Annotated in this window: 54 protein-coding genes (1 of these 54 running past the window's edge); 29 read left to right on the plus strand and 25 right to left on the minus strand. The window is 37.9% G+C overall.

Features of this window, described 5'->3' with window-relative positions:
- Positions 1–180 precede the first annotated feature (180 nt).
- Positions 181–1,680 (plus strand): acyl-CoA synthetase, encoded by a 1,500-nt coding sequence (locus ACQ5H4_RS03170; protein WP_430773554.1) that lies wholly within the window; start codon positions 181–183, stop codon positions 1,678–1,680.
- Between the two features lie 100 nt (positions 1,681–1,780).
- On the opposite strand, the gene ACQ5H4_RS03175 is transcribed toward ACQ5H4_RS03170, so the two are convergent.
- The gene (locus tag ACQ5H4_RS03175) at positions 1,781–2,548 is read right to left on the minus strand and encodes an alpha/beta fold hydrolase (protein ID WP_430773555.1); all 768 of its coding nucleotides are present in this window, start codon (positions 2,546–2,548) and stop codon (positions 1,781–1,783) included.
- Between the two features lie 193 nt (positions 2,549–2,741).
- On the opposite strand from ACQ5H4_RS03175, the gene ACQ5H4_RS03180 reads away from it, so the two are divergent.
- From ACQ5H4_RS03180 to addA, 4 genes are all read left to right on the plus strand, one after another.
- Positions 2,742–3,521: a DeoR/GlpR family DNA-binding transcription regulator gene (locus ACQ5H4_RS03180; protein WP_430773556.1), complete on the plus strand. Its 780-nt coding sequence runs from the start codon at positions 2,742–2,744 to the stop codon at positions 3,519–3,521.
- Positions 3,514–4,380 carry a Cof-type HAD-IIB family hydrolase gene (locus ACQ5H4_RS03185; RefSeq protein WP_430773557.1) on the plus strand — a complete coding sequence of 289 codons (867 nt, stop codon included), beginning with the start codon at positions 3,514–3,516 and terminating at the stop codon, positions 4,378–4,380. The genes ACQ5H4_RS03180 and ACQ5H4_RS03185 overlap by 8 nt, the downstream gene beginning before the upstream one ends.
- Before the next feature lie 211 nt (positions 4,381–4,591).
- Positions 4,592–8,098, plus strand: a complete 3,507-nt coding sequence (gene addB / locus ACQ5H4_RS03190) for a helicase-exonuclease AddAB subunit AddB (RefSeq protein WP_430773558.1) — start codon at positions 4,592–4,594, stop codon at positions 8,096–8,098.
- Positions 8,064–11,837: a helicase-exonuclease AddAB subunit AddA gene (gene addA, locus ACQ5H4_RS03195; protein WP_430773559.1), complete on the plus strand. Its 3,774-nt coding sequence runs from the start codon at positions 8,064–8,066 to the stop codon at positions 11,835–11,837. The genes addB and addA overlap by 35 nt, the downstream gene beginning before the upstream one ends.
- A 92-nt stretch (positions 11,838–11,929) precedes the next feature.
- Here addA and ACQ5H4_RS03200 read toward each other — a convergent pair whose 3' ends face one another.
- Genes ACQ5H4_RS03200 through ACQ5H4_RS03225 form a run of 6 tightly spaced genes read right to left on the minus strand, consistent with a single transcriptional unit; the run spans position 11,930 to position 13,882 of the window.
- Entirely contained in the window at positions 11,930–12,148 is a 219-nt protein-coding gene (locus ACQ5H4_RS03200; protein WP_119707175.1) for a spore germination protein, read from the minus strand.
- Between the two features lie 38 nt (positions 12,149–12,186).
- Complete coding sequence (locus ACQ5H4_RS03205; RefSeq protein ID WP_430773561.1) at positions 12,187–12,561, minus strand: spore germination protein GerPE; 375 nt, start codon at positions 12,559–12,561, stop codon at positions 12,187–12,189.
- Between the two features lies 1 nt (position 12,562).
- On the minus strand, positions 12,563–12,745 hold the full coding sequence (locus ACQ5H4_RS03210) for a spore gernimation protein GerPD (RefSeq protein WP_430774042.1): 183 nt from the start codon (positions 12,743–12,745) through the stop codon (positions 12,563–12,565).
- Positions 12,745–13,362: a spore germination protein GerPC gene (gene gerPC, locus ACQ5H4_RS03215; protein ID WP_430773562.1), complete on the minus strand. Its 618-nt coding sequence runs from the start codon at positions 13,360–13,362 to the stop codon at positions 12,745–12,747. Before gerPC ends, ACQ5H4_RS03210 begins: the two co-directional genes overlap by 1 nt.
- 19 nt (positions 13,363–13,381) lie before the next feature.
- Entirely contained in the window at positions 13,382–13,645 is a 264-nt protein-coding gene (locus ACQ5H4_RS03220) for a spore germination protein GerPB (protein WP_430773563.1), read from the minus strand.
- 15 nt (positions 13,646–13,660) lie between these two features.
- Positions 13,661–13,882: a spore germination protein gene (locus ACQ5H4_RS03225; protein ID WP_430773564.1), complete on the minus strand. Its 222-nt coding sequence runs from the start codon at positions 13,880–13,882 to the stop codon at positions 13,661–13,663.
- A 179-nt stretch (positions 13,883–14,061) separates the two neighbouring features.
- Between ACQ5H4_RS03225 and ACQ5H4_RS03230 the strand changes: the two genes are divergently transcribed.
- The 4 genes from ACQ5H4_RS03230 to ACQ5H4_RS03245 all read left to right on the plus strand — a co-directional run bounded on the left by ACQ5H4_RS03230 (position 14,062) and on the right by ACQ5H4_RS03245 (position 18,278).
- Positions 14,062–15,654, plus strand: coding sequence for a long-chain-fatty-acid--CoA ligase (locus tag ACQ5H4_RS03230; protein WP_430773565.1), 1,593 nt, complete (start codon positions 14,062–14,064; stop codon positions 15,652–15,654).
- 106 nt (positions 15,655–15,760) lie between these two features.
- Entirely contained in the window at positions 15,761–16,936 is a 1,176-nt protein-coding gene (locus ACQ5H4_RS03235; protein ID WP_430773566.1) for a DUF418 domain-containing protein, read from the plus strand.
- Positions 16,933–17,799: a fumarylacetoacetate hydrolase family protein gene (locus tag ACQ5H4_RS03240; RefSeq protein WP_430773567.1), complete on the plus strand. Its 867-nt coding sequence runs from the start codon at positions 16,933–16,935 to the stop codon at positions 17,797–17,799. The genes ACQ5H4_RS03235 and ACQ5H4_RS03240 overlap by 4 nt, the downstream gene beginning before the upstream one ends.
- A 110-nt stretch (positions 17,800–17,909) precedes the next feature.
- Positions 17,910–18,278, plus strand: coding sequence for a YisL family protein (locus tag ACQ5H4_RS03245; RefSeq protein WP_430773568.1), 369 nt, complete (start codon positions 17,910–17,912; stop codon positions 18,276–18,278).
- A 29-nt stretch (positions 18,279–18,307) separates the two neighbouring features.
- Here ACQ5H4_RS03245 and ACQ5H4_RS03250 read toward each other — a convergent pair whose 3' ends face one another.
- Positions 18,308–18,868 (minus strand): DUF2777 domain-containing protein, encoded by a 561-nt coding sequence (locus ACQ5H4_RS03250; protein ID WP_430773569.1) that lies wholly within the window; start codon positions 18,866–18,868, stop codon positions 18,308–18,310.
- A gap of 195 nt (positions 18,869–19,063) precedes the next feature.
- Between ACQ5H4_RS03250 and asnB the strand changes: the two genes are divergently transcribed.
- Complete coding sequence (asnB, locus tag ACQ5H4_RS03255) at positions 19,064–20,917, plus strand: asparagine synthase (glutamine-hydrolyzing) (protein WP_430773570.1); 1,854 nt, start codon at positions 19,064–19,066, stop codon at positions 20,915–20,917.
- Between the two features lie 485 nt (positions 20,918–21,402).
- On the opposite strand, the gene ACQ5H4_RS03260 is transcribed toward asnB, so the two are convergent.
- Both ACQ5H4_RS03260 and ACQ5H4_RS03265 read right to left on the minus strand, forming a co-directional pair.
- Positions 21,403–22,758: an MATE family efflux transporter gene (locus tag ACQ5H4_RS03260; RefSeq protein WP_430773571.1), complete on the minus strand. Its 1,356-nt coding sequence runs from the start codon at positions 22,756–22,758 to the stop codon at positions 21,403–21,405.
- 98 nt (positions 22,759–22,856) lie between these two features.
- Positions 22,857–24,614 (minus strand): alpha-glycosidase, encoded by a 1,758-nt coding sequence (locus ACQ5H4_RS03265; RefSeq protein ID WP_430774043.1) that lies wholly within the window; start codon positions 24,612–24,614, stop codon positions 22,857–22,859.
- 351 nt (positions 24,615–24,965) lie between these two features.
- Here ACQ5H4_RS03265 and ACQ5H4_RS03270 point away from each other — a divergent pair, with 351 nt between their 5' ends.
- From ACQ5H4_RS03270 to ACQ5H4_RS03290, 5 genes are all read left to right on the plus strand, one after another.
- On the plus strand, positions 24,966–26,249 hold the full coding sequence (locus ACQ5H4_RS03270) for an extracellular solute-binding protein (RefSeq protein WP_430773572.1): 1,284 nt from the start codon (positions 24,966–24,968) through the stop codon (positions 26,247–26,249).
- Positions 26,250–26,368: 119 nt separating this feature from the next.
- Positions 26,369–27,655 carry a carbohydrate ABC transporter permease gene (locus tag ACQ5H4_RS03275; protein ID WP_430773573.1) on the plus strand — a complete coding sequence of 429 codons (1,287 nt, stop codon included), beginning with the start codon at positions 26,369–26,371 and terminating at the stop codon, positions 27,653–27,655.
- A 1-nt stretch (position 27,656) separates the two neighbouring features.
- Positions 27,657–28,499 (plus strand): sugar ABC transporter permease, encoded by an 843-nt coding sequence (locus tag ACQ5H4_RS03280; RefSeq protein ID WP_430773574.1) that lies wholly within the window; start codon positions 27,657–27,659, stop codon positions 28,497–28,499.
- Positions 28,500–28,541: 42 nt separating this feature from the next.
- Positions 28,542–30,083, plus strand: coding sequence for an alpha-amylase family glycosyl hydrolase (locus tag ACQ5H4_RS03285; protein ID WP_430773575.1), 1,542 nt, complete (start codon positions 28,542–28,544; stop codon positions 30,081–30,083).
- Positions 30,084–30,196: 113 nt separating this feature from the next.
- Entirely contained in the window at positions 30,197–31,258 is a 1,062-nt protein-coding gene (locus ACQ5H4_RS03290; protein ID WP_430773576.1) for a LacI family DNA-binding transcriptional regulator, read from the plus strand.
- 19 nt (positions 31,259–31,277) lie between these two features.
- Here ACQ5H4_RS03290 and ACQ5H4_RS03295 read toward each other — a convergent pair whose 3' ends face one another.
- Entirely contained in the window at positions 31,278–32,141 is an 864-nt protein-coding gene (locus ACQ5H4_RS03295) for an SDR family oxidoreductase (protein ID WP_430773577.1), read from the minus strand.
- Between the two features lie 184 nt (positions 32,142–32,325).
- Here ACQ5H4_RS03295 and ACQ5H4_RS03300 point away from each other — a divergent pair, with 184 nt between their 5' ends.
- The 5 genes from ACQ5H4_RS03300 to fdhD all read left to right on the plus strand — a co-directional run bounded on the left by ACQ5H4_RS03300 (position 32,326) and on the right by fdhD (position 38,685).
- Complete coding sequence (locus ACQ5H4_RS03300) at positions 32,326–33,285, plus strand: aldolase catalytic domain-containing protein (RefSeq protein ID WP_430773579.1); 960 nt, start codon at positions 32,326–32,328, stop codon at positions 33,283–33,285.
- A gap of 392 nt (positions 33,286–33,677) precedes the next feature.
- Positions 33,678–34,949, plus strand: a complete 1,272-nt coding sequence (locus ACQ5H4_RS03305; RefSeq protein ID WP_430773580.1) for an L-lactate MFS transporter — start codon at positions 33,678–33,680, stop codon at positions 34,947–34,949.
- 54 nt (positions 34,950–35,003) lie between these two features.
- Entirely contained in the window at positions 35,004–35,363 is a 360-nt protein-coding gene (locus tag ACQ5H4_RS03310) for a Na-translocating system protein MpsC family protein (protein WP_119707198.1), read from the plus strand.
- Between the two features lie 144 nt (positions 35,364–35,507).
- Positions 35,508–37,865: an FdhF/YdeP family oxidoreductase gene (locus ACQ5H4_RS03315; protein ID WP_430773581.1), complete on the plus strand. Its 2,358-nt coding sequence runs from the start codon at positions 35,508–35,510 to the stop codon at positions 37,863–37,865.
- Between the two features lie 19 nt (positions 37,866–37,884).
- Positions 37,885–38,685: a formate dehydrogenase accessory sulfurtransferase FdhD gene (fdhD, locus tag ACQ5H4_RS03320; protein ID WP_430773582.1), complete on the plus strand. Its 801-nt coding sequence runs from the start codon at positions 37,885–37,887 to the stop codon at positions 38,683–38,685.
- Between the two features lie 343 nt (positions 38,686–39,028).
- Here fdhD and ACQ5H4_RS03325 read toward each other — a convergent pair whose 3' ends face one another.
- A complete protein-coding gene (locus ACQ5H4_RS03325; RefSeq protein WP_430773583.1) occupies positions 39,029–40,027 on the minus strand; it encodes a DUF3231 family protein in 999 nt (332 codons plus the stop codon).
- A 66-nt stretch (positions 40,028–40,093) separates the two neighbouring features.
- The gene (locus tag ACQ5H4_RS03330) at positions 40,094–40,990 is read right to left on the minus strand and encodes a LysR family transcriptional regulator (protein WP_430773584.1); all 897 of its coding nucleotides are present in this window, start codon (positions 40,988–40,990) and stop codon (positions 40,094–40,096) included.
- Between the two features lie 204 nt (positions 40,991–41,194).
- Between ACQ5H4_RS03330 and ACQ5H4_RS03335 the strand changes: the two genes are divergently transcribed.
- Both ACQ5H4_RS03335 and ACQ5H4_RS03340 read left to right on the plus strand, forming a co-directional pair.
- Positions 41,195–42,364: an MFS transporter gene (locus ACQ5H4_RS03335; RefSeq protein ID WP_430773585.1), complete on the plus strand. Its 1,170-nt coding sequence runs from the start codon at positions 41,195–41,197 to the stop codon at positions 42,362–42,364.
- A 27-nt stretch (positions 42,365–42,391) separates the two neighbouring features.
- On the plus strand, positions 42,392–43,099 hold the full coding sequence (locus ACQ5H4_RS03340) for an SDR family oxidoreductase (RefSeq protein WP_430773586.1): 708 nt from the start codon (positions 42,392–42,394) through the stop codon (positions 43,097–43,099).
- A gap of 86 nt (positions 43,100–43,185) precedes the next feature.
- On the opposite strand, the gene ACQ5H4_RS03345 is transcribed toward ACQ5H4_RS03340, so the two are convergent.
- From ACQ5H4_RS03345 to ACQ5H4_RS03365, 5 genes are all read right to left on the minus strand, one after another.
- Entirely contained in the window at positions 43,186–43,908 is a 723-nt protein-coding gene (locus tag ACQ5H4_RS03345; RefSeq protein WP_430774044.1) for a LutC/YkgG family protein, read from the minus strand.
- Positions 43,908–45,332, minus strand: coding sequence for a LutB/LldF family L-lactate oxidation iron-sulfur protein (locus tag ACQ5H4_RS03350; protein WP_430773587.1), 1,425 nt, complete (start codon positions 45,330–45,332; stop codon positions 43,908–43,910). The genes ACQ5H4_RS03345 and ACQ5H4_RS03350 overlap by 1 nt, the downstream gene beginning before the upstream one ends.
- 34 nt (positions 45,333–45,366) lie before the next feature.
- Positions 45,367–46,083, minus strand: coding sequence for a (Fe-S)-binding protein (locus tag ACQ5H4_RS03355; RefSeq protein WP_430773589.1), 717 nt, complete (start codon positions 46,081–46,083; stop codon positions 45,367–45,369).
- A gap of 167 nt (positions 46,084–46,250) precedes the next feature.
- Entirely contained in the window at positions 46,251–46,961 is a 711-nt protein-coding gene (locus tag ACQ5H4_RS03360) for a FadR/GntR family transcriptional regulator (RefSeq protein ID WP_430773591.1), read from the minus strand.
- Between the two features lie 118 nt (positions 46,962–47,079).
- The gene (locus tag ACQ5H4_RS03365) at positions 47,080–47,571 is read right to left on the minus strand and encodes a YajQ family cyclic di-GMP-binding protein (RefSeq protein ID WP_119707212.1); all 492 of its coding nucleotides are present in this window, start codon (positions 47,569–47,571) and stop codon (positions 47,080–47,082) included.
- 161 nt (positions 47,572–47,732) lie between these two features.
- Here ACQ5H4_RS03365 and ACQ5H4_RS03370 point away from each other — a divergent pair, with 161 nt between their 5' ends.
- Positions 47,733–48,617, plus strand: coding sequence for a CvfB family protein (locus ACQ5H4_RS03370; RefSeq protein ID WP_430773594.1), 885 nt, complete (start codon positions 47,733–47,735; stop codon positions 48,615–48,617).
- A gap of 16 nt (positions 48,618–48,633) precedes the next feature.
- Here ACQ5H4_RS03370 and ACQ5H4_RS03375 read toward each other — a convergent pair whose 3' ends face one another.
- Entirely contained in the window at positions 48,634–48,765 is a 132-nt protein-coding gene (locus tag ACQ5H4_RS03375; RefSeq protein ID WP_251521599.1) for a DUF3941 domain-containing protein, read from the minus strand.
- 88 nt (positions 48,766–48,853) lie between these two features.
- Complete coding sequence (locus ACQ5H4_RS03380; protein WP_430773596.1) at positions 48,854–49,714, minus strand: DegV family protein; 861 nt, start codon at positions 49,712–49,714, stop codon at positions 48,854–48,856.
- Positions 49,715–49,841: 127 nt separating this feature from the next.
- Here ACQ5H4_RS03380 and ACQ5H4_RS03385 point away from each other — a divergent pair, with 127 nt between their 5' ends.
- A complete protein-coding gene (locus tag ACQ5H4_RS03385; RefSeq protein ID WP_430773597.1) occupies positions 49,842–50,672 on the plus strand; it encodes a YitT family protein in 831 nt (276 codons plus the stop codon).
- A gap of 20 nt (positions 50,673–50,692) precedes the next feature.
- The gene (locus ACQ5H4_RS03390; RefSeq protein WP_430773599.1) at positions 50,693–51,064 is read left to right on the plus strand and encodes a Gmad2 immunoglobulin-like domain-containing protein; all 372 of its coding nucleotides are present in this window, start codon (positions 50,693–50,695) and stop codon (positions 51,062–51,064) included.
- A 35-nt stretch (positions 51,065–51,099) separates the two neighbouring features.
- Here the strand turns inward: ACQ5H4_RS03390 and ACQ5H4_RS03395 are convergent, their stop codons facing one another.
- The 3 genes from ACQ5H4_RS03395 to ACQ5H4_RS03405 form a co-directional block, all read right to left on the minus strand.
- Entirely contained in the window at positions 51,100–51,279 is a 180-nt protein-coding gene (locus ACQ5H4_RS03395; RefSeq protein WP_119707218.1) for a DUF3813 domain-containing protein, read from the minus strand.
- Positions 51,279–51,431 (minus strand): hypothetical protein, encoded by a 153-nt coding sequence (locus ACQ5H4_RS03400; protein WP_162927704.1) that lies wholly within the window; start codon positions 51,429–51,431, stop codon positions 51,279–51,281. The genes ACQ5H4_RS03395 and ACQ5H4_RS03400 overlap by 1 nt, the downstream gene beginning before the upstream one ends.
- Positions 51,432–51,549: 118 nt before the next feature.
- Complete coding sequence (locus ACQ5H4_RS03405; RefSeq protein ID WP_430773602.1) at positions 51,550–52,368, minus strand: Cof-type HAD-IIB family hydrolase; 819 nt, start codon at positions 52,366–52,368, stop codon at positions 51,550–51,552.
- Positions 52,369–52,545: 177 nt separating this feature from the next.
- On the opposite strand from ACQ5H4_RS03405, the gene ACQ5H4_RS03410 reads away from it, so the two are divergent.
- The 3 genes from ACQ5H4_RS03410 (at position 52,546) to ACQ5H4_RS03420 (ending at position 55,007) form a co-directional block, all read left to right on the plus strand.
- Complete coding sequence (locus ACQ5H4_RS03410) at positions 52,546–53,352, plus strand: alpha/beta fold hydrolase (RefSeq protein WP_430773604.1); 807 nt, start codon at positions 52,546–52,548, stop codon at positions 53,350–53,352.
- 72 nt (positions 53,353–53,424) lie between these two features.
- The gene (locus tag ACQ5H4_RS03415) at positions 53,425–53,733 is read left to right on the plus strand and encodes a metal-sulfur cluster assembly factor (RefSeq protein ID WP_430773606.1); all 309 of its coding nucleotides are present in this window, start codon (positions 53,425–53,427) and stop codon (positions 53,731–53,733) included.
- Positions 53,734–53,888: 155 nt separating this feature from the next.
- A complete protein-coding gene (locus ACQ5H4_RS03420; RefSeq protein ID WP_430773607.1) occupies positions 53,889–55,007 on the plus strand; it encodes a TIGR04053 family radical SAM/SPASM domain-containing protein in 1,119 nt (372 codons plus the stop codon).
- A gap of 32 nt (positions 55,008–55,039) precedes the next feature.
- On the opposite strand, the gene ACQ5H4_RS03425 is transcribed toward ACQ5H4_RS03420, so the two are convergent.
- On the minus strand, positions 55,040–55,738 hold the full coding sequence (locus ACQ5H4_RS03425) for a Crp/Fnr family transcriptional regulator (RefSeq protein ID WP_430773608.1): 699 nt from the start codon (positions 55,736–55,738) through the stop codon (positions 55,040–55,042).
- Positions 55,739–55,919: 181 nt separating this feature from the next.
- Here ACQ5H4_RS03425 and moaA point away from each other — a divergent pair, with 181 nt between their 5' ends.
- Positions 55,920–56,945, plus strand: coding sequence for a GTP 3',8-cyclase MoaA (gene moaA / locus ACQ5H4_RS03430; RefSeq protein ID WP_430773609.1), 1,026 nt, complete (start codon positions 55,920–55,922; stop codon positions 56,943–56,945).
- A gap of 37 nt (positions 56,946–56,982) precedes the next feature.
- On the opposite strand, the gene ric is transcribed toward moaA, so the two are convergent.
- A protein-coding gene (gene ric, locus ACQ5H4_RS03435; protein WP_430773610.1) for an iron-sulfur cluster repair di-iron protein crosses the window boundary here: on the minus strand, positions 56,983–57,671 show its 3' portion. Its footprint extends 10 nt past the window's final position; only the last 689 of its 699 coding nucleotides appear in the window; its start codon lies off the right edge, out of view — the gene reads right to left on this strand; the stop codon is at positions 56,983–56,985.

Raw genomic sequence — 57,671 nt, forward strand, 5'->3', positions numbered from 1 at the left:
TAGTACACTTGGCGAACCCTTCAGTAGCCCTTTAGGGTTTGGTCAGTAACAAAGGCTTTTAGCCGCAGAGAAAACCACCCGTTCTCACGGGTGGTTTTTATTTATAATCTTTTTCATGTAACTTTCGTGTAACTTCTTCTCATTAAAATAAAATCATCATAATAGAGGGAGAGATTTATGGTGAGGTGGGAAGTTGACTGGCTTGAGAATCGGGCAAGATTAACACCAGACAGGGTCGCGCTTGTAGAAGCAGAAGGCAACCATGTGTTAACGTATAGAGAATTGGTATCTAATGGTAGAAAACTAGCTTGTTGGTTAAAAGCGCAAGGCATTCAAAAAGGAGATCGAGTAGCACTTCTTGCACCGAATAGTGTGATGTATTTTGAGATCCTGTTCGCTTGCGGCAAACTTGGTGCTATATTCGTACCAATCAATTGGAGGCTCACTTCACGTGAAATCGAATTTATACTCGGAGATTGCTCGCCTACAATCATTTTGTTTCATGGTAAATACACAAACTGCATAAGAGAACTAAACACCCAAATACAAAAGAAGAGCATGATGATAGATAGTCGTATTTTTAATAAAAAAATAGAACTGACTGACTGGTCTGATGATGTAAAAGGTAGTGATCCGTTGGCGATTATTTATACTGGTGGCACAACGGGGAAACCTAAGGGAGTAGTTTTAACTCATGACTCCATTCTTTGGAATAGCATAAATACAGTAGCGAGCTGGGGGTTAACGAGTGAAGATACCACATTAAACTATCTTCCGTTGTTTCATACAGGTGGCCTTAATGCTCTGGCAATTCCTATCCTTATGGCAGGGGGAAAGGTGGTTCTTGCTTCAGATTTTGATCCAGTTGAAGCTGTTTTGTTTTTAAATGAATATTGCTGTACGATTGCTCTGTTTGTTCCTACCATGTATCACTTAATCGTTCAAACACAAGAGTTCCAAACGAGCCATTTTCCAAGTATGAAAGCTTTTTTATCTGGTGGTGCACCGTGTCCGTTAGAGCTTTACGAGCCATTTCAAAAAAAGAATTTATTTTTTAAAGAAGGATATGGTTTAACGGAGGCGGGACCCAATAACTTTTATATTCATCCAATAGAAGCAAGAAGGAAAAAGGGATCAGTGGGAAAACCGATGTTATTTAACAACGTGAAGCTATTGGATCAGGATGGAAAGGAAGTTCCGGAGGGAGAAGTCGGTGAGCTTGTAATCGTTGGCAAACACGTATTTTCCCACTATTGGAATAACATAGAAGCTACAAATCAAGCGAAAAAGGGTGAATGGTTGTATACAGGGGATTTAGGAAGAATGGACGAGGAAGGATATTATTACATTGTTGGAAGGAAAAAAGATATGATCATCACAGGTGGAGAAAATGTATATCCGCTAGAGATAGAGCACTGGATTTCTTCCTTAAGTGAGGTAGAAGAAGTCGCTGTTGTAGGCTTACTTGACCCTAAATGGGGAGAGGTAGTAACTGCTTTTATCGTATTAAAAAAGGATTCAACAATGGCAAAAGAGGACATCTATACCTATTGCAAAGGAAAACTGGGCTCTTATAAAATTCCTAAATATATCTTCTTCGTATCCGAACTCCCAAAAACGCATGTAGGAAAAATAGACAAACAACAATTGAGATTAATCGGTGAAAAAATTAAATCATGATGGTGAGGAGAAATCTCTATTTTTGAGATTTCTCCTTTTTTGTGTGGATGAGAAGAGATGGAGACCCTAACTGCCAGCCAACCTCCTTCCCATTCGCCTCCTACTTTCTACTCAACAAATAACCCGTAATGATCTGATTAACATAACTAGGTTGTCTGGTTGGCAGTTGGTGCGATTCTCCTTTAATAACAAAGATCTCGACATCAGCCAGCTCTTTTTTATACGTTTTAATGTACGTATTAAACGAATCGGATTTGCTTCCGTACATTAGCAGAACAGGTGCAGTAATTTTTGCTAAATCATCTTTGCAGTTAAAATGCATAACATCATAGTAGTATTTTGACCAGACGTTAGGGTTTGCTTTAAGCATATGCTCTTTTAAATCATGGCGAAGTTGTTTATCTTTTGTGTGAGCTATGGCAAGGCCAGTAGATAAAAACTTTTTACTATTTTTTGCAATAAACACACCCAAGCGATGCTCATTTTTTATCATCCAATGATCAACAATAGGATAACCTCCGGATAATATGAGAGTGTGGACTCTGCTTGGATGATGTATAGCTAAATATTGGGCAATTGCTCCACCAGAGGAATAACCAAAAATAACAGCCGCAGTAATAGTCAACTGATCCATTAACTCAATGATATCCTCGCCAAATCGTTCAACGGACACTTCTTTTTCTACATTGAATGAACTGTCCCCATGTCCAGGTAAATCAGGCAAAATAATGCGGAAATGCTTCGATAAAGCTTTTTGCTCGTAAAAAACCTTCCTTCCCATGCCTGGAGGATGGAGAAAAATAATAGGAATGCCTTCACCAATATCTTCATAACAGATACGTTCATCATTAACTACGATGCTCTTCATGCAGTATCTCCTATCCGATTTTCTTTATGGATAGTATGTGGAAAGTGAATGATATTCAAAGTAGGAATAAAATTCCATCTGTAATATATTCTGCCTAATTACTTAATTTTAATTGATATTACTTAAAAATATTGAGTTTTATATCAAAATTACTTATAATTACTTATAAATAATTAATGAGAGATGAAAAAATATGTATCAAGAAGAACGTTTAGTAGCTATTCTTAGTTATTTAAAAGAACATAAACGGATTACTGTTGAAGAAATTTGTTCAGAACTAGAGGTTTCAAGAGATACCGCTAGAAGAGACTTGGTTCGCCTTGAAGAGGAAGGGCGAATTATCCGGACAAGAGGAGGAGCATTGCTTCCAACCGAACATCAGATGGTAATGGATTATAACCATCGTTTAAAGGTGGTTTCTAGTGAAAAGCAGGTGATTGGGGAAAAAGCTGCTACATTCCTAAAAACAGGAGATGCCATCATTTTGGATGCTTCGACTACAGTTCAAGCATGTGCCGAGCATGTAGAAAATATGGAATGTAGGATTATTACCAATTCCATTAACTCTGCAGAAATTTTATCCAAACATCCACTTGTCTCCATTCATCTCGTTGGAGGAGAGCTGCACAAGAAGCATCGTTATTTGTTTGGATCACAGGCGATTGAGAAATTGGCCCAGTATTCTGTTGATAAAGCTTTTATTGGAGCAGTGGGTATATCCGAAATGGGTTTGACAAGTGCTCATGAAGAGGATGGGATGTTAAAGAAAAAAATGATGCAGCAGGCTAGACAAGTAATTGTATTAGCAGATCATACAAAATTTGGAGTCAATGGTTTCTTTCAATTTGGAAGTTTTACAGATATAGATGTACTAATCACGGATCGTATGCCTAGTGGTGACTTTATGCAACTCTTACAAGAGAAAGGTGTAGAGTTAGTCATAGCTGGCGAGGGGGAGGAAGAAAATGACTAATCTAATCGCAATTGACTTAGATGGTACATTGTTGAGCCACGAAAATACCATCAGTGCTGAAAACATGGAGGCACTGACTTTTGCCCATAATCAAGGAGTAATGGTCGTAATTGCAACAGGACGATCTTATCACGATGTAAAAAACATTCTTAATGAATGTAACTTTCCGATTACTCCATGGATCATTTCTGCGAATGGATCAACCATTCATCACCCGAACGGGGAAAAAGTTCACTCGGTTCCCATTGATAAAGATGCAGCAGAACCAATCTTGAAATGGCTAGAGGATGAAGGCTTCTATTATGAAGTGTTTGCTGACAATACTTTGCTTACACCACAGCATGGGAGAGAACTACTAGCAATGGAAGCAGAAAAACTGAGAACGGAAAATCCTTCAGTCAAAGAAGAGGATATACAGCGGGCATTAGCGACTCAGTACAGTCAAACGGGATTTGAATTTGTCCCCTCCTATCAAAACATCATTAATAACGATGCAGACATTTATAATATTCTTGCTTTTTCCTTTCATGATGAAAAATTAAAAAGAGGAAAGGAAAACTTCCGAGGATTAAAAGGATTGAATATTGTTTCGTCGGGTAAACATAATTTTGAATTTATACATGAAAACTCCTCAAAAGGAAAGGCTTTAGAAAAATTAGGAGAAATCATACAAATTCCACTTCTAAAAATGGCAGCAGTGGGAGATAATTACAATGATATATCCATGTTAACGATGGTTGGAAGAAGTGCTGCCATGGGAAATGCAGATGATGCAGTAAAAGAAAAAGCACATGAGGTAACTCTTGAAAATCATGAACATGGAGTGGCTCATTTTATCTATCGTCTTCTAAAAAAATAGGTATCCATGGTTGGCGTTACTTGATCGCAAGGCGTGACAACCAAGATATAAAGGTCAACCATATCGGTTGGCCTATTTTATTTCTGGATTTCGATTTTAAAACTGGAAAGAAAATTCATTCGCGGTTAGAAGGTTATTGCCCTATTTCCGGGAGTACCTATGGTAAGATAATAGGATAGAGAAGGAACGTACGTACGAGGGAGGTTTTCTTATGGCAGTTCACTTAGTTATCGGGAGATCTGGAACAGGAAAAACGCAATTTTGTTTAGATGAAATTAGAGAAGAAATGCTAGAACGTCCAGTCGGAGATCCAATTGTTTACTTAGTACCTGACCAAATGACATTTTCTTCTGAATATAAATTGATTACAACACCTGGGCTTGGGGGAATGATTCGAACTCAGGTTTTTAGTTTTTCAAGACTAGCGTGGCGAGTGTTACAGGAAACGGGGGGGAATACCCGGTACCATTTAAATAGTGTTGGTATTAATATGTTGATTCGTAAAATTGTTGAGGAGAGAAAAGCAGAATTAAAGCTCTTTAATCTATCAGCTGACAAAAATGGGTTTATCCAGCAGCTCGAACAAATGTTAATTGAATTTAAAAGATATTTAGTCAGACCAGAAGAGTTGCTTATACAGCAGCAATCTGAGCAAATGAATAAAGTCCTTCGTGATAAACTACATGATCTTGAGTTGATTTATAAACATTTTGAAGATGCCCTTTTTGGTTCATACGTGGACTCTGAGGATTATTTTAAATTATTGGCTGAAAAAATTCCGTTATCTCAGTATCTTAAGGATGCAGAAATATATATTGATGGATTTTACAGTTTTACACCTCAAGAGTATTTCATCATAAGTCAGCTCATGAAGCATTGTAAAAAAGTAACGATCACTCTAACTCTAGATGAGCCGTACAATGAAAAATATCCAGATGAATTGCATTTATTTCGTATGAATGCAGAGACTTGTCAAAGTCTTTATGAGATTGCTAGAGTAGAAAAATTAGAAATAAGAGAAACGGTTTTATCTGAGCAAAAAAGATGGCAGCATCCATCACTCAAGCATTTGGAAACATTTTTTGATACGCGTCCTACGAATGTATTTAAAGGGGAAACGGCTGTTACGATTGGACAAGCCGTTAATCGGCGAGCGGAAATTGAAGGAATTGCACGCGAAATTCTATCACTTGTTCGAACAAAGAATTATCGATACAAAGACATTGCCATTATGATGAGAAATGGACATGAATACAAAGATTTGATTGAAACGGTCTTCGATGATTATGAGATTCCTTTCTTTGTGGATCAAAAACGCACGATGCTTCATCATCCGGTTATTGAACTTATTCGCTCCACGCTTGAAGTGATCAACGGATACTGGCGGTATGAACCTGTATTTCGAGCAGTGAAAACAGAGCTTCTTTATCCACTTCATATCGATTCAAATAAAATGCGAGAGCAAATGGATCAGCTTGAAAATTTTGTCCTCGCGTTTGGAATTCAAGGAGATAAGTGGACAAGACGTGATCGTTGGGTATATCGCCGAATGAGGGGACTTGAATTAGAATCTGTTGCCCAAACGGATAAGGAAAAAAACTTCGAGCAAAAATTAAACGAGCTTCGACTGATGATCTCAGCACCGATCCTTCGCTTATCGAGAAGATTGAAAAAAGCTGAGAATGGAAGCAAATTAGCGGAGGCAGTTTTTCTGTATCTTGAGGAATTAGAAATCCCTGCAAAGCTTGAGCGATGGAAAATAGCTGAAGAGGAAAAGGGAGAATTAACAAAAGCAAGAGAGCATGATCAAGCATGGAACAGTGTGATTGAACTTTTAGATCAGTTTGTTGAAATGTTAGGGGATGAAAAAGTCTCTCCAAAGCAGTTTTCAAATATTTTGGATGCAGGATTAGAAGCACTGCAGTTCTCATTAGTACCCCCGGCAATGGATCAAGTGTTAGGTGCAGATTTGGAAAAATCCCGTCTAACCGATGTGAAAGTAGCTTTTATTATCGGAATAACAGAAGGGGTTCTACCTGCTAAATTTTCGGAGGAGGGTATATTTGCTGATGAAGATCGGGAGCAGTTATTACTAAATGGTGTAAAGCTTGCTGCGAGCAGTAAAACCCGCTTATTGGATGAGGAGTTTATCGCCTACAAGGCATTTACCACTCCGTCTGAGCGCTTGTATGTTTCTTATCCACTAGCAAATTCTGAAGGAAAGGCATTAATTGCGTCACCATATATTAAGAGAATGGTTGATATGTTCCCAGATAGTGAAGCACGATCGTTTATGTCGGAGCCTTCCGAGCTTGGTGAGTTGGATCAATTAAAATTTGTTGCCCATGAAAATACGGCTCTAGCTTATTTAACCTCCCAGCTTCAGTTAAAGAAAAGAAATTACCCTATCTACGACTTATGGTGGGATGTGTATAACTATTACCAGTCAAAGCCCCATTTTCAAAGAGACGTAAGGAAAGTACTTTCTAGCTTAACTTATGAAAATCGAACAACTAAGCTGTCTGAGGAGACAAGCAAGGATTTGTATGGAGAAGAAATCCAATCAAGTGTCAGCCGAATGGAAATGTTCCATAGCTGTCCGTTTTCACATTTCTCTCAGCATGGGTTAAAGCTTAGAGAACGTCAAGTATTTAAGCTAGAAGCACCGGATATTGGAGAGCTCTTTCACGCAGCTTTAAAATATATTACCGAAACAATTGTGGCGAGTAAGATGTCATGGTCAGATGTGTCAAAGGATGAAATGGAAAATTTGGCAAAACAAGCAGTGGATCTACTTGCACCAAAACTACAAAATGAAATTCTATTAAGCTCGAATCGTCACCATTATATTAAACGAAAGCTGGAACAAATTATACAGCGGGCTTCGCTTATTTTACGTGACCATGCGAAGGCAAGTGGGTTTGCACCGGTTGGGCTTGAATTACCATTTGGACCAACGGAACAAATAAAGCCGGCGCCATTTACGTTGAAAAATGGGGCAAAAATGGAACTAGTGGGCCGTATTGATCGAGTAGACAAAGCCGCTCATGACGGTGAAGTGTTCCTGCGAATCCTCGACTATAAATCCAGTGCAAAAGACGTAAATGTAAACGAAATTTATTATGGTTTGGCCCTGCAAATGCTTACGTATCTAGATATTATTATTTCAAACTCAGAATCTTTGATTGGTACAAAGGCTAGCCCAGCAGGTGTTGTGTACTTCCATGTGCATAATCCGATGATAAGCACGAGCAAAATGCTTACATTGGATGAGATTGAAGCAGAGCTTTTCAAAAAATTTAAGATGAATGGTTTATTACTAGGTGAAGAAAATGTGATTAAACTCATGGATCAAACATTGGAATCTGGTGAATCGACGATTATCTCTGCAGGAATAAAAAAAGACGGGTCGCTAACGAAAAGATCAAAAGTGGCTAGTAAGGAAGAATTTAATCAGTTGCGGTCGTATGTTAGAAGTATGTACGTAAAAACAGGAAATAGTATAGTCGACGGTGCCGTTCAAATTTCTCCTTATAAAATGAAGGAGAAAACACCTTGTACTTTTTGTTCCTTCAAGTCTGTTTGTCAATTCGATGAGTCATTACAGGCTAATAAATATAGGATGCTGAAGGTTGAAGATAAGGAGACGGTAATAGAAAAAATGCGAAAGGAGAGTGATGAAAATGGCGAACATGAAACTTCCACCGAAGCCGAGTGATGTGACTTGGACAGATGACCAGTGGAAAGCAATTGTTGCGAACGGACAGGATATATTAGTTGCTGCAGCAGCAGGGTCAGGAAAAACAGCTGTTCTTGTTGAAAGAATGATCAAGAAAATTGTTTCAGAAGATGAACCGATGAACGTCGATGAGATGCTAGTCGTTACTTTTACAAATGCTTCCGCGGCGGAAATGAAGCACCGAATGGGAGAGGCACTTGAGAAGGCAATTGATGAAAATCCCACGTCAAGACATCTCCGAAAGCAACTAAGCTTGCTAAATAAGGCAAGCATATCCACTCTTCATTCCTTTTGCTTAGAGGTGATTCGAAAGTTTTATTATAAAATTGAGGTTGATCCCGGATTTAGAATCGCTGACGAAACGGAAGCACAGCTCTTAAGAGATGAGGTTTTAGATACCATATTCGAAGAGGAGTACGGGAAGGAAGCTAATACTGAATTTTTTGATTTAGTTGATATGTTTTCAAATGACCGCAGTGATGCGGCCCTACAAGTGATTATCCGGGAGCTGTATGACTTTGCGCGTTCAAATCCATCGCCCAAGAGCTATCTACAATCAATTATTGATATGTATGATGTAGATGAACAAACAACGATTGAATCATTGCCCTTTTATCAGACACTTATTTTCGATATTCAGCTCCAGCTTCAAGGTGCAAGGGGCTTATTTGAAGCTGCTCTTGAAATAACGAAGCTTCCAGAAGGTCCAAGTCCTCGAGCGGAAACTTTTATTGATGATATTAGAATCATTGATCGACTACTTGAAGCAAGTAACCACTCGTGGGATGAGTTATATAACACACTGCTAAGTGAAACATTTTCAAAGCTAAAGCCATGTAAAAAAACGGATTATGATGAGGTTTTATTAGAAAAATCCCAAAAACTTCGAGACAAAGGAAAGAAAATGGTTCAAGCCTTACAAGCTGAACTTTTTTCGAGAAAACCGCAAAGCTTCATTCATGATATGAAACAAATGAAGTTGTATATTCAAACATTGGTTAGACTTGTCGAGGAATTCTCCAATCAATTCGATTTAATAAAGAGGGAAAAAGGGCTCGTCGACTTTGCTGATTTAGAGCATTATTGTCTCCAGATTTTATCAGATCCAGAAGAAAGTACGGATCATGAGTTCAAACCTTCTGAGGAAGCTTGTGTCTATCGCCGACAATTTAAAGAAGTTCTTGTGGATGAATATCAAGACACAAATATGGTACAGGAAGCGATATTAAATTTAGTAACTAATGATGAAGAGAAGACAGGCAATTTGTTTATGGTGGGAGATGTCAAACAATCGATCTATCGCTTCCGTTTAGCAGAGCCAAATTTATTTTTGGGTAAATATAACCGATTTACCTCACTGGGTGACGAATCTGGGCTTCGAATTGATTTAGCTCGAAATTTCCGGAGCCGAAAGGAAGTCCTTCATGGAACCAACTATCTATTCAAGCAGATCATGGGTGTATTAGTTGGAGAAATCAGCTATGATGATGCGGCTGAGTTAATTACTGGTGCATCCTACCCAGAGGAAGATGTTCCAGTTGAATTATTGATCATTAATAGTGATGGTAAAGAGGAAATGATGAGTGAAGAAGGAGAAAATGAGATCCAAGGTGACTCCTTTGATGAAGAAGAGCTGGCACAATCTCAACTTGAAGCTAAGCTTATTGCGAGTAAAATTAACGGTCTGATTCAAGGGCGAAAGCCTGTTTACAATCCTAAAACAAAAAGCTCTAAGCCGGCTTCATATAAAGATATTGTCATCTTGCTTCGATCGATGACGTGGGCTCCACAGATTATGGAGGAACTAAAAGATCAGGGAATACCGGTTTATGCGAACCTATCAACGGGTTATTTTGAAGCAACAGAAGTCGTTATTATGATGTCTCTGTTACACGTCATTGATAACCCATATCAGGATATCCCACTTGCTTCTGTCCTTCGTTCTCCGATTGTGGGATTAACAGAAGAAGATCTTGCTTGTGTTCGCATGGACGATCGAAGAGGTTCTTTTTACGAAGCTCTAACTTCCTTTTATAGAAAAGCGCCAACGGAAATGAATGAAGAGGCGCATGAGAAAATTGTTCCTTTTATGGAGAATTTATCAAAATGGCGAACGGCTGCTAGACAAGGTGCATTATCAGAGTTACTTTGGCAGTTATTTCGCGAAACGGGATTCTTTGACTGTGTGGGCGGACTGCCAGGAGGGAAACAGAGACAAGCGAATTTACGTGCTTTGTATGACCGTGCTCGACAATATGAGGAAACATCGTTCCGTGGATTGTTTCGCTTTCTTCGTTTTATCGAACGTATGAGAGAACGTGGGGATGACCTAGGTGCTGCTCGTTCACTCGGAGAAAGTGAAGATGTTGTACGAATCATGACTATTCATAGCAGTAAAGGATTAGAATTTCCAGTCGTGTTTGTGGCTGGATTGGGTCGTCAATTCAACATGATGGATATCAGGAAATCTTACATGCTTGACAAGGAGCTCGGCTTTTCTGCAAAGTATGTTGACCCTAAAAAGAGAATTTCTTATCCATCTTTGCCCCAGCTTGCTTTTAAACGCAAAAAGAAGCTTGAGATGCTAGCGGAAGAAATGCGTGTTTTGTATGTTGCATTAACCCGCGCAAAAGAGTACTTATATTTACTAGGTACCGTAAAGAATGTAGAAAAAAAGCTTGAGGATTGGGAGCAGTTCTCAACCCATTCTGAATGGCTACTAAAAGAGTACGACCGTCAATCAGCAAAGGGCTACTTAGACTGGATTGGGCCATCATTAATTAGGCATCAAGATTGTCAAGAGTTGCGCAAGGGAAAGGAAGTCGGAAATCTTGTTCCAGAAGAGATTTCGAACCATTCATCATGCTGGAAGATAGAGTTAATCGATGGAGTACAGTTGGCATCCATGAATGAAACGGTTTTAGAAGAAAAAGATCATTTATTAGAACTTGTAAAAGAGGGGAAAGAACTTCCGGTTAAATCAGAGCGGAACGAACAGGTGCTTTCACAATTAGAGTACAAGTATGAATACTTCGCACCTTCCACACATCGTTCCAAGCAGTCTGTTTCTGAAGTGAAAAGGCAAAGAGAATTGCAGGATGAAGAAAGTGGAATAGAATTGCAAAAGAAATTCAGGAAACCGCTAATGAATCGTCCACGTTTTATGCAGGAAAAATCCTTAACCCCAGCAGAGCGAGGCACGGCCATGCATGCGGTGATGCAGCAGATTGATTTAGGAAAACCAATTAACTCTGATAGCATTATGAGCCAATTAACTGAAATGGTCCAGCGTGAACTGTTAACGCATGAGCAGCTCGAGGTAATAGATGTTGACCAGGTGGTACAGTTTTTCGAATCGGAACTCGGTGTTAGATTACTAAGTGCAAACACAGTCTTACGTGAGATTCCTTTTAGTTTATCTCTTCCTGCTAGCGTTGTGTATGCAGATTGGAAGGGAGAAGAGGAGGCCGTTCTCCTTCAAGGTATCATTGATTGTGTTTTTGAAGATGAGAACGGACTTGTTCTACTTGATTTTAAAACGGATGGAATTCATGATCGTTACAAGGGTGGATATGAAGAAGCGAAGTTGATTCTTGAAGATCGTTACAAAGTCCAAATTGAGTTATATAGAAGAGCATTAGAGGAAATATGGAAGAAGAAAGTAAATGAAACGTATTTATTCTTCTTCGATGGTGCACATATCATGAAAATGGACTAAATGGTTAGTCAGCAGGAGACATTACTCTTGCTGACTATTTTTTTAGGAGGAAAGGAAAATAAGAAAATAACTAGGTGGAAATTAAGTTCCACCTAGTTATTTCCTAATGTTGGCTGGTCAATTAGATTCGTATCTAATACATTACTAGCTGACAATCCGTTATTAGTAATAATTATTCCGCCTGTATTTACAGCACCAGCACCAGTGACAGATTTAGAGTTGCTTTTGGGTGAGATGTAGAGTGCATCGCCGAATTGGACAATTCCACCACTCACCGTTGTAATTTGGACAGGACCGATAATTGCGGGCATAAAAAACATCCTTTACATATAAGTCTAACCAGTCTGCATCAAGTTTTTTTTGGTAAGAGCTGACGAATATGCTTGATGCGTGCTTCCATATTGATTGCTTGCGTATTTCCAACATGAAGAATAGAGGATGAGGAAAAGGCGATCACATTAATGTTATTCACATGAATCATTGGATTTTGATGAAAGGAAGTAATCATCACTTCTTCCTTGTCTTGAGGAAAAATAATGGGGCGTTGAAAGATGGGATATTTTGAGAAATCTTCATCATCACCAATGAACAGCTGCTTTTCCCGTTGCACAGCAATCGCCCTATTTAAACCATTAATAATATTTGAGTCCCCAAGTTGAATGACGGAGGATATTGCTGCATTCGTAATGTGAATATGTTTAACAGAACTTGATCGTTGAAGCATGCTATCTACCTTCCACAGCTAAAGGTACAAAGGGGCCAATGATTAGAGATTCAGCTGGAGTATCGAATATGGATGCTAATTGGATAGTTTCCGCATCTCCTACCATTAATATAGAAGAACTCGAGACACCGACCACTCGAATATCACCCACATGAATATCACGATTGTATACTTGAAAATTCATCATTCCTGTTTCATCCCTTTCACATTCTCGGGTAAATTCTTAATAAATACCTCAACTCCATGCTCCATTTCCTTGTGAAACTGGTCAGTTATCGTTTTCTCAAACCGTGACCGGTCCTCAGTTTCTATAACTCCTGAGGAAAACTCGCGTATATAATGTTCTACTCTTTTTGGTATTTGTTTTTTAATATCTTCCTCGATAAAGTGATAGTACGAATCATCGAGATTTGTTTGTAGTTTTGCTTGTGTTATCTCAAAGATAGCAGGTAAATGATTGCCCATATATTCATAAATTATATCCTCGAGTTCCATTGTTCTTTGGAACATTTGCTTTGGAGGGGAAGGAGTCTTGATGGATTGATTTGGAACAGAGAACTCATCGATTCCTTGTAGATCTGATGGATTGAGTCCAATATTTAAAGTACCATCAAGGGATTCTACCTTGAGTTGATCAAATTTGTATTCAATTCGATCCACATGAACAGGTGGTCTTTCCTTGAGTTGGGATATCTCTTTTTGCATTTGTAATACATTTCGTTCAAGAGCTCGAATCCGGTGTTCTTGGCTTTCAACAAGTTGGTGAAGCTGTCTTAAGTATTCGTAGAATTCATTATTCATACTGACACCTTCCCTCCTCTTATGAAATGGATAACGGAACAGCTGGAGAATCTATATACGATCCAGTATCACTTCCTGTAAATTCAGCCGAATCCGGAGTAGTTACGATTGTTCCGCCGGGATGAATAGGTTCAGGTGCAGGTCCTGTGAAACCTCCAGTATTATATAGATGGGCGGTTGGACGAATCACTCCAGCACTGCCAATCTGTAATACGGATGAATTCGTAATCGCATCAATACGTAGAAGATTAATAGATATATTTTGTTGAATATAGAAATTCATATCATCACCTGCTTATTAAGCATTTAAAATATTTCCTTGGTCAATGCCGTCATGGTCATATGTGTTAGTAGAACTAAACTTGTTATAAACACGTAAACCATCCCCTGTATTAAAGGAACCTGCCCCTGAGTATGTCTTAGCATTAGAAATAGGCATGATTTTATATACATCTCCAATATGAAAAATGGAACTACTTCCAATCGAGATTACTTGAGCTACACCGACTATTGCTGGCATACACTACACCCTTTGTTTAAGATTCCTTACATTGTATGTGCCTAGAAACTAGATGTGATTTATTTATGAAAAAAGTTGAATTATGCGCTTTGTACTATAACAGAATTATTCAATGTTAGCATGTGTTATGTTAAAATGTTTATATAATTAGTAATATTTTGACAAAGGGAGTTGTTGAAATGATTGTACCTTTGGTGTTAACTCAGTTTTTGGACCGTGCGGTATCTCTTTATAGTCAAAAAGAAGCAGTATATTGTGAAGAACGGAGCTTTACATATGGTCAATTGGGAGAAAGAGTAAATCAGCTGGCAAATGGATTAAAGGATCTAGGAGTGAACAAAGGTGATCGGGTAGCCTATTTAGCTCCTAACAGTGTTGAAATGCTAGAAGGTTTTTATGGGGTATTTTTGTTGGGTGGAGTGATGGTGCCACTAAATATTCGGTTAAAACCAGAAGATTATTTGTTTATTTTAAATCATAGTGAATCAAAGGTATTATTTGTAGATCAAGAGCTTTTTGATCTTATTCTCCCTATTAAGGAAAAATTAGAAACAGTTGAGACCATCATTGTTCATTACAAAAATGAGTTGACACAAGAGATAGGGTACGACGAATGGTTAGTAACCAAAGAAAAGAAAGCGTTTCCTAAAGCTGAGCTACATGAGGAGGATGTTTGTAGCTTGTTATATACAAGTGGTACAACGGGGCAACCAAAAGGAGTGATGCTCACACACCGTAATAATTATATACATGCTCTTACGACGATGCACCACTTACGGGTAAGTGATCAAGATGTTCTGCTCCATATTCTCCCGATGTTTCATGTGAATGGTTGGGGGTCCCCTTTTTATTATACAGCCAATGGATCTACTCAAATATGTTTGCGAAAAGCTACTCCAGAGAATATTTTTAAAGCGATAGAAAAATATAAAGTAAGCGTCATGCATATGGCACCAACTGTATTAAATAGCCTGCTTCAATACTATGAGCAAAACATCCCGCAAATTGATCATAAGGTAAGAGTGGTCATAGCAGGCTCTGCTCCACCCCCAGCATTTGTGACAAGGGTAGAAAGAGAGCTTGGGTGGGAGTTTATTCAAGTGTATGGAATGACCGAATCCTCTCCTTTAAGTACAATCTCAACGATTCGTTCTCATCTGGCTGATCTTCCATTAAAGGACCAATACCGTATGAAAGCTATGGCTGGGGTGAGTATGATCGGATGTGAAGTGCGTGTTATTAATGAAAAGGGGCAGGAAGTGGAAAAGAACGGGAAGGAAATTGGTGAAGTGGTCACGCGAAGCAATGGCGTCATGAAGGGCTATTGGAAAAATCTAGAGGCTACGATGGAGACCATTAGGGATGGATGGCTTCATACGGGTGATATGGCAACAGTAGACCTCTATGGGAATATTGATATTGTCGATCGGAAAAAAGATATCATTATAAGTGGTGGGGAGAATATTTCTTCTATTGAAGTTGAAGGAGTACTTTATGAGCACCCGAGTGTATTAGAAGCAGCAGTTATTGCTGTTCCGCATGAGAAGTGGGGAGAAACACCTCATGCTTTCGTAGTGGTTAGATCAGGTCATTCGGTGAAAGAGAAGGATCTTATCTCTTTCTCTCGTGAAAAGCTTGCTCATTTTAAAGCAGTTACCGGTGTTACTTTTGTTAAAGAATTACCGAAAACCGCATCAGGAAAGATTCAAAAAGTGCATCTTAGAAATGATTATTGGGAGTCTCATGGAAAAGCAGGTAAATTTGTTAATTAAGTAGTAGCCGTTCCCTATTTAGGGAACGGTTTTGGTGTTTATTGGGAATGTTTCAAGTATAATAGGTTTCGGGGAGTGTAGAAAGAGGGAGGGATATATTTAAGAAATGAATAACCAGGAGAGAATTGTTTCCATTGATATAATGAGAGGATTATCCATATTGGGGATTTTCTTAGTAAACATGCTATCTTTTCATACCCCAATCCTTTATATTGACCCCTTTGTTACATGGACGGCTACTAGTGACCGCTTGTTTTACTCGTGGATTGATTTGTTCATTCAAGGAAGTATATATCCTTTATTCTCTTTTCTCTTTGGATATGGTTTTGTTATTTTAAGAGAGAGAACCATTGCAAAGGGTGGAAACTTTCCGACCATAGCAATAAGGAGATTACTTTTTTTGTCCTTTATTGGTTGGGTACATGCGAACTATATTTGGCATGGAGATATCCTTTTTACCTACTCCTTGTTTGGTATCCTCCTTCTGCTATTTATCAGGCTTAGAGGAAAAGTACTTATGTTACTCGGAATGATATTATACTTTGTGCCTAATGTGATCATTACGGTCATGATGATTTTAGCTTCGATGGTCGCTGGTAATGGGGAGTTTACAATAGCAGATGAGACAAGTGCTCTAGCGTCGTATAAAACTTATCAAAATGGTACTTATGAGGAAATACGGGAGCAAAGATTTGTGGATTGGTATTTAGTAAATAATCCAGGTAATCTGTTCTTTATGCTTTTTTCAATCTTTCCTATGTTTTTAATCGGGGGAGGAGCGGCGAAAGAGAATTGGTTAAGAAGAGTAAAAGAATTAAAAAGACCGTTTCTAGTAGCAATAGGGGTAACATTACTCATTGGATTGGTTATTAAGAGCGCTCCTTATTGGTTAACAAGAAACTGGGCAACAGAATATTCTCAAGATATGCTTGGTGGTCCTCTTTTATCTATATCATACATCCTACTGATCGCACTTGGTTCGAATCATCAACGAGGCTTACAGATGTTAAAATTCTTTGGACCTGTTGGGAAGCTTAGTTTCCCAAATTACTTAGGACAATCCATCGTATCGACGATGATATTTTATTCTTACGGTCTGGGTCTGTATGGACAAGTATCAGTTGTCGAAGGAACGGTATTAGCCTTAACGATATTTCTATTTCAATTAATTGTTAGTCATATATGGATAAAGTACTTTTATATAGGCCCGTTTGAGTGGGTGTGGAGAACAGTTTCGTACTGGAAATGGCAGAAACTAATGAAAAAAGGAGAAAACTTATGAAGCTTCTTACCGGAAAGAGAGAAAACACAGTTTTTATTGGTATTTTGGATTCAACAGAAACAAAGGTTCTTTCTGTTAACGAAACGGATTCAATGGTCGAATGTATTGCAAGGGGAGATGAATTTCTACACGAGATAAGCGAAAAAACCCAAGCAGCAAGCGAGGAGGAGTATTTCCTTTTAGAAGAGGTTACCTTGCTTTCACCCATTACAAAGCCACCGAAAAACATTTTGTGTATAGGGAAAAATTACGTGGACCATGCGATTGAGATGGGAAGTAAGGATGATATTCCTGAGCATATGATGGTTTTTACAAAAGCTCCAACTACGATTATTGGTCCAAATGAACATATTGAGAATCATCTTTCTATTACGAAACAGTTAGACTATGAAGGAGAGTTAGCGATCGTGATTGGAAAGAAGGGAAGCAATATACAAAAAGAAGATGCCCTTGACTATGTGTTTGGTTATACGATTGTAAACGATATAACAGCACGTGATCTTCAAGCGAAGCATAAGCAGTTCTTTCTTGGAAAAAGCCTAGACTCTAGTTGTCCGATGGGACCATTTCTTGTTCATAAAGATAGCCTATCAAATCCCAATCAATTAACTATTGAAACAAAAGTAAATGGAGAGGTTCGCCAAAGCTCCAATACAAAACACTTTATCTTTTCAGTGGAAGAAATGATTTCGACACTATCATTGGGGATGACACTAGAACCAGGTGATGTGATTGCTACGGGTACTCCAGCTGGGGTAGGAAAAGGATTTCACCCACCTCGCTTTCTAAAGCCAGGCGATCAAATTGAAATTACGATTGAAGGTGTTGGAACCCTAACGAATCATGTCAGTGAAGAAATTTGAAAACTTTGTGAACAAATGATGAAGCAAGAAATTCAATGGAGACGTTCTTTTTAGTTTTTTTAACACTATTATGGTATGATAAAGTCGATATTTAATAGGGAGGCTAATTTATGTCGATTAATACACATGCCCATATAACCGCATGGGTTCTTGCACTAGTCCTATTTTTTGTAGCAAACTCATTACATAAGAGTGGAAAAGCAAAGGCAGCGAAAATCGTTCATATGATTTTGAGAGTTTTGTATATCATTGTGTTTGCCACAGGGGGAATGCTCGTTCATACATTATTCTCCATGCAGCCAGTTGAGTATATAGCTAAAGTATTAATTGGACTTTGGGTTATTGCAGCGATGGAGATGGTTCTCGTTCGTACGGTAAAAGGAAAAGAAACAAAGTCGCTTTGGATCCAATTTTATCTTGCGGTTGTTCTAGTAATCTTATTAGGACTTCGCTTACCACTTGGATTTCAATTATTTTAAATAAAACCTGCTCCAAGGAGCAGGTTTTATTATACAAATTTTTCAATCACCGTTCTCTTACCAGCGTTAAGTGTAAACTCAAAACGATCGGTTTGCTTTTTATAATAACAGAAATGATGTTGAACATTACAGATTTCCTCTTGATTATCAAAGATAATAAAATTCACACCACTTTTTCTTTCCGCATCCTTTAAAAACGTTAGATGATTGTAGCAATAAATACAGTCAAAGATTGAAAAGCCAAGTGAATTTAAATGGGAGATAAACTGATAAAATGAATCATCGTTGATCTCTTCTAGCAACCGTTCAAGGGAATACATTAAGTGTTTGCGAATTCTTACTACGTCTTGATTTTTTAAATGAAAAGTTTCACTTCCAAATGTTACTTTCCCATCCTCAAATAAAATTCCCTTTTTCCATCGATTGAATCGAAATACCTCAATTTCTTGGTGTAAAAAATCATCCAAAATGGAGGCTTCATCTGTTTCCTCATCGAAAAAAATCCACTGGTTGTTTATATGCTCTACCGTACCTTCTATAAATGCTCTCGTTTGATACTCAAAAAGTTTTAGTCGTTGCTGTCTATTCATGATAAGACCTCCGTTAAAGGCTAAAGGGTATAAAAGTTTTTTAGATCTATCTTCATTCTTTCTAGACATCTTGTTTATATTTTAAACACCGCCACTTAAAAATTGGACAATTAACCATTTTTCGCGCCCAGCATAGTATGGGTATATGTTCGGACTGACCAAACAAACGCACTACTTTGAAAGGATGAAAAAAATATGTGTGGCATAACAGGCTGGATTGACTTCCAAAGAGATATGAGAAAAGAACGTGACTCTATTACGAAAATGGCTGAAACCTTGGCAAAGCGCGGTCCAGATGATACAAATGTATGGACAGATATTCATGTAGGATTCGGACATAAACGCTTAATTGTTGTTGACCCAGAGGGTGGAAAACAACCAATGTCTAAATCAAAAAATAATCACAAATATACGATTTGTTATAATGGTGAACTATATAATACCGAAGATATTCGAAAAGAACTGTTAGTAAAAGGATATTCCTTTATCGGTCATTCTGATACAGAAGTTCTATTAACTGCATATATAGAATGGGAAGAAAATTGTGTGGATCATTTAAATGGCATATTTGCTTTCGCCATTTGGGATGAGAAGAAGGAACAGCTCTTTATAGGACGGGATCGACTTGGCGTTAAGCCGCTTTTTTATTTATCAACAGAAAAAGGGATTATGTTTGGCTCCGAATTAAAAGCGATTCTTGCTCATCCAGAAGTGAAAACAGAAATTGATCGAGAAGGGTTAGCAGAGGTTTTTGCTCTAGGTCCATCAAGATCCCCAGGAAATGGGGTATTTAAAGGGATATCTGAGCTAAGGCCTGCTCATGCACTTACTCTATCCAAAAGCAAAGGACTAAATATTTGGCGATACTGGAATGTAAAAAGTGAGAAGCATACGGACAGTTTGAATGATACCGTTGATAAGGTTCGCTTCCTCTTTACGGATGCGGTTAAACGCCAGCTCGTTTCAGATGTTCCTCTCTGTACATTTTTATCAGGCGGAGTAGATTCTAGTGCCATTACAGCCATTGCAGCGATGGAATATCAAAAAGAAGGAAAAGGGAGCCTTCATACGTATTCAATTGATTATGAAGACAATGACCAATTCTTTAAGGCAAATGAATTTCAGCCAAATTCGGATGGAATCTATATACAAAAAATGTCTGATGAATTTCAGACCACTCATCATAATAGCATTATTTCTCAAGAGCTTCTGGCTGAACATTTAATTGAAGCTGTTCATGTAAGAGATTTACCTGGAATGGCAGATGTAGATTCATCTCTATTATGGTTCTGCCGTGAAATTAAAAAAGATTTCGTTGTTAGTTTATCCGGGGAATGTGCAGATGAAATTTTTGGCGGGTACCCTTGGTTTCGACGTGAAGCAGACTTAACTCGTGAAGGTTTTCCATGGATGAGATCGATTGAAGAAAGACAGGGTTTGCTCCGAACTGAGTGGCGGGAAAAGTTACAGCTAAAAGACTACATGCTTCAACAGTTCAATAAGACTGTTCAAGAGACTCCTGTTTTAGAGGGGGAGACGAGGGAAGAAGCAAAAAGACGAGAGTTGTTTTATCTGAATATGATTTGGTTTATGACCACCTTACTTGATCGCAAGGATCGAATGAGTATGGGAGCAAGTCTTGAAGTAAGGGTTCCTTTTGCAGATCACCGACTAGTTGAATATGTCTGGAATATCCCTTGGGAAATGAAGAATTACCAAAATCGTGAAAAAGGATTGCTACGAAAAGCATTAGAAGGAATTCTCCCAGATGAAGTATTGTATCGGAAGAAAAGTCCGTATCCGAAAACGCATAATCCGAAGTATACAAAAGCAGTACAGCAGATGCTTGCAGAGATTATGACGGATAAAGGTTCGGTTCTATATGAATTTTTTAATGAAGCAAAACTAAAGGAAATAATCACTACTGAAGGTGCAGCCTTTAAAGAACCTTGGTTCGGCCAATTAATGACTGGACCACAGCTTCTTGCTCATCTAGCTCAAATTCACATCTGGTTTAAAGATTACAATATTAATATTGTTGAATCCTAAGTAAGGAAAGAAGCCTATACAAAAAGTTAAAGAGTTCCGTTTGAAGTGCTTATCTTAAAATAAGATAAAACTTACTCCTTATATAAATAAGATGTTTTGTCCTTAATCGAGTAACTAGCAAAAGTAAAATAAGTGGAGAATTTCCGGTTAGATACAAAATGGAGCCTCGTTTGGGGGTAAATAAGGGGAGTTTTTCCGCTTATGCAAAGCAAAATCGCCTATTTTCGAATTTTTCGAGCAAATAGGCGGAATCCCTCCGCCTATTTGAGCCTTTTTTAATAAGAATTACTAATTAACCGGAATTTCTCCGTCTATTTATCAGCTCGGGTGCTTAACCTGACCCCCAACCGATAAATACGGACCCTCTTGAACCTAGAACTCTAGATGTGGAAAAAAGCAGCTTTTTTTGTGTATTTTAATAAGAAGGTACCCGAGAATAGAACCCTTTAACAAAAAGTGTGGGCATCTTCTGAATTTTGTTCTTTTTAAACTGCTTTCTCTTCTATAAAGGAATGGCGAACCCAAACTTTTGAGCGCCATCTCCAAAGCATGAGTAAGCCTCTCAGCCATTCATCCGCAATGAAAGCAATCCAAATGCCAACGAGACCAAGCCCAAAGGTGATTCCTAGTAAATAAGATAAGGTGACAGCCACCCCCCACATAGAAAGAATTCCCATATATACTGGGAATTTCACATCTCCCGTTGCTCTTAAAGAATTGATAATGACTAAGTTGAAAGAGCGGCCTGGTTCTAAAATGATCGTTAACAGAATCAACGTGCTACCCAGTGCAATGATGTCCTCATTGTTTGTAAATAACTTCATTAAATCTTTTGCAAAAAACGAGAAGAGTACGGCTGCGCTTAAGGAAATAATTATAGCTAGACGTAGACTTTTTAAGCATCGATGATACGCATCTTCGTACTTCTTTGCACCAATCATATAACCTATTAATATTTGTGTACCTTGACTTATCGCAATGCTAAAAAGGAAGATAAACATCATAAGATTTTGAGCGTATACTTTGGAAGTGAGTGCTTCCGTACCTAGTGTGGCAATAAAGAACGTAATGACCATCTGAGAAGCATTATAGGAAAGTTGCTCACCGGCGGAGGGAATACCAATTTTAAGCAAGTTTCTAACATGCACCTTCGGAAAACGGAACAGCAGGTGAAACGGCAGCTGAACAGGAATTCTTTTAATCATCACGATGATGGCTATAATCAAACCTATGAATCTACTAACAGTAGTTGAGATAGCTACTCCTTCCACGCCGAGAATCGGAAAACCAAAAGGACCAAAAATAAATAAGTAGTTCCCAATCACATTAATAATATTCATGCCAATTGTGATATACATAACATCTTTCGTAAATCCATAACTACGAATGACGGCACCAATTGTCATGATAAACGCTTGAACAAAAGAAAATCCTCCGACAATTAACAGGTAAGAGTTTGCTTCATCCAATAGTTCGGGAGGTAAATCCATCATTAATAAAATAGGTTTACTAAAGAGAAAAATTCCTATACTTAAAAGAATCCCAAAAACAAGATTTGCTCCAAGGGAAACGATTGAAATTTCTGCAGCTGTATTTTCCTGTTTCGCTCCTAAATTCTGTGTGACAAGAATAGCTGTTCCTGTTGCAACAAAACCAAACATTACGATGATTAGCGAAAGAACTTGGTTCGATACGCCAACAGCGGCAACGGACTCATCAGAGTATTGTGAGAGCATTAATGTATCTGCATTCCCCATAAGCATATACAATAAAATTTCAATAAAGATGGGCCATGTTAAAGCAACAAGGGTCATCTTTTGTGTTTTGCTTTTCGTGCTCATGACTAATTGACCCCCTAACATAATAAAAGGAAATAGTCTTAAGCAGAGTGCTTAAGACTATTTAGTAAACACTTCATTTTAACAGATGAAGTGTTAATTTAAAAGGAGATGATTTCAAAGCCAAAAGGAGCAACCGTAACTGAAAGTTGATCAGACTCAGCGGCAAATTCACTATTGTTTAATAAGTCTGTAAGTTTTCTCCCTTTTAAATGAAATGGCAAAGAATGCGTAGCCTCTTTGGACGTAGGGTTTAAAATAACGATAATTGCTTTGTTTCCATCCTTTTTGGAGTAGGCAATACACACTTCTTCATCGGAATTAGCAAGGAAGGAGAAGGTTCCTGAGTTTGCGAGAAGCTTTTCTTCTTTTCTTAGCTTAATTAATGTTTGGATATGTTGTCGCATCTCTTTATTCCAATTTTCTTCCTCCCACGGCATGCATTCTCTACAACCAGGGTCCATGACTCCACTTAAGCCAATTTCATCTCCATAATATATACAAGGTGTCCCGATAAATGTCATCATAAAGGTGTAGATGAGCTTCATTCTATCTGTGCTGTCCTTACATTCTGTCAAAATACGCGGTGTATCATGGCTTCCAACGAGGTTAAAAGCAGCTTCATTCACATTGCTAGGATACATTTGAATAACAGATGTCATGTTCTCGATAAATTGCTGCTTTGAAATCTGGTCTTTTGCAAAGAAATTTAATACATTTGTTAGGAATGGATAGTTCATCACTGCATCAAATTGGTCTCCCCGAAGCCAAGGCATCGAATCATGCCAAATTTCCCCTAGGATATATAGTTCAGGCTTGACTTCCTTAACCGCATGGCGGAAATCTCTCCAAAACTGATGGTCAATTTCATTCGCTACATCTAATCGCCATCCATCTATATCAAATTCTTGAACCCAGTACCTTCCAACCTCAAGCAAATATTGTTTTACTTCTTCGTTTTGTGTATTAAGTTTAGGCATCGTTTGCTCAAAGGCAAATGTAGAGTAGTTTGGAAGCTCGCCACCTTTTAATGGAAATTCCTTTGTGTGGAACCAGCTTGCATACTTTGATTTCTCTCCATTCTTAAGAACATCTTGAAAGGGAGGAAAGTGGTATCCACTATGATTAAACACAGCATCAAGCATCACCTTTATTCCATTTTTGTGACAAGTTTTTACAAGTTCCTTAAAGGTTTCCTTATCCCCAAACTGAGGATCAATTTCCATATAATCAATCGTATCGTATTTATGATTCGAATATGCCTTGAAAATAGGAGTAAAGTAAATTCCAGTGATCCCTAAATCAACTAAATAATCAATTTGCTCGATAATACCTTTAAAGTCCCCACCAAAAAAGTTCTTCGGTGATGGAGGTTCACTTGCCCAAGGAAGTGAACCTTCTGGATCATTGGTAAGATCACCATTGGCGAATCTTTCTGGGAATATTTGATACCAGACCGTATCTTTTACCCAGCTTGGAGCACGAAATACTTCGCTCGCATGAAGGAAGGGAAATGAGAAGTAATAGCCCGGATCTTCAGGAGCCTTCTCATAAAATCCTTTTTCTGTATATAAAATTGTTTCTTCTCCATTACTAATAAAGAAGCCGTAGCGAATTCGCTTGTAGGTAGGTTGTATGCTTAGAAGCCAGTAATCAAAAAGAGCGTCTGTTGCAACTTTCTCCATTTCTGTTTGCTGAGAAATCCAAGCACCATCTTTCCACTCATATTGATCACCGAATAAAAGCTTAACCGTTTGTACTTCTTCTTTACGAGTACGCAATTTTATATGTAATGTATGTTCATCAATGGGATATGCGTATTCATCTGTAGGACGATGATAGATAGAAGAACGAGTAATCATAATATTTTCCCCCTTTTGTGCAATCGATTGCATTTAATTCTACTTTCTTTACGTTAGCAGATATGTGAAAACCCTTCAACAAATACATGGCAAAACACTTATAAATTTTTTTCTTTGTATTTTATGTGAAAATAGTTGTCAAAATGAAAAAACTAGGTATAATAAAAAATATAGTTTGTGCAATCGTTTTCACAACTCTATGATTTCAGTTGAACATATAAGATCAATGAGTTACTTATTTTTAACTTATTGTGGCAACGTTTTCATAGAGTGCTGTTTTTGTAGATTTGTGCAATCGTTTGTACAGCTAGCAGAAAATAAAAACATACATTTTTGGAGGGGTCAATAATGAAAAAAGCATTTTCGCTTTTCATGATGATCATGTTAGTACTAGGAGTCCTTGCTGCATGTGGACCAAATCGTGAGGAAGGTACTTCAACAGAAAATGAAGGTGGCAAAACGGCTGGAGAAGAACCAGCAAAGCCAGAGAAATTAGTAGTATGGGAAGATACAGATAAAGAGGTTGCATTAGAGCCTGCTATCGAAGCTTTTGAAAAAGAATATGGCATTAAAGTTGAGTATAAAACATTAGGAATGGCAGACAAAATTCGTGACCAACTTCGTCTAGATGGACCAGCTGGAAATGCTCCAGACGTTGTAACACTGCCACATGACCAAATCGGTCAAGTAGTTGTTGAGGGATTAATCTCAGAAATTGAAGTAGATCAAGAAGTACTTGATACCTTCACTGAATCTTCAATCTCAGCTCAAATGTATGATGGAAAGCTTTATGGACTACCAAAAGCGACAGAAACACCAGTCTTTATTTACAACAAAGCGTTAATGGAAAAAGCTCCTGAATCTTTTGATGAGTTATATACTTTCTCAAAGGATTTTACTAAAGGCGATAATTACGGTTTCTTAGCTCTTTGGGATAACTATTACTTCGCTCATGGTATTATGGGTGGAAACGGTGCTTACGTATTTAAAGAAGAAAATGGTGCATTAAACCGCGATGATATCGGTCTAAATAACGAAGGTGCTGTAACAGGTGCTGAGTACATTCAACAATGGTATAAAGAAGGCCTTTTCCCTAAAGGAATCATCGGTGAATCTGGTGGATCAGCTATGGACGGGCTATTTAACGAAGGAAAAGTTGCTTCTGTTATGAATGGTCCTTGGGCATTCCAAGCAATGAAGGATGCTGGAATTGACTACGGTGTTGCACCGCTACCAACTTTACCAAATGGTGAAAATGTAAAAACATTTATGGGTGTTAAAGGATGGCATGTAACAGCATTCACGGAAAATCAATATTGGGCTACAAAGCTTGTTGAATTCTTAACAAATGAAGATAGTGCAAAAACGCGTTTTGAAACAACTGGGGAAATTCCACCAGTTAAAACTCTAATCGAGAATCCAATTATTGCTGATAACGAAGCAGCAAAAGCAGTAGCTGTTCAGTCTTCCTATGCGATTCCAATGCCAAATATTCCAGAAATGGCTGAGGTTTGGTCTCCAATGGCATCAGCATTACAACAAATTGCTACCCAAAAATCAGAGCCAAAGGCAGCTCTTGATTCGGCAGTAGATACGATTAAGAAGCAGATTGAGACGAACCACGCAAAATAATTTGTGCTACAATCGATAGGCAGTACCTTCGGTATTGCCTATCATTACATTCTTTTAGGCAAACGATTGCGCAACAAAAAATACATTCCTCCTCAAGTTAGAAAGGGGATAGAAGTCAAATGGAAGCGGAAAAAGTAGGAACAACAAAGCATGCAAAGACAGCTGCATTGCTTTCAATTGTCCCAGGATTAGGGCAATTTTATAATCGTCAGTTTTTAAAAGGAATCATCTTTCTTGTATTAGCAGCTTCATTCGGGATTGTGTTTGGCGACATATTAAACATGGGGTTTTGGGGATTGTTTACATTAGGTGAAATACCTAAAGTAGACCATTCGATCTTTCTTTTGATTGATGGAATTATCGCATTGATTGTTACAGTGCTAGGGTTAGGGGTGTATGCATTTAACCTTTACGATGCACACTCTAATGGGAAAAAACGTGATCTAGGTTTAAAACTAAATTCAGTTAGAGAACAATACCACAACTTAATTGACGGTGGTTTTCCATATTTAATGATTTCACCAGGGTTTTTGCTATTAATTTTTGTTGTAATCTTTCCGATTATTTTCGTCATCTTATTAGCATTTACAAACTACGATTTATACCATTCACCACCTGCTAAGTTAGTTGATTGGATTGGGATACAGAACTTTATAGATATTTTTAAAATTGATATCTGGCGTAATACGTTCTTTAAAGTATTAGGTTGGACAATTGTCTGGACTTTTGGTGCGACAACGTTCCAAATTGCTTTAGGGATGTTCCTTGCCATTATTGTTAATCAGAAAGATCTAAAAGGTAAAGCGATTATTCGTACGATATTAATTTTACCTTGGGCGGTACCAGCATTCGTATCCATTATGATTTTCTCTGGAATGTTTAATGAAACCTTCGGTGCAATAAATAAAATGATATTACCAGCTCTAGGGTTAGATCCGCAGCCATGGATGACAGAAGCCAACTGGACACGTCTAGCATTGATATTAATTCAAGGTTGGTTAGGTTTCCCATTCATCTTTGCAATGGTAACTGGTGTTCTTCAGTCGATTCCAGAGGACTTATATGAAGCAGCTACTGTAGACGGTGCTAATATTTGGCAAAAGTTCTCGAAGATTACTTTACCACTTGTCTTGTTTGCAACTGCACCAATCATGATTACACAATATACGTTCAACTTTAATAACTTCAATGTTATCTTCCTCTTTAACAACGGGGGACCAGCTGTGCCAGGGCAAACCGCATGGGGAACAGATATTCTAATATCATGGATCTATCGATTGACGATGACTTCAGCACAATATGGAAAAGCAGCAGCCATCACAATGATTCTATCCTTCATTATTATTGCAGTGGCTTTATGGCAATTTAGAAGAACAAAATCATTCCAAGAAGAGGATATGATGTAATATGAGTATGAAAAAGAATAAAATCATAAGACTTACACTGTCATATTTAGTCATTGCGGTCATGGCAGTTATTGTATTCTACCCATTGCTTTGGATTATTGGATCTTCGTTTAATCCTGGGAATAGTCTCTCGGGCTCGACGATGTTTCCAGAGAACCCAACACTAGCACACTATAAGCATCTGTTTGATGCTGACAAGAGTGACTATATTATGTGGTATAAAAATTCCTTGAAAATCAGTATTATCACCATGGTATTAACTGTTGCAAGTGTATCATTAACCGCATACTCATTCTCAAGGTATCGTTTTGTTGGTCGTAAGAATGGTCTAATCACATTCTTAATTCTACAAATGATTCCAAACTTTGCTGCATTAATTGCCATCTTTGTTTTAGCAAACCGTACAGGTTTAATTGATACACACTTAGGATTAATACTTGTGTATGTCGGTGGCCAAATTCCAATGAATACGTATTTAATGAAGGGATACTTAGATACGATTCCGAAAGAGCTTGATGAATCTGCAAAAATGGATGGGGCGGGACACTTAAGAATTTTCTTCCAAATTGTTATGCCACTTGCAAAGCCAATTTTAGCAGTAGTTGCTTTATTCTCATTTATTGCTCCTTTTGGTGACTTTATCTTAGCGCGAATTTTATTACGATCAGAAGATAAATTTACATTATTAGTTGGCCTATATGAACTAGTTGCGAAACAGTTCGGAAACGAATTTACAAAGTTTGCTGCAGGTTCTGTACTTATTGCTATACCAATCGCTGCATTATTCTTAGTTTTCCAAAGATATTTCGTTTCTGGTTTGACGGCTGGAGGAACAAAAGGATAATCTTGTAGGGAAGGATTTCTAACAGGAAAAGGAGGAGCGGAGATGAAAAAGAAAATACTTTCTTTCATCTTAATCCCGTTTCTTCTTTTTTACTCCCTACCGGTAGGTGCAGTGGAAAAAGAAGAGCGAAAATGGCAGGATGAGACTTTTTATTTTATTATGATCGATCGCTTTAATAATAGCGATTTCAGTAATGATTTTAAAGTAAATATGGAAGATCCCAAATCATATCATGGCGGTGACTTTCAAGGTATAATCGATCAATTGGATTATATTAAAGACATGGGGTTCACCGCTATTTGGCTTACCCCCATTTTTGATAATGCGGATAAGGGCTATCATGGATACTGGATTACTGACTTTTACAACACAGAAGAACATTTTGGCACGATAGAAAAGTTTAAAGAATTAGTAAATGAGGCGCATAAACGAGACATAAAGATCGTCCTTGACTTTGTTGTCAATCATGTTTCACCCGAACACGAGTGGCTGACAGACGGTGAGAAAAAGGATTGGTTTCATGAAAATAAAGAAATTTTAAATTGGGAAGATCAAGATGAGCTCAATAATGGCTGGATTTATGGATTACCTGATTTAAATACGGAAAACCAAGAAGTGTCTAATTATCTATTAGAGGCAGCAAAGTGGTGGATCACAGAAACAGATATCGATGGCTATCGACTGGATACGGTACGTCATGTACCAGTTGGATTTTGGGAAACATTTACTAAAGAGGTAAAAAGTGTTAAAGGTGATTTCTACTTACTCGGTGAGGTTTGGGACAATGACCCAAATTATATAGCCCAGTATGACAAAGCGGGGATTGATGGCTTTGTGGATTATCCCTTGAATGAACATTTACGTACTGCTTTTGCTAAGCCAGATCAATCTCTTTATTGGTTGTATACGACTGCGGATCGAAACAAAACCATTTACGAAGAACCTTATTTAATGGGTACTTTTATGGATAATCATGATACTCCGCGTTTTACAAGAGATGCGATACAAAACAATGAGCATCCTGGTCCTCGCTGGAAGCTGGCTCTTACTTACCTGTACACGACCCCTGGTATTCCGATTGTGTATTATGGTAGTGAGATTGCTCTAGATGGTGGAGAAGACTCTGATAACCGTAGACAAATGGATTTTCGAACAGATAAAGAATTGGTGGATTATATTTCTCAAATTGGAGCTGCTAGACAAACACTTCCGTCCTTAACCCGTGGTACATTCGATTTTCTATATGAAGAGAAGGGGATGGCTGTATATAAAAGGGAATATGATGGTGAAACCACTGTTGTAGCAATTAATAATACAACAAAAACACAAACCGTAACCATTACAGAAGGTCTTGAAAAGGATAAAGAACTTCGAGGAGTACTTAGTGATGATATTGTACGTGGAAAAGGTGAGGAATATACGCTCGTTCTCGACCGTGACCAAGCACAAATTTATATCTTAGGACAGAAAACAGGGTTGAATATTCCATATATAATTATAATGGGAGCTGTGTACGCAGCATTTATCATATTTATCTATTTGTTATGGAAAAGATCAAAAAGGAAAAAACTCCCGAATCAATGAAAAAAATATACTACAAAAGTATCGGATAGTTAGGGTAGAATATAGAATAAGTAAACCTGAATAATTATTAATACTATTCAGAAATGTAGTTATTAGGAAATGAGGTGGGTAAGATGGCTGTTACAATTAAAGATGTTGCTAAATTAGCAAAGGTCGCACCATCTACCGTATCACGTGTAATTGCAAATAATCCTCGAATAAGTGAAAAAACAAAGAAAAAAGTTAGAGAAGCCATGGATGAGTTAGGATACCATCCTAACTTTATTGCAAGAAGTTTAGCGAGTCAAAGCACACAGGCAATCGGTCTCGTCATGCCGAGCTCTACTGACGTAGTATTTCAGAATCCCTTTTTTCCAACAGTACTTAGAGGTCTTAGTGAAGGGGCGCATGAAAAACACTACGCGTTATATATGACAACAGGAAAGACTGACAACGAAATTCTTGACGGAGTTACGCAGATGGTCCAAGGTGGACGTGTTGACGGAGTGGTCTTACTTTATTCGAAAATTGAAGATAAAGTATTAATGTACTTGCAGGAAAGAGGCATTCCATTTGTAGTTATTGGTAAACCTTTTAAGCATGTGGAGGAAATTACTCATGTTGATAATGATAACTTCCGTGCAACAAAGGAAGTAACGGAATATCTTATTCAGCTTGGGCATGATCATATCGCTTTTGTCGGTGGAAACTTAAACCTAGTTGTTACGGTTGAACGATTGCTTGGTTACGAGAAGGCGCTTCGTGAAGCAGGAATCCCATTAAATGATAACTATATTGTACATGAAGAATTTTTAAGAGAAGGTGGACAAGAAGCAGTAAGGGAATTGCTTTCTTTAAAGGTTCCGCCAACTGCATTGGTTGTCGCGGATGATCTAATGGCCTTAGGGGTTCTTAATACATTAGATGAATTGGGAATTAAAGTACCTGAAGATATATCCATCATCAGTTTCAATAATGTACTAGTATCAGAGATGTCCAGGCCCCCTTTGACAAGCGTGGATATTAATATTTTTGATCTTGGGTTTGAGGCTGCTCGAAGCTTAATTCAAAAGATAGAAAACCCAAAAGAACCAATCAAGAGAATTATTATTCCACATCAAATTGTCAAACGTTTCTCTTGTTCATATCCAAATGAAGAAAGAGTATTCTTGCCTCAAAAAGGGACTTTCAGCTGAAAAGTCCCTTTTTGTATCTTTATCCATTGATGACTGTTCCACCATTAACGTGAATCATTTGACCACTAACATAAGAAGAGTCATTTGATGCGAGAAAAACATAACTCGCGGCAAGTTCATACGGCTGTCCGGCTCTTCCCATTGGTGTCGTAGATCCGAATTCTGCTACTTGTTCGGCTGGGAAGGTAGAAGGAATGAGAGGAGTCCAAATAGGTCCCGGTGCCACTCCATTTACTCGGATTCCATCTTTAGCAAGTGACTTTGAAAGAGATCTGGTAAAGGTAACAATGGCCCCTTTAGTAGCGGAATAGTCAAGTAGTTGCTCGTTTCCTTGATAGGCTGTTATGGAAGCTGTGTTAATAATAGAGCTCCCATTCTTAAGGTGGGGAAGAGCAGCCTTAGTTAAATAAAAATAAGAGAAGATATTTGTTCGGAATGTTCGTTCAAGCTGCTCTGACGTGATATCAAGCAAACTTTGTTGTGGATGCTGTTCGGCAGCGTTATTGACGATAATGTCAATTTTGCCAAATGCTTTGATCGTATCATCTACAATTTGATTACAAACCTCCTCATCACCAATATCTCCTGAGGCAAGAATACAGCGTCTGCCTTCTGCTTCAACTTGCTTTTTCGTGTCCTCAGCGTCCTTTGTTTCATTTAAATAGGAAATGACAACGTCAGCTCCTTCTTTTGCAAAATAGATGGCTACTGACTTCCCAATTCCACTATCACCACCCGTAATAATCGCTACTTTGTCTTTTAATTTATTGGAGCCTTCATACTGTTCTCTAACATGAATTGGAATGGGGTTCATTTCATCTTCAACACCGGGTTGATGATTTTGATGTTGAGGTGGAAAGGTTTGTTTGTTATTCTGAGACAAGCATATCCATCCTTTCAAATTGTTATTGTCATTTTTGTAGTATAGGGTAAATGTGGGGAATTATATGCAATCAGAACAATTCAGAATAGGAGAAAAATTTGACGGATTTATATGAATTATGATATAAGCAATAATATTAAAAATATTTTCTAATGAACGTAAACAATTGGAGGAAGTGACATTTATGGAACATCGTAGTAAGATTATAGACTGTACAATTCGAGATGGAGGCTTGGTCAATAATTGGGATTTTAGCGTTGAGTTTGTTCAGGACTTGTATAATGGTTTAAGTGAGGCTGGAGTTGAATATATGGAAATTGGATACAAAAATTCAGCCAGGCTACTGAACGTATCTGAGCCCAATCCCTGGAGATTTCTCGACGACAACTTCCTAAAAGAAATTATTCCAGAGAAAAAATTCACAAAGCTATCTGCTTTAGTGGATATTGGAAGAGTAGACCCTAATGACATCCTTCCTCGTGAGGAAAGTATCTTGGATATGATCCGAGTAGCGTGCTATGTTCGTGAAGTGGATAAAGGATTGGAACTTGTACAAATGTTCCATGATTTAGGCTATGAGACTTCACTCAACATTATGGCGTTATCTAGTGTACCAGAGCAACAGCTTATAAAAGCGTTTGAGTTGGTGAAAGAGAGCCCAGTAGATGTGGTATATATCGTTGACTCATTCGGAAGCTTAGATCCTAGAGATATTGAGCACCAAGTGAAAAAATTCCAAGCACTGATTCCTAACAAACAGCTAGGAATTCATACTCATAACAATATGCAACTGGCATTTGCCAATACGTTAACTGCATTTCAAAATGGGGTTACGTTCCTTGATTCATCTGTTTATGGCATGGGACGTGCAGCGGGTAACTGCAACACAGAGCTTCTCGTTAGCTATATTCAAAAACCAAGCTATGAGCTTAAACCAGTTCTTGGCGTTATCGAAAAGCATATGTTAGACATGCGTAAAAAGTGGGAATGGGGCTATATCATCCCTTATATGATCTCTGGTGTTCTCAATGAGCATCCACGTATTGCGATGGCATACCGTGATAGTTCAGATAGAGATAAATTTGTAGAATTCTATGACAAAGTAACGACACCTGAAGCTACTATGGTATTAGAGTCAAAGTAATAAATATATTGAAATTTTTAAAAAAGGCCGATACTGGCCTTTTTTTATTCTCCTTGAAATTTATAAGTTTTATCACTATTATCAAAACAAAAAAGTGAAAAACTATTGTCATGGATGCGCTTTCGTGATAAGTTTAAAAGGTCATATGTGACATATTTGTGAACAATAATAATTATGTTTTTGATACGAAAACAGCGACCCTGTTGATCGGTTGAAAATCTTAATTTATTTCGTTTTATGACAGTTGGTACTTAGCAGCGCTCCTGTATAAGGCAAACCGTTGTAATGATTCAGGTGAAGGTTCCTTATATAGGAGTCTAAATTTGGATTAATTACAACGGTTTTTTTGTTTTCTACGGGAGCATCTATGCATTGATGTAGGGGGAAAACAAATGAAAGCAACTAAAAATCGTTGGCTTATTGCATTATCAGCAGTTGGAATACATATTTCCATTGGTTCGGTATATGCATGGAGTAATTTTACCGCTCCCTTAAAGGACATGTTTGGGTGGTCGGATTCAGAGGTAGCACTTACTTTCAGTATTGCTATCTTATTTTTAGGTCTCTCAGCTGCATTTTTGGGACATTTTGTAGAAAAGTATGGTCCTAGAAAAGCAGGATTACTAGCAGCCATTTTCTTTGGAATTGGTATTACTGGTTCCGGTTTAGCAGTGGATTTTGGTTCAAAGTATATGCTTTATGTGTGTTACGGAGCACTAGGTGGAATTGGACTTGGAGTTGGTTACATCGCACCTGTTTCTACTCTAGTAAAATGGTTTCCTGATCGAAGAGGTTTAGCCACTGGCCTTGCTATCATGGGGTTTGGGTTTGCAGCAGCCATTTCAAGCCCAATTATGAACTCATTGATTGAAACTGTAGGTGTAGCGAATACATTTTATATTTTAGGTGTATCATACTTTGCTATTATGACTCTTTCTTCATTATATTTAGAGAAGCCGGCTGAAGGTTGGTTACCCGAAGGTTTTCAAGCAAAAATTGAAAGTGGGAAGGCAAAGCCAGCAATGGAATTATCACAGTTAACGGCGAATGAAGCAGTTAAAACGAAGCGCTTTTGGTATTTATGGCTCATGCTATTTATCAATATCACTTGCGGAATTGCGATCTTAGCGGTAGCGAAACCACTAGCAATGGAAAGCATCGGCATTGATATGGCAGCGGCCGCAGCATTGGTTGGGGCAATAGGTATTTTTAATGGCTTAGGTCGTATTGGCTGGGCTTCCTTATCTGATTATATTGGACGTCCAAATACCTATACAGCCTTTTTTGTTCTACAAATTGTCATGTTTTTCTTTTTACCACAAGTGTCCATTCAGTGGTTATTCATGGCCATGCTCATTGTCGTGTATACATGCTATGGAGGTGGATTTGCTTCTATCCCAGCATATATTGGAGATATGTTTGGGACGAAGCAACTTGGGGCTATACATGGTTATATTCTAACAGCATGGGCAGTAGCTGGATTAGTTGGTCCTTTATTCGCGGCATGGATTAAGGATACTACTGGCAGCTACGCAGGAAGTTTAACCTTCTTTTCCGGATTATTTGTAGTAGCTTTAGTTATTTCTATTTTAATAAGATTTGATATAAATAGATTAAAAGCAGAGAATGCCGGAAAGTTAGGCCGTTCTAAAGAAGCAGTATAATATCTAACAAAAATAGTGTAAGATAGGGAAAAAACGGTAAGTGAGTTGAAACGAGTGAATAAGTACGAAGCTGAGTTTAGCAATATTGTTCGAGCCTTTCGTAAAAAGCATATGGGAAAAGGTCCAAGTCAAGTTCGAACCACTTTCTCAAAAAACTGGGCCATCTGTGAACTGGAGGGGAATCTATCCCCTATTGAAAAATTCATTGCCACAGCAGAAGATGGGCGCCAAATGCTTCGCTCTGCCCGTACAGAAATGGTGAAGGAGATTTATAAAAAAAATCATCCTACAGAGATGGAAGAATTGCTTGGCACAAAATTCGTCCGTGTGTTTGTAGATATCGATATTGAGTTAGACATAGGTATGTCGATCTTTGTATTTGAAGATAACATTGAAGAGAAATTTAATATGTAATAACTGTTGCAAGCAGATTTATTTTGTTGGAACTTGGCAGCGCACCTGTTAAAGACTAACCACCTGAAGTTTCGTCCTAATAAAAAGGAAGGATTTCTTCTGGTGGTTTTTTATATGAAAAAAGTGTAAATGGAGGAATAAATTATGGGGAAAACAAAACATCCAGGACCACAAAAGAAAGCCTTACTACCCGCACCGAAGTACTGGGTTAGTCCCATCCCATTTGGATTAGGAAAGATTAAACCAAAACATATCCGCGATACGATGAAGGTCGCTTATGATAATAAAGACAATTTAGGTTATGCCACTCGAATCATTACAGAGGGCGTATGTGACGGTTGTGCGCTTGGAGTATCTGGCTTGTACGACCAAACCTTAACCGGTCCACATCTGTGTACGACCCGTTTAAATGTTCTAAGACTAAACACCATGCCAGCAATTAAACGAGAGATTCTTCATGCAGATATTGACGAACTTAAAAAATATGATAGTACAGAACTTCGGAAACTTGGTCGTATCCCATATCCAATGATTCGTCGCAAAGGTGAGCGTAAGTTTTCTCGCATTACATGGGATGATGCGATGAATATGATTGCCGGAAAGATGAAAAAGCTAAATCCTAAGCAATATGCTTTCTACTTAACATCACGTGGAATTACCAATGAAAACTATTATGTCGCGGCTAAAGTTTCACGCTTTTTAGGAGCGAACAATATTGATAATGCTTCAAGAATTTGTCACTCTCCAAGTAAAACGGCATTAAAACGGTCAATTGGTGTAGGAGCATCCACTTCGAACTATTTAGATTGGATTGGTACAGATGTACTTCTATTCTGGGGTAGCGTGGCATCAAATGCTTCACCAGTTTCATCTAAGTACATGCTAGAAGCGAAGAAAAAGGGTACAAAAATCATTGTTATAAATCCATACCGTGAACCAGCCATGGAAAATTATTGGATTCCTTCCAATCCAGAATCAGCTCTTTTTGGAACCAAGTTAGCAGATGATTTCTATCAAGTTAATATCGGCGGAGATATTGCGTTTATGCATGGAATTATGAAGCATTGGTTTGATATGGAAGCGGAGCAACATGGTTCGGCAATTAATCATCAGTTTGTACAAGAACATGTGAATGGTTACGAAGAACTTAAAGCAAAGGTACAAGAGCAAACATGGGAACATATTATAGAATCATCAGGTGTAACAAAAGAGCGTATCATCGAGCTTGCTGAAATTTTAGCAAAAGCAAAAAATGCTGTCTTTGCCTGGGCTCTTGGTTTAACGATGCATTCATTTGCAACAGACAATATCTCCCAAGTTGCTAATCTAGCATTATTACGTGGTTTCCTAGGCCGCAAGCACTCTGGTTTAATGCCGTTTCGTGGTCACTCCTCTGTACAAGGTTCTGGGGAAATGGGAGCAGATCCCTTTGTCTTACCAGGTGGGGATTTTTACGGTGAGAATATTGAACGGATTGAAAAGCTATGGGGCTTTAAACTTCCGCGATGGCAGGGAGATATAGTTGGTGTCACTCTTGAAAATATTATGCTTTCAGAAGACCATGAGAGAAAGGTGAAGTTATATTATTTAAGTGGTGGTAACTTCTTAGAAACCATGCCTGATCCGATATTCGTAGAGAAAGCATTATCTCAATTAGATATTCGTGTCCACCAAGATATTATTTTAAACACTTCTACTCTAGTAGATGCACAAGAAGCGGTTATCGTGTTACCGGCTAAAACAAGATATGAGCAGGAAGGTGGCGGAACGTCAACTTCCACTGAAAGAATGGTCTATTTTTCTCCTGAAATCGAAGGAAATAAGAACCGGATTGAAGAAGCTCGTGAAGAATGGAAAATCTACATTGATCTGGCAAAACGTGTAAATCCTACAATGGCACATCAGGTGGATTTTAAAGATGCACAGGCGATCCGCGACGAGATCGCATTAGCGAATCCAAATTACGACGGTATCCAGCACCTAAAGAAAAAAGGTGATGTGTTCCAATGGGGCGGAGCATGGCTATGTGAAGATGGAATCTGTCCAACTCCAGATGGGAAAGGGACATTAATTACAGTCGATATCCCAAATATGGGTAAAAAAGAAGGACAGTTTTTACTAACGACTCGCCGTGGAAAGCAATTCAATTCCATGGTGTTTAGTGAAAAAGATCCGTTGAATGGATCTGACCGTTATGATGTCTTGATTAATGCGGAAGAAGCTCGTTTGCATAGGATTGCAGATGGAGAAGGGATTGTTGTCTATAATCAGCACGGAGTGTTCCAAGGGCGTGCAAAGCATGCTGATATCACAACAGGGAACCTTGGTGTTCACTTCCCTGAAGGAAACTTCTTATTACCCAAAGGAAAATATGAAAAATTTGCTGGTATTCCAGATTATAATATTGCGGTAAAAGTAGAGAAAGCAGAACGTTTTAATGCTCGTAAAGATACACAATACCTGGAGAAACCAATTCCAGATCTAGAGACGGATGTAAGCTAATATTTAGGAGGGTACAGAAATGGACAATGAAATAGATGAAGTGACCACCACTAGAAGCATCATGAGATTTGACGGCAAGGACTTCTATGAACAAGAGGAGACAATAGCTGTTGAATTCCCGCTAACGGTGATGTTGGATGGTCAGGAATTTGCTACCATGGTCTGTACCCCTGCTAATATGGAAGAACTCGTTGTCGGTTTTTTAGCTTCAGAAGGTGTCATTCGAAAGTATGATGAGATTCAATCGTTAACAATTGACGACTCTAAAGGGTTTGCATATGTGGAGCTAGTGACTAAGAAGGAAATACAAAACCACCATCACTCCAAACGCTTTATTGGTTCATGCTGTGGGAAAGGACGTCAGTTTTACTTTTACAATGATATGAAAACGGCAAAAACAGTCATGAGTAAGACAACTATAACTGGCCAAGACTGTCAGAGGTTGATGAAGCTTATGCAAGAAAGTTCATCTCACTTTCAACAAACGGGCGGCGTGCACAATTCGGCTTTGTGTTCAAAAGAAGGGATTATAGTTTCTCGGACGGATATTGGTCGCCACAATGCTTTAGACAAAATTTTTGGATATTGCTTAATCAATCGCATTCCGTTGAAAGACAAGATTATTGTATTTAGTGGACGAATTTCTTCAGAGGTATTGTTGAAGGCAGCAAAAATTGGAGTTGGAATTGTATTATCAAAATCAGCTCCTACAAACCTAGCACTTGATTTGGCTGAAGAACTAGGTATTACAGCTGTTGGATTCATTCGCGGTCAAGGGTTTAATGTATACACACATCAAGAACGTATTTTAGGTGGATAAGATGAGAAGGCACGGTAGCCAATAGTTACCGTGCGTATTTTTGTTTAACGTTTCATGAATTTTGGTTATAAATTATCGATAATAATCGGCTTTTTTAATGTTGCTCATCTAAAGCCAACTTTAATCCAAATCCAATTAATACAAGACCCGTAACTTTATCCATGATCCTTTGTACTTTTGGAGACATAAGCAGCCATTCACGTAAATTTTAATATCCTGTTAACTAAACTGGAGAATTCTTCCGAAATGAACGATCACCTTTTCTTATTTACTAAAGGGAGTTTAATCGAGATATGATTTCTGGAATATAAAAATGCCCGACTGATTAAGAGGGGCATGTGAATTATATTTCTTTTGAAATTTCTTTTCTATTAGGTGCGAGTGGAGGTTGTTCTAACCATTTGTTTTTTACCATAACATCAAACCAATTTTTTGTAACCACAAGGTTTTGTAAAATAATTGTCTCATAAGTGGTCACGAGGTCTGTTCGCATGGATGCTGCAAGGCCTGCGCCATGATAATTTTGTGCAGCTTGAAACAAAAAACCCATATGATACATTAATAACTTATCAGAAAATGGAGAGTCTGTTGAAATGGTTATTTCTGTTTCCAAAGATTTAGGAACTGGTAAATTGTCAGCTTGCAGTATTTTTGCAAATGCTTTTATTTGATCATCAGCAGTCTTCTCAGATTCACTTAAAAATTGTCTAACCTCTTGCGATTGAGCCACTTGGCTGAATGCAATAGAAAGGGTTTTAGCCATAATACTTTTTTTTAGATTTAAAGATATACTGATGATTTCAGTCGCTGCAAGAGTTCTACCCTTTCCAAAAAAGCCATCTTTAAAATCTTTACTTGAAATATATTCAGGATGTTCATATGCATAAAATATTGGGTCTCTCTGAAAAAGTCCTTTTTCCAGCAATAACTCTATAGTTTGATGATACATCCTTTTCGCTTCGTTATCGCATGAGTCGTAAAAATCCCTTAAATCTTTTCTTACAGAAATGCATAATGAAGTGCTATGTCCTAATAAACCATGTAAAGTCATTATGTGTAAATAGTTTAAGCAGAATGCATCTGAAAACAATCTCTCTTTTCCTGAATACAGGTCAGTCTCATTAAATCCAACCGGAACGGGAAATCCTTCATTTTCAATATAAGTCTTTATTTGTTCCTTTTGTTTTTCGAATGTCTGGATTGCATCTTTGAATACCGCTTTTATTTCTTCATCTTCAATAATTGAATACATATATGTAATTACTACATGTGTCGCTGTTCCGGTTACATACTCCCCCCATAATGAACCTATTTCAGAGGAAGTAAGTTTCAACTTTTCCATATCTTCACCTCCCAAGTATTATTTCCAATTTCAATAGAAAGTATGTTTTCTCAAGGTTTTTATTTGTTATACTATTGTAAACTTCGTCTGAATTTCTTTTAAAAACATCTCAGCAGCAGCGGAAAATACCTGATGCTTTTTCCAAACGATATTCAAGCCAGATTCAAGTCTTGGCTTTAGAGGTCTAAAACAAAGGTTACTATCACTAGATGTATTCACTATTTTATCAAGGGTTATGGCATAACCAATGCCCTCTTCAACCATAAGGGAAGCATTAAATGCAAGATTGTATGTAGTCACAACGTTTAATTTTTCAAAATCTTCACCAAACCAATCCGCAAATTCATTTTTAGAAAATGTCTGTTTAATAGCCTGTCTTGAACAAATTAGAGGTACATTAAATAGATCCACTGCTTGAATGGTATCTTTGAAAGCAAGCGGACTGTCTTTCCTCATAACAACGCCCCAAACATCTTTGGCAGGGATATTGATATAATTGTATTTTGATAAATCCGCTGGTTGAATTAAAATACCAAAGTCAAGCAATCCCTTGTCAAGCCGTTCAGTCACATCTTCTTCGTTTCCGCTGTAGAGGTGATACCGTATATTTGGATAACCTAATTGTAAATCTTTTACTACCCGTGCGATCTGTCTCATGGCATCTGTTTCCCCGCCACCTATATAAACATCACCACTAATTGTTTCTTCCATGGAACTAAATTCAGCCCCTAATTTATCGACCATATCTATGATTTCTTCTGCTCTCTTTCGCAGGAGCATTCCTTCATCTGTGAGAATGATACTGTGACTACTTCGAATAAATAGTTTTTTCCCTAACTCTTGTTCAAGATCCTTTATTTGTCTGGACAAGGTTGGCTGTGTGACATGTAAAAAATCAGCAGCAGCCGTCATGCTTCCTTCTCTTGCGACAGTAAGGAAATATCGCAAAACTCTTAATTCCATTCTTTACTCCTCCTTTATCATGTTTTAGTATATACATTCTAGAAATGCCTATCAAGCATATCACGATATATGATATAAGTATTAGCTATATGGGGTGTGGCGCGCTAGAATAAGGAACAAGGGTAGGGATCATCGCCAAATACGAATCAAGTAGTATGAAAGGGTGAATAAACAAGGGAAATAGTATCGGAAGGAGTTGTTACTTTGGCTAAACAAAATAATTTGTTAATTTTCATATTAACTATTGGAGTATTCGGTATCTTAAATACTGAAATGGAAGTTATCGGTATACTGCCTTCCCTTGCTGAACATTTTAATGTTAGTGTATCAAAAGCAGGGTTGCTGGTGAGTCTTTTTGCCCTTGTGATTGCAGTATCTGGTCCTACGATGCCATTACTTTTTTCAGGTATCAATCGGAAGAAGGTTATGTTACTCGTACTTGGTGTTTTCGTTGTAGGGAATATTGTTTCTATATTTACAACTAACTTCAGCATTGCATTAATTGCTCGTGTGATACCAGCCCTTTTTCATCCCATTTATTGTTCATTGGCTTTTTCAGTGGCTGCTGCCTCAGTTAGCAAAGAAGAAGCTCCTAAAGCTGTTTCTAAAGTATTTATAGGTGTATCCGCTGGTATGGTAGTTGGCGTACCAATCGCTAGTTTTATTGCCAGTACAATTTCTTTACAAATGGCGATGGTATTCTTTGCTGTTGTAAATGCTATTGCATTCTTTGCTACCTTGCTATTTGTACCATCTATGCCTGTAACTGAAAAACTATCTTATGGAGCAAAATTATCTGTATTAAAAAAATTCGTTACTTGGCAGTCCATTGTAGCAGTCATTTTTCTGAACTCAGCCATATTCGGGGTTTATAGTTATTTGGCTGAGTATTTAAAAACGGTTACGAATATGTCTTCGAATACAATTACGATTATGTTATTTGTATTCGGTGGCGCCAATATTATTGGGAATGTTTTGGCAGGGAAGTTACTTACTAAAAATGCCTTAAGTTCTGTAGTGTTATTTCCTTTCGTATTAGGAGCAGTTTATATCTTATTATTCCTTTTTGGACATTTATCCGTACCTATGGCGATCATTACTTTATTCTGGGGAATCTTAGCAGGAGTAGGAGGAAATATCAATCAATATTGGATTATGTCTTCAGCTCCCGAAGCACCTGATTTCGCTAATGGATTATTTTTAACATCGGCTAATCTAGGAACAACAATTGGAGCAGCTATAGGTGGATTGTTTATATCAAGTATGGGTACAGAATACGTTGTATTAGTGGGAATCCTATCTTTGGTACTAGGTTCCGTATCTATTTTTCTAAGAAACTATATGTACAGCCCCACAAAACAAGTCTCGATATAATCAAAGAAAGAGAAAGGGAGGAACTAGATGACACATGTAAAACAAGTGGCACTTGTAACTGGAGGGAATCGAGGAATTGGATATGAGTTGGTCAAACAATTGAGTTTGAATGGTTTTAAGGTCATTTTGGCTAGTCGAGATCGTGAAATGGGTAATAAGGCTGTACAAAAACTTAAGGAGTTACATCTGGATGTTTCATGTATTGAGATGGATGTCACAAATCACGAAAGCATCACCCAAGCTGCAATTACTCTAAATGAGCAATATGGAAGATTAGATGTATTAATTAATAATGCAGGCGTGTATTTAGATGAGAATGAGAAGTTATTGGCTATGGATCCTATTATTCTCGATAAAACAATGGCAACAAATTTCTTTGGTGTCTACCATGTTATGCGTTCCTTTATGCCCTTAATGGAAAAACAAGGATATGGGAGAATTATTAATATTTCCTCAGAATATGGGGAGATGAGCGAAATGTCCTCTCCAGGAGTAGGCGCCTATAAGTTGTCCAAATTTGCCTTAAATGGTTTGACAAGATTAGTAGCTGAAGAAACTAAAGGGGATATTAAAATAAATGCAGTTGATCCAGGATGGGTAAGCTCAGATATGGGGGGACCATCTGCCCCAAGAACACCAAGGGAAGCAGCCGAGTCTATCCTGTGGTTAGCGACGATTGGACCAGATGGACCAAACGGAGGGTTCTTTAGAGATGGGAAACAAATACCTTGGTAGACGTTAGTAGTTGTGAAAATCCTTTCGAAAAAAGCCGAACACCCAAAAACTTGGGGTTCGGCTTTACTTGTTTTGCTAAAAGTTATTTATAAATCATCAATAAGGATATAGCTAGCTTTAACTGGGCCATGAACTCCAACTACTAAATTTAATTCAATATCAGCAGAATTACTTGGGCCTGTAATAAAATTCACACATGAAGCAACTTGCTTACCTTGTTCATGTATGGAACGAAGTTTTTGCGCAGCTTGCGTCATTCTCGGTACTAGAGTGCTTTTAGGAACTAAAACGATGAGTGTAGCAGGAAGAAAGCTCACGGTCCGTCCCTTATCCTTATCACTTAGTAAAACAACCGTACCTGATTCTGCAAGTGTTATTTCACTAATTGTGATTCCTACGTTTGCTTTTTCAGCAAGAGAGATGTTTTTCATTTCTTTGGTGTAATCCCATTCATGAATAGAAACACCTTCGCTTGGCCAAGTTTCATTCATAAGGGGAGAAAGACCCCACTTAGAAAAACGTTCATCCTTCCAAGATACAATGGGCCCACCACCATGAACGGCAACCGTTTCTGTAAGTGTCTTCTCTAGTTCCTTGAGATTTGTTTCAACGAGAGTCGTATGAATTTTATCGCATTGTAACCTCAAAACTTCTACTAAGTCATCAATCGATGTATCCTTTAACACAAGATGTTGGGGCTGATGCTTCCAGTTTCGAACAGGTGCGTTTTGAATTTGTCTTTCACGACCAAGTGAGGTAGCAATTTGATTTAAAAAAACTTCTTTATTTTTTATTGTTCCAGTCATGATTATTCCCCACCTTTTTCCCGATTTTTGAACCAATCTCTAAATCTTTCCTTGTTTGGTGCAGGGAACTCACGAATTTCTGTCCATGCCTTTAAAGGGCCTACACCTTTAGAGATTTTGTCACCTGAAGTAAAAGGCAGCATGGCCGTCGGTGCGAACTTGGATCCAAGGTTGTAAAGGGAAGGGGACGCAGCACCCAAACCAAATGCCTTCATAGCTAATTTTTCGGAAATGGGTGCTTTCCCTTCTTTTTCAACAATCGTTTGTCTGTGTTTATGCAACAGCTCGTGCAAAGGAATTTTTACTGGGCAAACCTCCGTACATGCTCCACAAAGTGTAGAAGCGTATGGTAGTTCTTTATAGTCATCGTACCCGCCTAATAAAGGAGATAATACAGCACCAATCGGTCCCGAATAGATGGAGCCGTATGAGTGGCCTCCAACATGTCGATAGACAGGACATACATTAATGCAAGCTGCACAGCGAATACATTGAAGGATCGATTGAAATTCACCACCGAGTATACTAGAGCGGCCATTATCTACGATAACGAGATGAAAGTCTTCAGGACCATCAACATCATGTTCTTCACGAGGGCCAGTTAAGACAGTAATGTAGCTAGTCAGTTTCTGACCAACCGCACTTCTAGTAAGAAGACTAACCAGAACTTCCATTTCTTCAAAGGTCGGAACAAGTCTTTCCATACCCATAACGGTAATTTGCGTTTTCGGAAGGGACGTGACAAGATCTGCATTGCCTTCATTCGTGACTAGACTGATTGATCCTGTTTCTGCAACGGAAAAATTACAACCAGTAATTCCTACATCAGCTGTTAAATATTCTTGACGAAGCATTTCTCTAGCATGCCATGCGAGTTCTTCTGGTTTTTCAGTCTTATTGTAGCCCAGCTTTTCCGAAAACACGTCACGAATTTGCTCTTTGTTTTTATGAAGAGCGGGAACAACGATATGAGAAGGAGGATCATGGTCATCAACCTGCAAAATATACTCACCAAGGTCGGTTTCAATTACCTCACAACCCGCATCTTCAAGACATTGGTTAAGGTGAATCTCCTCCGTAACCATCGATTTTGCTTTCACCACTTTTTTGGCGTTCTTTTCTTTAATAACTCCTCTGATATATTCATTGGCTTGTTCAGCTGTTTGAGCGAAAAATACGTGCCCCCCTCGCTTAGCAACATTTTCACTAAGTTGTTCTAAATAATAGTCCAGATGGTCAAGTACATGCTTTCTAATTTCTTCACCGTGCTTACGCCATTCTTCCCAGTTTCCTAGTTCAATTGTTGCGTCTAGTCTGCGTGTACCCATTCGTTCCTGCGCTCCAACTACAGCTCCTCGCATGAAAGAGTCTTGAATGCCTTTATCCACTCGCTCATTAAAGTTGGTTGTGCTAATTTTCATTGACATTTCTTTATCCCTCCCCAGGGTTCCTTGTTTCACATTAGCGACTATTTAATATTTCGGCTATATGTAATACCTTAATTGGCTTTAAGTTCCGTTCAATACGCCCGCCAATGTTCATTAAACAGCCAGCGTCCGCACCAATTAAATAATCTGCTCCGGTTTCTTCTACGTGAGCGACTTTTTCATCAACCATTTGTTCAGAGATTTGTGCCATTTTTACAGAAAATGTTCCGCCAAATCCACAGCATTGCTCTTTTCCTGGTAACTCAGTAAACTCTAAATCTCTCACATTTGATAGAAGGACCATCGGAGCTTTTTTTACACCTAGTAATCTAGTCATATGACAAGAAGTATGGTACGTAACTTTCCCTTTAAAGCGAGCTCCAACATCTTCTATTTTCAATACATCAACAATAAATTGAGTTAATTCATATGACTTGGAAGAGAGTTCCTTTGCTTTCGGGCCCCAAACCGGATCATCTTTGAAAATATGCTCATACTCATGAAACATGGCAACGCAGGAGCCTGAAGGGGAAACGATATATTCGGCATGTGAAAACGTGTTAATCATTGTCTTCATTGCTTCCTTTGATTCTTTTACATATCCGCTATTGTAGGAGGGCTGACCACAGCAAACTTGAGCAGTTGGGAAATCAATTTCACAGCCTAAATGCTCTAGCAATTCAACCGTTGCTTTTCCTACATTGCTTTGAAACATATCAACAAGGCATGTGGCAAAAAGGGTAACTTTCATGATTGTTTGTCTCCTATCCCCTTAAAAATCAGGTCATCTGATGACCTGTTCAAAATAGATTAATTAATAACAATAATACTATATTTATAGTATTTCTTGAAAGGGATTACACGAAATTTTCTAAAAAAAATGCACTTTCATTCATTTTTATTAGAAGTGCATGAAGGTTATTTTAAGTATTTATAAAGAACACTCTCTACATTTTCAAGATGATCTAGCATAAGTGCACGTGCTTTTTCTCCGTTTTGTTCTTTTATTGCTATATAAATATTGTGATGCTCTTCATACAGACGGTCAACAGTGATTTGTTCAGAAAAGAGCCAAAGACGACGTGTTTCCTTAATGGTCTCACCAATAAGCCCTGATACATGGTTCATTAAATTTACAAGTAAAGGATTTTGAGTGGCTTCGGCGATCGACAAATGAAAGGCAAGATCTGCTTTTTCATTAAGCTCTTCATTTCCGCTAGCGAGCTGCATTTCTTTAAGAGCGGCTTCGATGGTTTGCAAATGTTCCTCTGTTCTTTTTTGAGCGGCTGTGTAACATGTTCCAGCCTCTAGAATTTTTCGGACCTCGAGTAAATTTTGAGTATCCTGTAAGTTCATTAATATAGCGGTAGAGAGGGGAAGACTTACTTGTCCCGATTCAAACTCCTTTACGTATGTTCCTTCGCCTTGCCGAATTTCTATTAATCCCATAGCACGTAAAGCGGTTAAGGCTTCTCGAATGGTTGAGCGTCCAACCTGAAAGTTTTCGGCTAGTTGTTGGACGGAATCGAGCTTATCGCCAGGCTTAAATTGTCCTGCCTTAATCATATCGTGTATGGCATCGGCAACTTCTTCATAAATTTTTTTCGGTTTTATCTTTTTGTAATTCAATCGATGAGCCTCCAAAACTGTTCTTTTATTTAGTATACAACTTTTTGAGAGGAAAAAAGGAAACAGAATGTGAGGCATATGAAAAAAATCTGCCGGAGTTGTCGGCAGATTTATTATACTAGCGATAGTTTGTAAATTGTACTTCTACGGTTAAGTCTGCTTCTTTTACAAGAGCAATAATCTTTTGAAGATCATCACGATTTTTACCAGTGACGCGAACTTGATCATCTTGAACTTGGCTTTTTACCTTTACGCCACTATTTTTTATAATCGTATTAATTTTTTTGGCATTTTCTTTATCAATTCCTTGAACAAGCTTGGCACGTTGTCTGACGGTTCCGCCAGAAGCCCCTTCAAGCTTCCCATAATCGAGATTACCGATTGGGACTCCACGTTTAATTAATTTACTTAGCAGCACATCTTTGAGTTGATCTAGTTTATACTCGTCATCAGAAATAAGGACTAATTCTTCCTTATCCAGTGATACTTCACTCTTACTCCCCTTAAAATCATAACGAGTAGATATTTCTTTCATCGTTTGTGTAATGGCGTTTGTTACTTCTGAAAAATCAACTTTTGATACAATATCGAATGAACTTTCTTTAGACATATAAGCCTCCTACAATTAAAAAAATTTTATGTATCTTTTATTCAGTTTCCCTTTATGGGTTCATTATAGTAAAATATAGCAGTTCAAACAACTTTCTCGCCGTTTTATAAACGATAGATAAGGTTAATGTATAGATATAGATAAATTTTAGGAGGTAGTGTATGTCACTAACTGATTACATTGGACAGGTCACAACCCTGAAGGTAGCAAGGAAGGCTGCATTTGGTTATTTTTTAACCAATGGGGAAGAAGACGTTCTTTTACATGAAAATGAAATGGTTGAAAATACGGAATTAACGGAGGACCAAGAAATTGAGGTTTTCCTTTATATCGACTCTCGTGATCGTATTACAGCATCAACTTACATCCCAGAAGTTCAAGTCGGCAAGTATGGCTGGGCGAAGGTGGTCGAAGTAAAGCCTGGAATTGGTGTGTTTATTGATATTGGAGTAAAAAAGGATGTGTTATTAGGAGAAGAGGACCTTCCAGTACATACGTCTGTTTGGCCAAATGTGGATGATCTTTTATACATTACACTTCGGGTAAATAAAAATAACCGAATTTATGTAAAAGCTGCGACTGATCCTATTATTACAGACATCAGTATTAAAGCTACATCAAAGGATTTTAATAAAAACATTCAAGGTCATGTGTACAGAACTGCTAAGGTAGGCACTTGGGTGTATACGGTAGAAGGGTTTAAAGGCTTTGTTCACGAGTCGCAGCGGAAAGTGGAGCCTAGACTGGGTGAAAAAGTAGAAGGCCGAATTATAGATGTGAAAGAAGATGGAACCGTTAATATTTCTTTAATTCCTCGTAAACAGGAAGCTCTCGACGAGGATGCACATAAGATTTATGAGTATCTCCTGCTAAGAAATGGGGCCATGCCTTATAGTGATAAGAGTATGCCAGAGGACATTCTAGAACGATTTGGATTAAGTAAAGCTGCTTTTAAGCGTGCATTAGGAAAATTGATGAAGAATGGGTTAGTTTATCAAGAGGATTTTTGGACGTATAAAAAAGAAGAAAAAAATGACGTGGAGTAACCACGTCATTTTTCTATTACAAGTGATCTGTCTTTTTCGAAAATGATTTTTTTCCTGCTGTTCTATTCTTTTCTTCTAACATGTTTTTTTCATGTCTGCGTGCATTTTTGTCTTGTGCTTTTTTATCATTATCTGAAGTATGTGGCATAACATAAATCCCCTTTCCTAGATAAAACATTCTGCCTCATATTACAAGGCTTCTTTTAGTTTCTGTTGGAAAAGAAGAAGTATGCAGGTTAGGAATGAAGCTTATTTTGAAAGAATATGGCAATCGTTCCTGGTCCTGTATGTGACCCAATTGCAGCCCCAATATCTGAGATGTAAACATCTTGAGGTGAGAACTCTTCAATGATCATGGTTCTCATATCTTCCGCGCTTGCTTTATCATCCGCATGACTAATTCCGATCACTTGCTTATCTAAAGACTCTCCACGTTCTTTCATGACTTCAATGATACGACGCATTAATTTTTTCTTTCCACGTATTTTCTCAATTGGGACGAGTTTCCCATCTTCCACATTTAAGAGAGGCTTAATATTTAATAGACCTCCAACGAAAGCAGAAGCCTTAGAAACTCTTCCGCCTTTAGCTAAATGGTCAAGATCATCAACAGAAAAAAGATGCTCCATATGCTTACATAGAAATTCTGAAGACTCAATAACCTGTTCCTTAGTAGCGCCATTTTTTAAGAGGTTGGCTGCCTTCATAACAACCAATCCACATCCTAGTGATGCACATTTTGAATCAATAATGGTCAAGTCAAGATTAGGATATTGTTCTTTCACTTGGTCACGTATCATCACCGCTGTTGAATACGTTCCTGATAATTCAGAAGAAAAAGCTATGTATAGACCAGATTCGTTATTTAAAGCTAGCTCGGTAAAGTGTTTTTCAAATACAGATGGAGACACTTGAGATGTTTTGGGAAGATGTCCGTTTCGAATGGACTCGTAAACGGTTTCGGGATTAATGGTTAGTAAATCTTCGAACTCCTGCTCCTTTACATGTACCTTCAGAGGTAACATGGTGACATTATGTTCAGCAAAAAAGTTAAGCGGCAAATCGCTAGCAGAATCAGCCATTAATTTAATCGACATGCCTATCACACTCCAATAACTATGTAATCTTTTCTTTAGTTTAAAGAAATTATAAGCGAATTACAATTAAATGCAGAGGAGTTTGCTCATAATAGGAAAAATAGAGTTTTCGAGGAGGGGAAAGTCATTGATTTATCTGCATACAAAAAAAATAATCATTGTAACCATCGGAGCAGTATTAAATGCAGTGGCAATGAATTTTTTCTTAATCCCGGCTAATGTGTACTCCAGTGGTTTTGTGGGAGTAGCACAGCTATTGTCTAGTGTATTTGGAAATTTCATGACAACTGGGGTTTGGTTATTTATTCTTAATCTTCCTGTTACCATCTTAGCCTGGAAAAAGGTAGGACGATCATTCACGGTATACAGCTTTATCAGTGTATTTCTAATGTCTTTTTTCTTAGAAATCGTTCCCATTATTAATGTTTCAAAGGATATTTTACTGAATGCGGTATTTGGTGGAGTGATTGCAGCAGTTGGAACAGGAATCACCTTAAAGTGGGGAGCTTCTACTGGGGGAATGGATATAGTAGCAATGGTTTTATCGAGAATGAAGGATAGACCAGTGGGAACCTATTTCTTTATTTTAAATGGAGCCATTATTGTTACTGCAGGATTTTTATACGGGTGGGAAAAGGCCTTATATACGTTAGTTACTTTATACGTGTCTACAAGGGTGATTGACACGATTCACACTCGTCATGAAAAGCTGACAGCCATGATTATTACGAAAAAGTCGGAGGAAATGAAACAGGCTATTCATTCAAAGCTTGTTCGAGGGATTACAACGATACCTGCAAAAGGTGCATTTACCAATGAAAATAAAGAAATGCTAATAACAGTCATTACGCGCTACGAATTGTTTGATCTTGAACGAATTATTAAGTCAGTAGATCCTAATGCTTTTACTAATATTGTTCAAACAGCAGGAATTTTCGGCTTTTTTAGAAGGGAATAACTAAAATAGGAGGGAAAATCATGAAAAAATTGCTTTTATTGATCACCATTGTGTTTATGTTCATTCCATCCATTGGCTATGCAAAAGAAGAATCTGCATTTAAAAATATTGTCGTAGATGGTGGGAGTGGAAATTACAAAGTACGAGGGGATGCTCATATTGGTAAGAACTATTTTTATTACTCCGTAGAAGACGGACATACACAATTTATCGAGGAAACAAAAATACAAACAGGAAAAGCCTTTGGTGACGCTTATCCTTTTGTTATTACTGTCTCCATCCCAAAGGAGAAACTTCCAAAAAATGGTACCTTGATTATGAATTTGTTTACGAAATCCGAAAAGGGTGAAATCCAACAATCCCACCCAGTAGTTTTAGAAGTGTTTGAATAAAAAAGGAAGGCTGACGAACTCGTCAGCCTTCTTTTTTATATATCTAGCTCGTTTTGCATTTCTCGCAGCTGCGCTTGTTCAGCTACAGTGGAGTTAGCATATGCAGAAGATAAAGCATTTTTGGCTCGTGATATCGCTTCATACTGGCCGCTACCCGTTGCGTTTTTGGCAAGGTCAACTGCTTTTCTGGCTTCGATAAATAGTCTGTTTCCCATTATATTCCACCAAGTGATGATTCTTTCACATTTGCCATTTTTTGTGCTTCTGCTTCTGCATACGTTGTGTGATATGGGATACGATCGTCATGCTTGGATACTGCATCTACACCTTGTTGTACAAAGCGTTTTGATTTATTGCGTTTACCCATTGCAAATCCCTCCATATCCGAGCTATTTTGAAGTAACAGTCTTGCTACCTCAAGTGTTAGTATGCTCACTAATTTGCTCGCTTACTAGAATAAAAAATGGGAGGGTTTGTATATATTGTTACAATGCTTTTAAGTTTAAATAATCATTTAAGTAGATAGCAATTCCATCTTCCTCGTTCGTAAGTGTAACCTCATTTGCAAGGGTCTTTAGTTGCTCAATGCCATTGCCCATTGCTACACCAAGACCAGCATACTCAATCATTTCAAAATCATTATCCTCGTCACCAAATGCAATAATTCTTTCCTTAGGAATTTTTAGGAACTCCGATACTTTTTTAAGTCCAACAGCTTTGCTTAAACCTGATTTCACAATTTCAATCACGTGCCAAGGATCAGCCCAACGACGATGATCAATCACCTCTGCATGCACATCTGATAAATGCTTTCGAATGTTCTGTACCTGCTCTTCTTCGGCGTGTATCAGCATACTAGTTGGTGACTCTTTTAGGAACCTTCGTAAATCACCTGTTGTAATATTCGGTTTTCCTAAACCGAAAATATCCAGAAGTTTTTCATCGTGGTAATGAAAATACACATCGTCTATGACTTCAGCAATAATATTGTGAAAGGAAAAAGAGTCTAGTGCCTCAACAATATCCTTTGCCACTTCTATATCTAAAGGCGTATGATACGCTCCCCACTGGTTAGAACGTGGGTGATGAATAAATGCACCGTTAAAATTTACAATTGGAGTCGTAAGGTTTAATTCATGGTAATACATTTCGCTTGAGCGGAATGGCCTTCCCGTAGCAATCATAATTTCATGTCCTTGTTCTCTGGCGCTGTTAAGGACTTTTTTCGTTTTTTCAGAAATGGTCTTATCGTCTTTTAATAAAGTACCATCAAGGTCTAAAGCAATTAAATGTTTTTCTCTCATGTCTATCCCTCGATTCATGACGTAGTAGGTTAAGTGTAAACCTTTAGGAAAATACTTGTCCACATGATACACTAAAATATAGAAATTTTTAATAAAAGAATGTTGTACATATTCTTATGTTAACAATATTGCTTCCCTTCTGTAAAAAAATTCAACTTATTATTGGAGGTTTTCTTTGTGATTTCTGTTGAAAATAAACAAATAGGGGAGATTCCATTATTACATTTGGCTCGCACGAACCTTATTGATAAGAAGCTCCCTCTCGTGATTTTTATTCATGGGTTTATGAGTGCTAAGGAACATAATTTGCATTATGCTTATTTACTGGCTGAAAAAGGGTTTCGTGTGTTACTACCAGACTGTCTGTATCATGGGGAGAGACAGATGGAAGAAACTCGTTCCGATTTGCAGTTTCATTTTTGGGAAATAGTTTTACAAACCATTTCAGAACTGAAGGATCTGAAGAAGTATTTTGAAGAAAGTCAGTTGATCGATTCTGAAAAGATTGGAGTTGTTGGAACTTCAATGGGAGGAATTATTACTCTAGGCGCATTAACAAACTATCCATGGATTCATACTGCTGTAAGTCTAATGGGTATGCCTTATTATGAAAAACTTGCTAAAGCGCAAATTGCAGAGCTGAAAAATCAGGGAAAAGAACTGCCAATTGAGCAGTCAGCTATTGATGAATTATTTGATCGTCTTCGAGAAAGAGACTTAAGCCAACAACCGGAAAAATTAATGGGAAGACCACTTTTATTTTGGCATGGGAAAAGGGACAATATTGTTCCGTATTCATATGCGTATGATTACTACGAAAGCATTAAGAAACATTATCAACAAACCCCTCAGTTACTACATTTTATTAGTGACGAAAAGGCGGATCATAAGGTCAGCAGAGAAGGGCTGTTAAAAACCGTTGAGTGGTTTGATAAGCATTTACTTACATCAAGTATGATGTACGTCACTTCAGCAGAAAAATAATCATTATATTATAACTTATGTAAACCATTTTGTTATCATGTAAATAGAGTTGAACTTTAAGGAGTGATTTTAATGGATCAAGATTTAAAAGATAGTATTATGGGGGCTTTGGAATTAGTTGTTGACCCAGAGCTTGGAATAGATATTGTGAACCTTGGCCTTGTTTATGATATTGAGATGGACGAAGAAGGCACAGCGACCATTACAATGACGTTAACTTCAATGGGTTGTCCGTTAGCAGGTTCTATTGTGGAAAATGTGAAAGAGGCTCTAAGTGATATCCCTGAAGTAAAAAACACAGAAGTAAATATCGTCTGGAGCCCACCGTGGTCGAAAGAAAGAATGTCAAGATACGCAAAGATTGCGCTTGGAATTCGATAGGATGGAAGCTAACCGCTCGTGCGGTTAGCTTTTTTTATGGAAACTAATAAGTTTTATTAAAACTGTGAGCTAGTTCACTTATTTCAGGAGAATATCCCTATACAATGGACGTAAATGATTTTACAAAAGTTGTGCTTTGCCAGGAGGTCCTCATTGTGATTGTTAGTCGAGACTTTAACAAAGATCCGTTTATTGTTATATGGGAGTTAACGAGAGCTTGTCAGCTAAAATGCCTTCACTGTCGTGCAGAAGCACAGTATAAAACCGATCCAAGGGAATTAACCTTTGAAGAAGGTAAAAAATTAATAGATGAAATATATGAAATGAATAATCCCATGCTCGTATTTACAGGCGGAGATCCGCTATTGAGAAAAGATGTTTTTGATATTGCCGAATATGCTGTGAAAAAAGGTGTACGCGTATCAATGACTCCTAGTGCCACACCAAATGTTACGAAAGAGTCAATTGAAAAAGCCAAGGAGGTAGGTCTTTCACGATGGGCCTTTAGTTTAGACGGCCCAACTGCTGAAATACATGACCATTTTCGTGGAACAGCAGGCTCATTTGACTTAACCATAGAAAGAATTCAGTATCTCCATGAACTTGAAATACCGATTCAAATCAACACGGTGATCTCTCGTTTCAATTATGAATACTTAGACGAGATGGCTGAACTAGTCGAGAAGCTGCAATGTGTTTTATGGAGTGTCTTTTTCTTAGTACCAACTGGTAGAGGGCAAGAAAAAGATATGATTTCTCCAGTAGAGCATGAGAAAGTATTTATCTGGCTTCAAGAGCTGAGCAAACGCGTACCTTTTGATATAAAAACGACAGCGGCTCAACATTATCGACGTGTGTTTATTCAGCAAAAAATGAAAGAAGAGAAGAAAAAGGAAAATATCTCTTATTTGGATGCCTTAACTAGTCAGGGATTAACAGGAAGTATTGATGGGTTAGGAAGAGCTCCTAAGGGGGTTAACGACGGAAACGGCTTTGTATTTATTTCTCATATCGGGGATGTGTACCCAAGTGGGCTGTTACCAATAAAAGCAGGGAATGTGCGTGAGCAGTCGTTAGCCGAGATTTACAGAGAATCACCGATATTTAAAGACTTAAGGAACCCTGATAAATATAAAGGCAAGTGTGGCGTATGTGAGTTCAGATATGTATGCGGTGGCTCACGATCAAGAGCATATGCCATGACAGGTGATTATCTAGAAAGTGAACCATTTTGTGTTTATGTGCCTAAGGCTTTAAGATCAAAGAAAGCATAAAAATCAGAGTGCAGAAATTCCTGCACTCCGATTTATTCAATACTGCAATACACCTTTGGACAATTTTCACAACCAATTTCGTCTCTTAAAAATTGTAGATTATGAACGATGATTTTACTTTTTTTTATAGAAATAACTTTCTCTTTTTTTAGTTCATTTAAGATGCGATTGGTACTTTCACGGGAAGTTCCACAAAAATTGGCAAGTTCTTGGTTCGTTAGTGGAAGATCGATGAGGATCCCGCTTTGTACCTCTACACCATAACTATTTGTCATACGGATCAGAGTAGAGTATAATGCGCCTTTCTTTCCATTTAAAACGAGATCACGGAACTTCGTTTGCGTTTTTCTGAAATGGTCGCTCATCCATTTTAAAAACTCTAGGGCAAGAGAACTGTTTCGAAAGATTTCTTTCTCAAGGACATCCTTATTAATGGCAGCAATTTCTGCATCTTCAAGTACCCTCGCGCTAAGTAAATATTTAGGGGAATGAGTAAAAAGTGTTAGTTCTCCGCAAATATCATTTTTACCGCAAATCCTTAATGATAGCTCCCTGCCATCGGATGTAATTTTACTAATCTGTACTTTCCCTGACAGAATGACGTACATTTCCTCTGCTTCCATTCCTTCTTGAAAGATAAAAGTATTTTTTTCTCCAATAAAACGGCGGTCAGCCAGATGAAGAAGTTCTTTTATCTCTATTGAATGAGTTTCTTTTACAACTGCTGACATCCGGATTCACCCTTTTTTAGACAATAATGATTCTATCATCTACAATGAGGGCAATAAGATTTGTTGTCAATAACTTCACGAATGATGTAACAATATGTTCACGTTTAATAAAATAGTTATGTTGTAAAGTGGTTTACCGTTATAATAAAATATACTACAATGCATGCAAGATACTCTTGCGATGGAGTTGATTATCATAAATAAAATTACTGATCAATTAAACCGTCCGTTACGAGATTTAAGAATATCGGTTATCGATCGATGCAATTTCCGGTGTCAGTACTGCATGCCAGCAGAGGTGTTCGGTCCCGATTTTGCTTTTTTACCTAGAAATGAATTACTCAGCTATGAAGAAATTGAGCGTTTGGCTCATATATTTGTAGGACTTGGAGTGGAAAAAATACGCCTCACAGGTGGCGAGCCTCTCCTTCGAAAACAGCTTCCTTTACTTGTTGAGAAGCTCTCTAAAATAAAGGGTTTAAAGGATATTGGCTTAACAACGAACGGTGTTCTTTTACCAAAGTATGCTGAGGAGTTAAAGGATGCTGGTCTTAAGAGGGTAAATGTAAGCCTTGATAGCTTGAATGATGAGCTCTTCGGTGAGATTAATGGTCGTGGTGTGAAAACAGGACCTGTCATAGAAGGAATTCATGCGGCTCAAAAAGCAGGCCTAGGTGTCAAACTGAATATGGTTGTTAAAAAAGGCTTAAATGATCAAGAGATTGTTCCTATGGCACAATTTTGTAAAGATAATGGACTACAACTCCGTTTTATTGAATACATGGATGTGGGTAGTACAAACGGATGGAAAATGGATGACGTTGTAACCAAAAAGGAAATTTATGAACAATTAAATGAGCATTATTTGTTAGAGCCTGTTGATCCCGATTATTTTGGAGAAGTTGCTAAGCGATATCGATACAAGGGTTCAAACGTAGATGTCGGATTTATTACTTCTGTTTCGGAGTCGTTTTGCTCTAGCTGTACACGTTCGAGACTTTCTGCTAATGGGCAGCTCTTTACTTGTTTGTTTAATGGGAACGGACACGATATTCGTGACTTTATGAGAAGCGGTGTCTCTGATTCGGAAATTGAACAAAGAATTACTGACATTTGGAACGGAAGAAATGATCGTTATTCCGATGAAAGAACGGAAGAAACAATAGCAAACAGAAAGAAAATCGAAATGTCCTATATAGGGGGATAAACAAAAACTACTTCTGCGAGAAGTAGTTTTTATTTTCTTATGAGATGTATCTAGGGAATAGAATATTGTTTTCAAGGTGAACGTGCATAAATGTTTGTTCTTCTAATAATTCTAGTCTTTTGTAGACTAGACGATACGTACCACATGCATCCATTGGTGGTTGGAAGTCAGATGTAATGTCTCTTAATTCCTTCAGAATAGCTCCAGCATGATCATGTTCTTTTTCTAATTCGGTTATCTCTTTAATCATTTCGCTCCGAGTTTCGCCAGTAGTAGTATCAAGCTTTTGTAGCATTGGAAATACGAGTTCTTCTTCTTTGGCTGTGTGTTCAAGCAATTCTTTTTTTAGTTCGTAAAAGAGTTCGTATACCTTTAACAATTCTGGACGATGTCCACCATGAACCTTTGCCACCTTTGTTACGTAAGGACTTAAGTTAGCAAGTTCTTCTTCTAAAGGACGATGATAATGCTCAATCACATGGTTAATAATTACGTCAGAGGCTGAATCTGTCCATACGGCTACATCTTCTTTAGATCCTTCATACATATCAAAAAGCTGTTGAAGCTCTTGAATAATTTCATGTGCATCTACTGATTTTTCAGAAGCAGCTTCGTCTAAAGGAATGTTTCCACCACAACAAAAATCAATTCGGTTTCTCTTAAACACGTCTGCTGCTTTTGGAAATTCATTTACTATATCTTTTACTAATGAGTCAGTTTGAAATG

Origin of the sequence: Bacillus coreaensis, assembly GCF_050586445.1 — a bacterium.
Lineage (GTDB): Bacteria > Bacillota > Bacilli > Bacillales > Cytobacillaceae > Robertmurraya_A > Robertmurraya_A coreaensis.

Bases quoted from the DNA above. Each gene is read 5' to 3' on its own strand.
- ACQ5H4_RS03175 (WP_430773555.1), bottom strand. From the start codon at position 2,548: ATGAAGAGCATCGTAGTTAATGATGAACGTATCTGTTATGAAGATATT.
- ACQ5H4_RS03180 (WP_430773556.1), top strand. From the start codon at position 2,742: ATGTATCAAGAAGAACGTTTAGTAGCTATTCTTAGTTATTTAAAAGAA.
- ACQ5H4_RS03185 (WP_430773557.1), top strand. From the start codon at position 3,514: ATGACTAATCTAATCGCAATTGACTTAGATGGTACATTGTTGAGCCAC.
- addB (WP_430773558.1), top strand. From the start codon at position 4,592: ATGGCAGTTCACTTAGTTATCGGGAGATCTGGAACAGGAAAAACGCAA.
- addA (WP_430773559.1), top strand. From the start codon at position 8,064: ATGGCGAACATGAAACTTCCACCGAAGCCGAGTGATGTGACTTGGACA.
- ACQ5H4_RS03200 (WP_119707175.1), bottom strand. From the start codon at position 12,148: ATGCCCGCAATTATCGGTCCTGTCCAAATTACAACGGTGAGTGGTGGA.
- ACQ5H4_RS03205 (WP_430773561.1), bottom strand. From the start codon at position 12,561: ATGCTTCAACGATCAAGTTCTGTTAAACATATTCACATTACGAATGCA.
- ACQ5H4_RS03210 (WP_430774042.1), bottom strand. From the start codon at position 12,745: ATGAATTTTCAAGTATACAATCGTGATATTCATGTGGGTGATATTCGA.
- gerPC (WP_430773562.1), bottom strand. From the start codon at position 13,362: ATGAATAATGAATTCTACGAATACTTAAGACAGCTTCACCAACTTGTT.
- ACQ5H4_RS03220 (WP_430773563.1), bottom strand. From the start codon at position 13,645: ATGAATTTCTATATTCAACAAAATATATCTATTAATCTTCTACGTATT.
- ACQ5H4_RS03225 (WP_430773564.1), bottom strand. From the start codon at position 13,882: ATGCCAGCAATAGTCGGTGTAGCTCAAGTAATCTCGATTGGAAGTAGT.
- ACQ5H4_RS03230 (WP_430773565.1), top strand. From the start codon at position 14,062: ATGATTGTACCTTTGGTGTTAACTCAGTTTTTGGACCGTGCGGTATCT.
- ACQ5H4_RS03235 (WP_430773566.1), top strand. From the start codon at position 15,761: ATGAATAACCAGGAGAGAATTGTTTCCATTGATATAATGAGAGGATTA.
- ACQ5H4_RS03240 (WP_430773567.1), top strand. From the start codon at position 16,933: ATGAAGCTTCTTACCGGAAAGAGAGAAAACACAGTTTTTATTGGTATT.
- ACQ5H4_RS03245 (WP_430773568.1), top strand. From the start codon at position 17,910: ATGTCGATTAATACACATGCCCATATAACCGCATGGGTTCTTGCACTA.
- ACQ5H4_RS03250 (WP_430773569.1), bottom strand. From the start codon at position 18,868: ATGAATAGACAGCAACGACTAAAACTTTTTGAGTATCAAACGAGAGCA.
- asnB (WP_430773570.1), top strand. From the start codon at position 19,064: ATGTGTGGCATAACAGGCTGGATTGACTTCCAAAGAGATATGAGAAAA.
- ACQ5H4_RS03260 (WP_430773571.1), bottom strand. From the start codon at position 22,758: ATGAGCACGAAAAGCAAAACACAAAAGATGACCCTTGTTGCTTTAACA.
- ACQ5H4_RS03270 (WP_430773572.1), top strand. From the start codon at position 24,966: ATGAAAAAAGCATTTTCGCTTTTCATGATGATCATGTTAGTACTAGGA.
- ACQ5H4_RS03275 (WP_430773573.1), top strand. From the start codon at position 26,369: ATGGAAGCGGAAAAAGTAGGAACAACAAAGCATGCAAAGACAGCTGCA.
- ACQ5H4_RS03280 (WP_430773574.1), top strand. From the start codon at position 27,657: ATGAGTATGAAAAAGAATAAAATCATAAGACTTACACTGTCATATTTA.
- ACQ5H4_RS03285 (WP_430773575.1), top strand. From the start codon at position 28,542: ATGAAAAAGAAAATACTTTCTTTCATCTTAATCCCGTTTCTTCTTTTT.
- ACQ5H4_RS03290 (WP_430773576.1), top strand. From the start codon at position 30,197: ATGGCTGTTACAATTAAAGATGTTGCTAAATTAGCAAAGGTCGCACCA.
- ACQ5H4_RS03300 (WP_430773579.1), top strand. From the start codon at position 32,326: ATGGAACATCGTAGTAAGATTATAGACTGTACAATTCGAGATGGAGGC.
- ACQ5H4_RS03305 (WP_430773580.1), top strand. From the start codon at position 33,678: ATGAAAGCAACTAAAAATCGTTGGCTTATTGCATTATCAGCAGTTGGA.
- ACQ5H4_RS03315 (WP_430773581.1), top strand. From the start codon at position 35,508: ATGGGGAAAACAAAACATCCAGGACCACAAAAGAAAGCCTTACTACCC.
- fdhD (WP_430773582.1), top strand. From the start codon at position 37,885: ATGGACAATGAAATAGATGAAGTGACCACCACTAGAAGCATCATGAGA.
- ACQ5H4_RS03325 (WP_430773583.1), bottom strand. From the start codon at position 40,027: ATGGAAAAGTTGAAACTTACTTCCTCTGAAATAGGTTCATTATGGGGG.
- ACQ5H4_RS03330 (WP_430773584.1), bottom strand. From the start codon at position 40,990: ATGGAATTAAGAGTTTTGCGATATTTCCTTACTGTCGCAAGAGAAGGA.
- ACQ5H4_RS03340 (WP_430773586.1), top strand. From the start codon at position 42,392: ATGACACATGTAAAACAAGTGGCACTTGTAACTGGAGGGAATCGAGGA.
- ACQ5H4_RS03350 (WP_430773587.1), bottom strand. From the start codon at position 45,332: ATGTCAATGAAAATTAGCACAACCAACTTTAATGAGCGAGTGGATAAA.
- ACQ5H4_RS03355 (WP_430773589.1), bottom strand. From the start codon at position 46,083: ATGAAAGTTACCCTTTTTGCCACATGCCTTGTTGATATGTTTCAAAGC.
- ACQ5H4_RS03365 (WP_119707212.1), bottom strand. From the start codon at position 47,571: ATGTCTAAAGAAAGTTCATTCGATATTGTATCAAAAGTTGATTTTTCA.
- ACQ5H4_RS03370 (WP_430773594.1), top strand. From the start codon at position 47,733: ATGTCACTAACTGATTACATTGGACAGGTCACAACCCTGAAGGTAGCA.
- ACQ5H4_RS03375 (WP_251521599.1), bottom strand. From the start codon at position 48,765: ATGCCACATACTTCAGATAATGATAAAAAAGCACAAGACAAAAATGCA.
- ACQ5H4_RS03380 (WP_430773596.1), bottom strand. From the start codon at position 49,714: ATGTCGATTAAATTAATGGCTGATTCTGCTAGCGATTTGCCGCTTAAC.
- ACQ5H4_RS03390 (WP_430773599.1), top strand. From the start codon at position 50,693: ATGAAAAAATTGCTTTTATTGATCACCATTGTGTTTATGTTCATTCCA.
- ACQ5H4_RS03395 (WP_119707218.1), bottom strand. From the start codon at position 51,279: ATGGGAAACAGACTATTTATCGAAGCCAGAAAAGCAGTTGACCTTGCC.
- ACQ5H4_RS03400 (WP_162927704.1), bottom strand. From the start codon at position 51,431: ATGGGTAAACGCAATAAATCAAAACGCTTTGTACAACAAGGTGTAGAT.
- ACQ5H4_RS03405 (WP_430773602.1), bottom strand. From the start codon at position 52,368: ATGAGAGAAAAACATTTAATTGCTTTAGACCTTGATGGTACTTTATTA.
- ACQ5H4_RS03415 (WP_430773606.1), top strand. From the start codon at position 53,425: ATGGATCAAGATTTAAAAGATAGTATTATGGGGGCTTTGGAATTAGTT.
- ACQ5H4_RS03425 (WP_430773608.1), bottom strand. From the start codon at position 55,738: ATGTCAGCAGTTGTAAAAGAAACTCATTCAATAGAGATAAAAGAACTT.
- moaA (WP_430773609.1), top strand. From the start codon at position 55,920: ATGGAGTTGATTATCATAAATAAAATTACTGATCAATTAAACCGTCCG.